Genomic DNA, 54,505 nt, shown 5'->3' with positions numbered 1-54,505 from the left:
TGCCAGCCTCATCACCCTATCGCCCGGCCCCGACAACCTGATGGTGCTCAGCCTCGGCATGTCGCGTGGCCGCAAGCAGGGCATGGCGTTTGGTTTGGGGTGTGCGTTGGGTTGTTTAAGCCACACACTGTTGGCGGTGGTGGGGGTTAGCTCTTTGCTGGTGGCATCGCCTGTGGCGTTTGCGGCTTTGCGCATGGGGGGCGGCGCATATTTGTTTTGGTTGGGTGTGCAGGCTTTGCGTAGCCGGGGTGGGGCTAACGTACCTGTCAACTCCTCCGATGCCCCTGATCAGTCGGCCCTGCAACTTCTTTGGCGCGGTGTGTTTGCCAATGCCATCAACCCCAAAGTGATGTTGTTCTTCTTGGCCTTCTTGCCGCAGTTTGTGGCATCTGATCGCGGCGAGGTGCCTTGGCAGTTGGCGCAGCTGGGTGTGGCGTTTACCGTGCAAGCGGCGTTGCTGTTTGGTTTGCTGGGCTACTTTGCGGGCACTGTGGGGCAGTGGTTTGCGCGCTGGCCGCTGGTGGCATTGTGGTTTGATCGCTTGGCTGGTGTTATTTTCTGTGGCCTTGGCGCCCGTTTGATTTTTATTTCTTAGGCCTCGTCGGTCGATGTGTCGTGCCACACCACTTGGCGGGCCAGCCTGATAAAACGCTCTTGTTCGGCTTGGTTCAGGGGTTGAAGAATGTCTGCTTGCAACTCATGCACGATGGGCTGCAGTGCCAAATAAATTTTGTTGCCCTTGGCCGTCAATGACAGCTCGCGCGATCTGCGGTCTTGCTCGCTCACCACACGGCGCACCCAGCCCTTGGTGTCTAAACGTTCAATCACACCGCCAATGGTGGCGCGGTCGTAGCCAATGATTTCTGCCACGCTGGCTTGGTCCACGCCAGGGTTGCTCGCGATGGCGTCAAGCGCTGCGTATTGAACCGAGGTCAGGTCATAACCCGCCGCTTGTGTGCGCTGCGCAAAGAGTTGGGTGGATTGCTGGTGCAGGCGACGTATCAAGTGCCCCGCCATGTCATGCATGACCATGCCTGTGTTTTCCTGAAATATTTAATTTGGTAATGATACATACCCTCTTGACGGAAATTAGTAAGTACAGTTATCATTTGTTCGGTGCCGAAATTTCGGTGTTTTTTCAATTGCTGGAGACAAGACATGCAGTTATACAAAAATGGATTTAGAGGCGGTAACCCTGACATCAAGCCAGCCGCGCCCAACCGACGTAACCGCGGTATCAACGAACCCTTGCCTGAAAAAGTGGATGTGCTGATTTCTGGCACCGGGCCAGCAGGCTTGTGCTTGGCTGCTCAGTTGTCTCAGTTCCCAGATATCGAAACGATGATTACCGAGCGCATGCCCAGCAACATCATCAAGGGCAAGGCCGACGGCATCAACACACGCACCATGGAAATGTTCCAAGCGTTTGGGTTTGCCGACAAGGTCAAGCGCGAAACCTATTGGGTCAACCAAACTGCGTTTTGGATGCCCGACCCCAAAAATCCAGAGCACATCAAACGCGTGGGCCGCGTGCAAGACGTGGCTGATGACAGCTCGGAAATGCCGCACATCTTGATCAACCAAGCGCGACTGCATGAGTTGTTTTTGGAGGTGATGAAAAATTCTCCCTCACGACTCGAGCCCGACTACAGCTGGGAAGTGGTGGGTTTAACGATCGATCCCACCACCGACGACCACCCTGTGACCGTGACCCTGCGTGACGACAGCGGCGTGAACTGGGGCGCTACACGCACTGTGCGCGCCAACTACGTGGTGGGCTGCGATGGTGCGCACTCGGCCGTTCGCAAAGCGATTGGCGGCGAGTTGCACGGCGATGCCGCGCACCAAGCGTGGGGGGTGATGGACATTTTGGCCAACACCGATTTCCCTGATGTGCGCCAGAAGTGTTTGATCTCTTCTGCCAACGAAGGCAACGTGCTCATCTTGCCGCGCGAAGGTGGCTATGTGTTCCGCATGTATGTCGAGCTTGACAAGCTCAAACCTGACGAAAAAGCCGCACATCGCAAGTTCACCCAAGACGACATGATTGCGGCGGCCAACCGCATCATCAAGCCGTACGCGATTGACGTGAAGGAAGTGGTCTGGTGGTCGATTTACGACATTGGCCACAGCATCACCGACCGATTTGACGATGTGCCCGAGGGCGTGGACCGCGACCCACGTGTGTTCACTGCAGGCGATGCGTGTCATACCCATTCACCCAAAGCGGGGCAGGGCATGAACGTGTCCATGCAAGACACCTTCAACCTTGGTTGGAAACTGGTGCATGTGTTGCAAGGGCGCGCTAAACCAAGTTTGCTGCGAAGCTATTCCAAAGAGCGTTTGACCGAAGCCAAACGGTTGGTAGAGACCGATCACAAATGGTCACGCGTGATGTCGGCACCGACCACGCAGGCGGAACGTGATGGCACGGAAGAGCCACGCATCATTCGTCAGTTCAAAGACAACTTAGAGTTCACCGGCGGCACCGCCGTGAAGTACGACACGTCTTATCTGTTCGCCGCCAGCACGCACCAGGCCTTGGCCAAAGGCGAAGAGATTGGCCGCCGTTTTCACTCAGCGCCTGTGGTGCGTGTGTCAGACGCCAAGCAAATGCAGCTGGGCCATGTGGCAGAGGCCGATGCACGCTGGCGCATCTACGCGTTTGCTGCGCAATCAGACAGCTCAAACCCAGGCTCAGCCATTCACAAACTGGCAGACTGGCTAGAAACCAATCCCAACTCGCCTATCGTCAAGCACACGCGCAAGGGTGAGGACATTGACACGGTGATTGATTTCCGTGCTGTGTTCCAACAAACCTTTGACCAGCTGGCCTACGAAAACATGCCTTCTCTGCTGAAGCCAAAAACGGGCAAGCTGGGTTTGCAAGACCACGAGAAAGTGTTTTGCGTGGACCACAAGGGTGTGGGCGACATCTTCGACATGCGTGGCATCAATCGCGACAAGGGCTGCATGGTCGTGGTTCGTCCCGATCAGTATGTGGCGCACGTTTTGCCGCTGGATGGATTTGATGAATTGGCGGCTTATTTCGCGGGTGTCTTCCGATAATCTGTGTGCTTGATCAACCTATGCCCAGCCCTGACAAAGTCAGGTCGCTGGGCATAGGTATTTCGCGCGAGATAATCAGCCCATGACCTTGATCTCAATTCTTGTTGGCACCTTAGTCGCTGGTATGGGCAGTGTGTGGCTGGCTGCCTTGTTGGCTTATGCACTGCTGTCGCGTTTTACCCAGCATTTGTTGAGTCTTGCGGCGGGTGCTTTGTTGGCAACGGCGTTCACACGCTTGTTGCCAGAGGCGTTTGAGTTATCTGTGGAGGCGGGCGTTTCGGCGCATGCTTTATTTGTGGCACTGCTGGTGGGCTTGGTGTTTTTCTTTTTGCTCGACAAAGCCGAGCTGTGGCACCACGGGCATGAGCACGGGCAAGACCATGCACACGGCCATGCGCATGAACACGACCACAGCGAACATGTACACCACACACACGACCACCATCACGGTCACAGTCATAGCCACCAAAGCGGTGGTTGGGCGGTGTTGTTGGGTGACAGCGTGCACGCGTTTGGCGATGGTATTTTGATTGCGGCTGCTTTTGTGGCTGACCCACGTTTGGGTATTGCCGCAGCTTTGGCTGTGATGGCCCATGAGGTGCCGCACCATGTGGGCGACTTGGTGGTGTTGCGCCAAACGCTCAACGACCCACGCGCTGCGTTGTTCAAACTCACGCTGGCCGGTGGCGTGACGGCAATTGGTGGTGTGATGGGCTATTTGCTCGTGGGCGCGTTGCACGAGTACTTGCCATTTTTCTTGGTGGTGGCTGCCAGCAGCTTTATTTATGTCGCGCTGGCAGATTTGATTCCACAACTGCAAAAGCGCCTCTCACCCAAAGAGACGGCGGCCCAAGTGACTTGGCTGTTTGCAGGCATTGCCCTCGTCGCCGCTTTAGGCGAGTGGGCGCAGCACTAGGTTCAAGATTTTTCGCAGGGCAGGCCGGGCGTGTTGCACCACTCGCTCCAGCTGCCCGCATACAAGGCTGTGCGCCCTAAGCCCGCTACTTCCATGGCCAGCACATTGGGCACAGCGCTCACGCCGCTGCCGCAGTGGTGCACCACTGTTTCGGGTTTAGCGCTGCCGATCAAGGCTGTGAATTCAGTACGTAATTCATCCGCACTTTTGAAAAAACCATCGGCGTTGAGGTTGGTGTTGAACGGACGGTTCAATGCGCCTGGGATGTGGCCGGCCACAGGATCGAGTGGCTCCACTTCGCCGCGGTAGCGCGGTGCACCGCGTGCATCGATGAGGGTTTGCGTGCCATCGTTCAGATGTCCAGAAACGGCAGCGGTCGTGACCAACTTCACCAAAGGTTCGCGCAATGCAAAGTTGCCTGGCGCGTGCGCCGCTTCTGCGCCAGACGCCAGCGCGCCGCTTGCGTTCATCCAGGCTTTCAAGCCGCCATCCAGCACAGCCACTGCGTCGTGGCCGCACCACTTGAGCATCCACCACAAGCGACCGCAGTAGTTCATGCCGTTGCGGTCGTACACCACCACTTGGGTGTCTTGGTTCACGCCCACGCTTTGTAACCATGCCGCGAAAACTTCGCGTTGGGGAAGTGGATGCCGTCCCCCGTTGACTCGCAGTGCAGGATCATGTGTGGCGAGGTGTTTGTCTAAATCTGCGTGTTGTGCACCCGCGATGTGTTGTTCTACATACTGGGCATAGCCCGCAGCTGGGTTCATCAAATCAAAGGTGCAGTCCAAGACCAAGAGCGGTACGCCGCTGGTTTGCATGCTTTGAAGTTGGGTGACAGAAATGAGGGTGGTGAACATGGTGATTTCCTTCAATGCTCTTCAGCAGGTGCGTTGGGTGCAGCACGCGCGCGCAACAAGGTGGCGGCCATGCCGCTGACCACGATGAGGGCCATGCCTGCCCAGCCGATGAGGGGGATATCGTCCCCAAACAGCAGCAAGCTGTAGAGCGCGGCAAATACAATGCCCGAGTACTGCAAGTTGGCCACCACCAAGGTGGCGCCCTTGCTGTAGGCACGTGTCATGCACAGTTGACCCAGCGACGCAAACACACCCACAGGCAGCAGCCAAACCGCATGCTGCCAATGCCATTCGGACACACCGGCAAAGCCCATGCCTACAAGCCCCGCGAGGGTGGTCCCGATCGCAAAGTAAAACACAGTGCGCGTTTCGGGCTCACCGATGCGGCCCAAGGCCATCACTTGCATGTAAGCAAAAGCAGCGGCAAAACCTGACATCAAACCAATGAGCCCCGCGAAGATTTGGTTTTGTTCGACGGTGGGACGCAACATCATCACCACGCCAGCGAAGCCTGCAATCACGCTCAAAGCCAACGGGCCTTGTGACCAAGGACTTTTGTCTTCTTGCGGTTTCCAATTGATCAGTGCACCGCCCACCAAGAAGGCTGCAATCCACACGCTGCTCATGTAATTGAGCGTCATGGCGGTGGCCAGTGGCAGCTTGGCAATGGCATAAAACCATGCGCTGAGCGACAACACCCCAATGGTGGAGCGCCACACGTGCATGCTGGGGTATTGCGTGCGCAGTGATACCTTTTGTTGTTTGGCGATGATGGCTAAAAACACCATGCCCACCACGCCGCGGTAGAACACCAGTTCAGCTGAATTGAAGTGCTCCGAACCCAACTTGACGCAAACGCCCATGGTGGCAAAGAAGGCTGCGCCCAGCAACATCCACAAGGCTTGCATGCGGTGGCCTTAGGGGCTTGTGAAATTGAGTTTGCCGCGGTACCACTCGTGGAAGTGCTGCATGCCGTCCTCCATGGGGCTTTGGTAGGGGCCGACCTCGTTGTCGCCGCGTTGCATCAGGGCCTTGCGGCCAGCGTCCATGCGCTCGGCAATTTCGTCGTCCTCAATGCACGTTTCCATGTAGGCAGCTTGCTGGGCTTCGACGAATTCACGCTCGAAAGCGACGATTTCTTCTGGGTAATAAAACTCCACCCTGTTCAGTGTCTTGGTTGGGCTGATGGGGTGCAGTGTGGAGACTGTCAATACATGCGGGTACCACTCCACCATGATGTGGGGGTAGTAGGTGAGCCAAATGGCACCGCGCTCGGGCAGTTCGCCGTTGCGGTACTTCAGCAGCATGTCGTGCCATGTTTGATAGGTAGGCGACCCCGGTTTGCCAAAGCCTTCCGACACGCCCACGGTTTGCACCGAGTAGTTCTCTTTGAACTCCCAGCTCAGGTCATCGCACGTGACGAACTGACCGAGGCCTGGGTGGAAGGGGCCTACGTGGTAGTCCTCAAGGTAGACCTCAATGAAGGTTTTCCAGTTGTAGTTGCATTCGTGCAGCTCCACGCGGTCAAGGGCGAAGCCTGTGAAGTCCAAGGCCGCGCGAGGGCCCATGTTGGCCAAGTCGGCTTCAATGTCTACGCCGTTGTCTTCAAACAGCAAGCCATTCCACTCGCGCAACTTGTAGTTGTTCAGGTTCAAGCACGGGTCGTGCGAAAAGTGGGGGGCGCCCAGCAATTCGCCTGAAGGGGCGTACGTCCAGCGGTGCAAGGGACATACGATGTTGCCGCCCGCCGAGCCTGGGGCTTGGGTGTTCAAAGAGCCACGACCTTTGAGCATCACTGCTTGGCGGTGGCGGCACACGTTCGATACCAGTTCTACGCCTTTGGCCGAACGCACGAGCGCACGCCCTTCGCCTTCGTGGGGCAAAGCGTAGTAGTCGCCCACATTGGGCACGGCAAGCTGATGGCCCACATAACGGGGCCCGAGCTGAAAGATGGTCTCCAGTTCGCGCTGAAAAAGCGCCTCGTCAAAGTAACTGGTAACTGGTAGTTGGCTGTGAGCCTGCTGCAGTTGAAGACTTAAATCAGACATGGGTGACCTGACCTAAAGACTCCCCACAGGGAGGTAAGTGGACAAAAATAAATCGGCCCGAAGGTCGATTGAAGGATGCCCATTGTACCCAAGGGGGCAAACTTTGCCCCGCGTGCAGCCTAAAATGGCAGGCTATTTGACCCACCTCAACACTGGATTGCGCACATATGCCCAAAGCAAAAATCACCCCAAGCAGCGCAGACACTGCGCCCGCCAGCTATGAGGCGGCTTTGAAAGAGCTAGAGGGCTTGGTGCAGCAAATGGAATCCGGCCAGTTGCCTTTGGCTGACTTGTTGTCAGGCTACCAACGCGGTGCTGAACTTTTGGGTTATTGCCGTGCTCAGTTGGACGCGGTCGAACAACAAATCAAAGTGCTTGACAACGGTGCTTTGAAAGCATGGACACCCACGTGAGCGCCTCCATGCCCCATGACATGACATCCACCGAACTCGACCAATGGAGCAACCACTGGTTAGCCGTCGTCGAAGAAGCTTTATCTGGCTGGATCAGCCCGCAAGCCCCTGCAGGCTTGGGCGATGCCATGCGTTATGCCGTGCTCGATGGCGGCAAACGCTTGCGCCCCTTGTTGGTGCTGGCGGCGCGTGAGGCAGTGGCCCACGGTTCAAAAGATGCGGCGTTAGATGAAGCGGCTTTGCGGGCCGCGTGTGCGGTGGAATTGATTCACGCCTACTCATTGGTACACGATGACATGCCTTGCATGGACAACGATGTGCTGCGTCGTGGCAAACCCACCGTGCATGTGCAGTTTGGCGAAGCCCAAGCCTTGCTCGCGGGGGATGCTCTGCAGGCTTTGGCGTTTGAATTTCTCACGCCTGAGTCTTCAGCCATTCCCGATGGCGTACAAGCGCGTTTGTGTCGCTTGCTCGCCACCTCGGCAGGGCATGCAGGCATGGCGGGTGGTCAGGCCATTGACTTAGCCAGCGTGGGCGTGGCTTTGAACGAAGATCAGTTGCGTCAGATGCACCGCCTGAAAACTGGGGCCTTGTTAGAAGGCAGTGTCATGATGGGCGCGGCCTGCGGAGAGACCACACCACAAGCATTGAGCGGCCTCAAACGCTATGGTCAAGCCTTGGGCTTGGCTTTTCAAGTGGTGGACGATATTTTGGATGTCATCGCCGATTCAGCCACGCTTGGTAAAACCGCAGGCAAAGACGCTGCGAACGACAAACCCACCTATGTGTCCTTGTTGGGTTTGGAAGAAGCAAAGTCATATGCGCAGTCGTTGCTGCGCGAGGCGTTAGACGCCTTGCGTAGCACAGGCTTGACGCACACCCACACGCTGGCCGCCTTGGCTGAGCGTGTGGTGAACCGGAACACGTGAACCACCATGCCTAATTTGTTGCAAACCATCAACTCGCCTGCTGACCTGCGGGCTGTGCCGCGCCACCAGTTGCCTGCGCTGGCCGATGAGCTGCGTTCGTACCTGATTCAAAGCGTGGCCAAAACAGGAGGCCATCTCAGCTCCAACCTCGGCACAGTCGAGTTGACCGTGGCGCTGCACTATGTGTTCAACACCCCGCACGACCGCATCGTGTGGGACGTGGGTCACCAAACTTACCCTCACAAAATTCTGACCGGCCGCCGCGACCAAATGGGTACGTTGCGCCAACGCCACGGCCTGAGCGGTTTTCCGCGCCGTGACGAAAGCGAGTACGACGCCTTTGGCACCGCCCACTCGTCCACCAGCATTTCGGCCGCCTTGGGCATGGCCATTGCTGCGCAACAAAAAGGCGAGCAGCGCCACGCCATTGCCGTCATTGGCGACGGCGCGATGACGGCGGGCATGGCCTTTGAGGCGCTGAATAACGGCGGTGTGTCTACGTCTAAGTTGCTCGTCATCTTGAACGACAACGACATGTCCATCAGCCCGCCCGTGGGCGCGCTCAACCGCTATTTGGCGCAGTTGATGAGCGGCAAGTTTTACTCGGCCGCCAAAGAGGTGGGCAAGCAAGTGCTCAAAGGCGCACCACCTTTATTTGAACTGGCCAAACGCTTTGAAGAACACGCCAAAGGCATGGTGGTGCCCGCCACTTTGTTTGAAAAATTTGGTTTCAACTACATCGGCCCGATTGATGGCCATGACCTTGAGTCGCTCATTCCCACGCTGGAAAACATCAAGCACCTAGAAGGCCCACAGTTCCTGCATGTGGTGACCAAAAAAGGCCAAGGCTACAAACTGGCCGAGGCTGATCCCGTGGCCTACCACGGGCCAGGCAAGTTTGACCCTGCGGTGGGCTTGGTGCCTAGCACGGGCGTGGCCAAAACCACCTTCACCCAAGTGTTTGGCCAGTGGCTGTGCGACATGGCCGAGCACGACCCCTTGTTGGTGGGCATCACGCCCGCCATGCGTGAAGGCTCGGGCATGGTCGAGTTTCACAAACGCTTTCCTGAGCGTTACCACGACGTGGGCATTGCCGAGCAACATGCCGTCACGTTTGCCGCTGGTTTGGCGTGCGAGGGCGTCAAGCCCGTGTTGGCGATTTACTCCACGTTTTTACAACGCGCCTACGACCAAGTGATTCACGATGTGGCGCTGCAAAAGCTGCCCATGGTGCTGGCGCTCGACCGTGCAGGTATTGTGGGTGCCGATGGCGCCACGCACGCGGGCTTGTACGACATTGCGTTCATGCGTTGCATTCCCAACGTCAGCATGGCGTGCCCTGCGGACGAAAACGAATGCCGTCAGCTCCTGACGACTGCTTACCAGCAAGACCATTGCGTGGCCGTGCGTTACCCGCGTGGTGCAGGTGCAGGCGTGCCTGTACAGCCAGGCCTCCAGGCCTTGCCGTTTGGCAAAGGCGAAGTGCGCCGCGAAGGCAAGCGCATTGCTATCCTCGCGTTTGGCACGCTGCTCTATCCCGCGTTGCAAGCGGGCGAAGCGCTCAATGCCACGGTGGTGAACATGCGTTGGGCCAAGCCACTCGATACAGAGTTGCTTGCCCAAATTGCTGCCACGCACGATGCTTTGGTGACTGTGGAAGAGGGTGCCGTCATGGGCGGCGCTGGCTCTGCGGTGCTTGAAGCTTTGCAAGAGTTGCAGCAAATTAAACCGGTGTTGGTATTAGGCATTGGTGATGTGTTCACCGAACATGGTGACCCAGTTAAGTTGTTGGCCGAGTTGGGTTTGGATGCTGCGGGCATTCAAGCGTCCATCAAAAAGCGTTTCTCAGCGCTTTTGAATTAACTTTCAATTGAAGTAATTTCAAGCCCTCTGAAGAATTTTGAAACACAAGTTCTTCGGGGGTAAACCCGCGCATGGTGGCCCTTCATCAACTGCATACAATGCCCCATCGCTGAAGCTTGGCATTTTTAAAAGTGCGGCTTAACAGGATTTGTTTTAACAACTCATGGGAGTCTTTCATGGACCGTCGTTCCGTTATTAAAAACGCTGGCATTGCAGGTATCTTGGCTGCCGGTGCAGCCCCAGCAGTGCACGCACAAGCTGCTATCCGTTGGCGCTTGGCCTCGAGCTTCCCTAAGTCGCTCGACACCATCCACGGTGCTGCTGACACATTCGCCAAGGCTGTCAAAGCCATGTCGGGTGGCAAGTTCGAAATCTCGGTGCACGCAGCTGGCGAAATCATGCCTGCGTTCGGCGTGGTGGACGGTGTGCAACAAGGCTCCGTTGAAATGGCTCACACAGCCCCTTACTACTTCTTCGGTAAGGACGAAACCTTTGCTTTGGGTTGTGCCATTCCTTTCGGTTTGAACAGCCGTCAAATGACTGCTTGGATGTACGAAGGCAACGGCTTGAAGCTGATGCGCGAGTTCTACGCCAAGTACAACATCGTGAACTTCCCAGGCGGCAACACAGGCGCTCAAATGGGTGGCTGGTTCCGTAAAGAAATCAAATCGTTGAATGATTTGAAGGGCTTGAAGTTCCGTATCGGTGGCTTCGGCGGCAAAGTGTTGGAGCGTTTGGGCGTTGTGCCACAAAACATTCCTGGTGGCGATATCTACCCCGCTTTGGAAAAAGGCACCATCGACTCAGCTGAGTGGATTGGCCCTTATGACGATTTGAAATTGGGCTTCAGCAAAGTTGCGCCCTTCTACTACTACCCAGGTTTCTGGGAGGGTGGCCCAGAATTGGACTTCTTCATCAACGACAAAGCATTCGCTGCCCTGTCGCCTGAGAACAAGGCCATCGTGGAAGCCGCTGCTGCCATGGCGCACACCGACATGCAAGCCAAGTACGACGCGCGCAACCCCGCTGCTTTGAAGCAGTTGGTGGGCTCTGGCACCAAGTTGCGCGAGTTCCCGAAAGACGTGATGGCTGCTGCCTTCAAAGAATCCATGGCTTTCTACGACGAAATCAGTGCCAAGAACCCCAACTGGAAAAAGGTCTACACCGACTACGCGAAGTTCCGTGGCGACTCCAACCTGTGGTTCCAATTCACGGAAGCCAAGTTCGACTCGTTCATGCAAAAGCAAAAGCTGTAATTCAGCCTTTGTGCAGGAACAAAAAAACCGCGCTACGGCGCGGTTTTTTTATGGGCGTTTGCTTTTAAGTCTTTTTAAAACTCGCGAAACGCCGCCAGCTCTGCGCTCAGGCGTTCGCATTCGGCTTGCACTTGCGGACTGCTGATGTAGAACACGGCAAATTTGCCCATCAAGGTGCGCACGTAAAAGCGTGGTGCCATGAACCATTCCAAGCCACGGATACGGATGAGCTTGGCATAGGCCAGCTCGTCGTAGCTCATGTGCTTGTCCCAAATCCAGGTTTGGTGAATGCCTTTGGCATCGAGTCGTGCACGGCTGTGCATGACATGCCATGTGGTCCAGGCGAGCAGGGCCCAACCCAGCACAAACCAACCCGCATTGCGCAAGCCATTGACGCTGGTGTCACCGCCAAACTTGCCTTGCTGCCACAAGGTCAGCAGCCAATAACCTGACCCGACCAAGGTGGTCCAGGTGATGGCTTGAAACCAGCGTGAAAAAGCTGGACCTTCAATGCCACCGTCGATGGAGGGGTGAAACACAAAGGGTGTTGGGCCTAATGCCGGGGTGGTGGTTTGTTCGGAGGTGGTCATGCGGATAGGTGTGATGTGACTGGCAAGAAAAAGCCCCTCAGGCGTACCGGAGGGGCTGCTCGTCGTTGGAGACTTTATTTTTTGAACAAGTCTTCCATGCGCTTTTGCTCTTCGGCAGCGCTTTCGCCTGCCGCAGGCTTGGCACCATCGAGTTTGAGTTCAGCTTCTGGCACCTCTTGCTCGGTGGGCATTTCAATGACCACTTTGTCGAGGTCGACCTTTTCTTCTTTGTCCAAGAACATGGTCACTGTCTCGGGCACGAAGATCACGATCACCACCAAGATCACTTGCATGATCACCCAAGGAATGGCGCCCATGTAAATGTCGTTGGACTTGACAGGTTTTTCGATGCGACCTTCTTTGAACAGCGTGTCAGCAATGCCACGCAGATAGAACAGCGCAAAGCCGAATGGCGGATGCATGAAGCTGGTCTGCATGTTCACGCACAGCAGCACGCCGAACCACACCATGTCGATGCCCATCTTCTCGGCAACTGGGCCGAGCATGGGCAAGATGATGAAGGCGATTTCAAAGAAGTCCAAGAAGAAGGCCAAGAAGAAGATGAAGATGTTCACCACAATCAAGAAGCCCACCACGCCGCCAGGCAAACCTGTCAGCAAGTGTTCGACCCACTTGGCGCCGTCCACACCTTGGAACACCATAGAGAACACGCGTGAACCAATCAAGATGAACACCACCATGGCGGTCAGGCGCATGGTGCTGTGCATGGCTTCCCAAATCAGGTCTTTGTCCAAACGGTTATGAATGGCCGCCAAGATCAAGGCGCCCACGCACCCCATGGCGCCGGCTTCGGTGGGGGTGGCGATGGCGGTGTTGATGCCTGGCAAACCGCCCATCGAGCCCAAGACCGCGAAGATCAAGAAGGCTGAAGGAATGATGCCGCGCAAGCACTTCATCCACAGATGGAAGCCGTCTGCTGTGCGCGCTTCTTTAGGAATGCCTGGCACGTGATCGGGCTTGATCAGACCGAGGGCAAAGGTGTAGAGCGCGAAGATGCCGACTTGCAAAATCGATGGGCCCCAAGCGCCTTTGTACATGTCGCCCACAGAACGGCCGAGCTGGTCAGCCATCACCACCAACACGAGTGAAGGTGGCACCAGCTGGGTGATGGTGCCCGAGGCCGCCAGCACGCCGGTGGCGTAGCGCATGTTGTAGCCGTAGCGAATCATCACGGGCAGTGAAATCAAGGCCATGGCAATCACCTGGCCAGCCACCGTGCCGGTGATCGCGCCCAAGATGAAGCCCACGATGATGACCGAGTAGCCCAAGCCACCGCGCACGGTGCCAAACAGCTGACCCATGGAGTCGAGCATGTCTTCGGCGAGGCCACACTTTTCAAGGATGGCACCCATGAAGGTGAAGAAGGGGATGGCCAGCAACAAGTCGTTGCTGAGAATGCCAAAAATGTTCAACGGCAAGTTGGACATGAAGCTCACAGGGAACCAGTCCATGCTGATGGCGAAGAGACCACAAGCCAAGCCTAAAAACGCCAGCGAGAACGCGACGGGGAAGCCAATCAGCATCGTCAGCACAAGGCCGGCGAACATGATGGGTGCGAAGTTTTCCATTTGCATGATCGTGAGTCCTTATTGCACTGGCTTTTCGTAGTGCGTGTCCATTTCAAACTTGCCTTGCAAGTAAGCCACGCGCTTGATGATTTCACTCAAACCTTGCAGGAACATCCAAGCAAAACCCAAGGGAAGAAGGAGCATGGCGGGCCAGCGAATCAGGCCGCCTGCGTTGCTAGACATTTCGTTGGTGACGAGCATCTTGAGAAACAAGGGAAAGCTCAACCAAGCCAACATGGCCATCACGGGCAGCAAAAACACCACCAAACCAAACAAGTCCACGTAAACGGGAGCGTTGTGTTTGAGCTTGCCGTAGAACAAGTCCACGCGCACGTGTTCGTTGAGTTTGAGCACCAAGGGCGCACCCAACATGACTGTGGCGGCGAACAAGTACCACTGAATTTCGAGCCAGCCGTTTGAGCTGATGTCAAAGCCGTAGCGGATGAATGCATTGCCTGCCGAGATGACAGCGGCTGCCAATACGCCGAATGCCGCCAAGTGACCAAACTGTTCACTGATGCGGTCAACGCCTAATGCAAATTTAAGAAGTTTTGACACTGAGTGCCTCCATTTTTTGCCAACCCGTGATGGTACCAAGACAAACGCTTGGCATGTCTTTGCTGAGTTGAAGTTTTCAGGAGACGCTTGAAATTAGTTCAGGTCAAACACAGGGTATTAACTAGTTTTCTTTGCCCGTTTAAAGGTCCACCAAGGCAGTTGTTGGCGCAGTGATTGCACTTGGCCGCTGTCTTGGGCTTGGTAGCCGGGGAGGGTGTTGAGTGCTTTGTGCCATGTTGCGTCTTGCAGCAAGTCCCGCAGGGCTTGCGTGGCGGGCGTGTCGAGGGCCGATTTGAGGCATACCAAATGAAACTGCTCCTGCACCAAAGGCACAAAACCGAGGCCGCGTGCGCGGGCCGTGCTTTCGATGCCTAGGCCTACATCGCAGCGGCCGGACGCTATGGCCTCGGCCAAGGCCGTGTGTGAGGGCTCTTCATCTGGCCAGTTGTTCAAATCGGCATTGGTGAGCTGGTCTTTGGCCAGCAAATCGTCTAACAACACGCGGGTGCCGGTGCCGGGGCTGCGCTGCACAAAAATGGCTCGGCTGCGGGCCACGTCAGTCAAATTGTGGAGCTGTTTGGGATTGCCGCTGGCGGTGATGAGACCTTGGGTGCGTGTGGCAAAGCCAATGATTTTGTGCAAACCCGGTTGCAACAAATCGCGGTAAGCCTGGGCGGTGTGTGAATCTTGGTGGGGTTGCACTTGGGTGTGAAACCCTGCCAACGTGCAGCGCCCTTCGTTCAGAGCGCGAATGGCGTCCACGCTGCCGCAAAAGCGAATGTCTAGGTGCAAGCCCGAGCTGGCAGCTTGTTCCCGCAACCGGGGCAGCGCATCGTCGTGGCTGGCATAGAGCGTGAGCACATGGGCCTCGGGGTCAAACGCCACGGCAAAGGTGCGCTCCAGGTCGGCCCGCAGCGCTGCGAGCTGCGGGGCCAAGCGGGCTTGGGTGAGGCGCTCAGCCCACATGAGCTTGTCGCCAAACTCGGTCAAGCGGGCCGATTGGCCTTTTTCCCAAATGATGAGTTCGTGGCCCAGCACTTCTTCCCAGCGTTTGAGTTCACCCCACACATGTCGGTAAGACAAATCCATTTGTCGTGCGGCTGCTAAAATAGACCCTTGCTCTGCCACGGCCTTCAACAAGGCCATGAGCGGATGGCTGAGCAATGTCGCCTCTGGACTGACATGACTTTCGGCGTCGTTGCGGTGGCTGAGGGTGTAGTGAAGGTGAACGCTATGCACAACAGGACATATTGTGGGGTTTTAGGTAGCTGACTACGATAACTGAAGTTTTTATTCTTTTATGACCACGTTCACCGATACCACCCTGACGGCGCTTCACTTACTCACCGAACTTGACCCCTTGCTCTGGTCCATCGTAGGCCGCTCCCTGTGGGTGAGCGTGCTGGCGACCGCCGTGGCGTGCAGTTTGGGCGTGGTGCTGGGCGCTTGGCTGGGCGTGGCTCGGTTTGCCGGGCGTGATGTGCTGTTGACCGTGTTGAACACCCTGCTGGCGCTGCCCTCGGTGGTGGTGGGCTTGCTGGTGTATTTGCTACTTTCGCGCACAGGTCCGTTGGGGGGCTTGGGCTGGTTGTTCAGCCTCAAGGCCATGGTGCTGGCACAAGCGGTGTTGGTGCTGCCTGTGGTGACGGCGCTGACGCGCCAATGTGTGGAAGACGCCGAGCGCAACCACGGCGAACAGCTGCAGTCTTTGGGGGCCAAGCCTTGGCTGCGCAGCGTGCTGCTGGCTTGGGACGAGCGCTACGCCTTGCTCACGGTGTTGATTGCCGCTTTTGGCCGTGCCATTTCTGAAGTGGGTGCGGTGATGGTGGTGGGCGGCAATATCGAGGGCTTCACGCGGGTGATGACCACCGCCATTGCACTGGAAACCAGCAAGGGCGATTTGCCCTTGGCCCTCGCACTAGGGCTCGTGTTGATGAGCGTGGTGCTGTTGCTGAATGTGTGTATTTCGGCCTTGCGTCGTTGGCGACAACGCATGGATGGTTCTGGCACGGACCCTGTGCAAGGGGTGTTGGTATGAGCGCGGCCTTGAGTCTTCGCGATGTGTCGGTGCAGTTCGGGGCGCATTTGGCTTTGCAGGGCGTCAACGTGTCTATGCAAGCGGGCGAACGCGTGGCTTTGGTGGGTGCGAACGGCAGCGGAAAAAGCACGCTGCTGCGTGTGGCGCATGGTTTGCTCAAGGTGTCGCAAGGACACGTGTCGGTGGCGCGTGGTGTCAACCAAGCCATGGTGTTTCAGCGCCCGCACATGTTGCGCAGTTCGGTGCTGCGCTTTGTGGTGTGGGGTTTGTGGTTGCAAGGCACGCCTTGGCGTGACGCGCATGTGCGAGCCATGCAGGCGTTAGAGCGTGTGGGCTTGCAAGACATGGCTGAGCGTTCAGCGCGCACGTTGTCCGGTGGACAACAGCAACGCTTGGCGTTGGCCCGTGCATGGGCTTTGCAGCCCAATTTTGTGTTGCTAGACGAACCTACCTCCAGCCTAGACCCCCATGCCAAACGCGAGGTCGAGCGTTTGTTGGCCGAGTGGGTGGCGACCTCCCAGGTGAGCCTGCTGTTCAGTAGCCACAACTTGGGCCAAGTCAAACGCTTGGCCACCCGCGTGATTTATTTGGAGGCGGGTCGCGTGTTGGCTGACCTGCCTGTGGATGCGTTTTTCAATCGACCTTTGGGTGACAGTCATCCCGAGGCGCATTTGTTTTTAAAAGGGGAGTTGGGATGACACGTCGCACACAGTTGTTCTCGTGGACCAGTTTGCTGGCGCTGGCTTTGACTGTGGGCAGCAACGTTGCGCAGGCGCAAGCTCCCAGCATCGTCATGGCCTCCACCACATCCACCGAGCAATCAGGTTTGTTCTCGCATGTGTTGCCAGCGTTCAAACAAGCCTCGGGCATTGACATCAAAGTGGTGGCTTTGGGCACGGGCCAAGCCTTGGATACGGGTCGTCGCGGTGATGCGGACGTGCTGTTTGTGCATGACCAAGCGGCCGAAGAAAAGTTTGTGGCTGAAGGTTTTGGCGTCAAACGTTACCCCGTGATGTACAACGACTTTGTGTTGGTGGGCCCTACCAATGACCCTGCCAAAGTGCGCGGCAAAGACATCGTCTCGGCCTTGCAAAAGGTGGCGACGACGCAAGCCGGTTTTGTGTCGCGTGGCGACAAGAGCGGCACTCATGCGGCTGAGTTGCGTTACTGGAAAGTCGCAGGCTTAGACAACAAAGGTGCTGGCTACAAAGAGTGCGGTTGCGGCATGGGCCCGGCTTTGAACATTGCCTCATCCACCGGTGCGTATGCGCTGACCGACCGCGGCACCTGGTTGAACTTCAAAAACCGCCAAGACTTGCAAGTCTTGGTAGAGGGCGACAACCGCTTGTTCAACCAATATGGTGTGATGGTGGTCAACCCCGCCAAGCACCCCCATGTCAAGGCTGACTTGGCGCAGAAGTTTGTGGACTGGGTGGTCTCGCCAGCAGGCCAAATCGCCATCAGTGCCTACAAAATCGGCGGCGAACAACTGTTCTTCCCGAACGCCAACAAATAAGCGTGTGCCATGCGGCTAGGATTCGGGCATGAGCATCGAATCTTTAGCCGACATGCCTTTGAGCGATGGCCCAAGTACGCAGGCCTTGTTCGCGAAGGCGCAAGCGCTCGCCTCGCAATGTGGTGTGAGCTTGCGCACACCACCGCCTGAGCCCACCACGTGCTGTGGACGCGGCTGCAACGGCTGTGTGTGGGAAGGGTTCTTTGCGGCGGCTACGTTCTGGCGCGAAGATGCGTTGGCCGCTTTGCATGCAGCACACGCGCCATCCGATTGACGGCGAAGCGCGTTGCTCAGGGCTTGGCTTGGAACGCCTGACCATTGACGGTCAAGCCTTGTTTTGAAAACTGCGGAGCTTTGTTTTGGCGAATGCCTGAGACACGTTGCATCAGGTCAGGCCAGTCTTTGAAAGGTCCTTGGGCGCGAGCTTTGAGCACTTTGGCACTGAGCGCGGGCCCCATGCCTTTGATGCTGTCCAGCTCAGCCTCGTTGGCTTGGTTGATGTCGAGGGCGAACGCTGAACTGCTGGCAAGCAACAAGGCCAGTAAACCTAGCCCCATGCCGTGTTGACATATTTTGAACATTGAGCCCACGCTGAAGTTGTTGGGCAAAGTGTTCATGGGGTCGTTTACTTGCTCAGTGTCGCCATGTATTGCGTGACACCGCTTTGCACATCGGCAAACTGGTGGTCGCAGCCGCTGGCACGCAGGTTGGTCAGGTCTGCCTGTGTGTAGCACTGGTATTTGCCACGCAGCGCATCGGGGAAGGGCACGTATTCAATCAAGCCCGCTTTGGCAGCACCTGCCAAATCAAGAGCGGCTTCCCCTTTTTTGGCGCGCATCGCGTTGACCACCGACAAGGCCACATCGTTGAACGGCTGTGCGCGGCCAGAGCCGAGGTTGAAGATGCCAGATTTATCTGGGTTGTCCAAGAACCACAGGTTCACGGCCACCACGTCGTCGATGAACACGAAGTCGCGCATTTGCGCACCTTGGGCGTAGCCGCCGTATTCGCCAAACAACTTCACTTTGCCTTCAGCATTGAATTGGTTGAACTGGTGAAACGCCACGCTGGCCATGCGGCCTTTGTGTTGCTCGCGCGGGCCGTACACATTGAAGTAGCGAAAGCCCACCACTTGGCGCTTGAACTTCTTGAAGTTGTTGTTGCACTCCAAGCGCATGCGTTGGTCAAACAACAACTTCGAGTAGCCGTACACATTGAGTGGCAGTTCGTACTCGGGCGACTCCACAAAGGTGTCGCTGCCGCCGTAGGTGGCAGCGGATGAGGCGTAGAGCAAACGTGTGCCGCTTTGTTGGCAGGCGTTGAACAAACCACACGACAGGGTGTAGTTGTTGTCCATCATGTACTTGCCGTCACTCTCCATGGTGTCGCTGCAAGCGCCTTCGTGGAACACGGCTTCAACTTTACCGAAGGCGTTTTCTGCAAAGAGTTCATAGAACACGTCTTTGTCGAGGTAGTCGGCAATCTTTAAGTCAGCGATGTTGCGAAACTTGTCACCTTCAGTGAGGTCGTCGACCGCAATGATGTTGTTGATGCCGCGGGCGTTCAGGCCCTTGATGATGTTGCTGCCGATAAAACCAGCGGCGCCTGTGACGACGATTTTCATAAATTCTCCTGATTCACTAGGGCTGTTTAGGCCATCAATTCTTCGTAGCTGACGGTGGCTGTACCAAACTTGCCCACCACCACGCCGCCCGCCTTGTTGGCCAACGGCATGGCATCGCGCAGGCTTAGACCCGCAGCGACCAAGGTAGCGAGCGTGGCAATCACGGTGTCGCCCGCGCCCGTCACATCAAACACTTCGCGCGCTTGGGCTGATACGCTCAACTCGCCTTGTGCGTCAAACAAAGTCATGCCTTCTTCGCTGCGGGTGAGCAGCAGGGCGTCGAGCTTGAGTTCTTGGCGCAGGGCGTGGGCTTTTTGCTTCAGCTCGGCCTCGCTGGCCCACTTACCAATGACCTGTTCCAGTTCGGCGCGGTTGGGTGTGATGCAGGTCGCGCCTGCGTAACGCGAGTAGTCGCTGCCTTTGGGGTCAATCAGCACGGCTTTGCCAGCGGCGCGGGCCGCTGCAATCATTTGCGACACATGGGCCAAGCCACCTTTGCCGTAGTCGGAGAACAGCACCACGTTGTGGGCGGGCAGCAGTTGTAGAAATTGGTCGGTCTGCGAGGCCAGCACTTCGTTTTGTGGCGTGTTCTCAAAGTCCACGCGCAGCAGTTGTTGTTGACGGCCAATCACGCGCAGCTTGACGGTGGTTTTGAGCAGGCTGTCACGGCCCAAATGCGGCGCAATGCCTGTCTTGGCGACTAAGTCTTCCAGCAAGTGGCTGGCGTCATCGTCGCCCACGACAGACAGGAGCGAGGCTTTGGCACCCACACTCACCACGTTGTAAGCCACGTTGGCGCAACCGCCCAAGCGATTTTCTTCGCGCGTGATGCGCACGACAGGCACGGGGGCTTCGGGGCTGATGCGGTCAACCGCGCCATACCAATAGCGGTCGAGCATCACATCGCCGACGACCAGGACGTGGGCTTGGCTGAGTTGTTGTTTGGTGATGGTGGTCATAGTTCCTCCACGCGTCGAGCGGGGTAGCTGTCCCAGGCTTGGCAGCCAGGACATTGCCAAAAGTGTTGGGTGGCTTCAAAACCGCAAGCCGCGCAACGGTAACGTTGCAGTGGTTTGGCTGCACGCTCCAGCGCACGTTGCACCTGCGGGTGAAATTCTTCATGTTCGAATTTTTCGTTGGCAATCCACTGCGTGGCAGCAACCAACGAAGGTTCGCGCTCCAAGTGTTTGGCAAACAGACCGCCGGTATTGGTTTCGCCTTGCGCACGGCGCAGCGTGACGATGGCGTTGAGTACATCCAGCGAGGCGGTTTTGGCGTAGCTGGTTTCCAGCAAAGCCAAGGCCTTGGGCATGCAGTTCAAGGTTTGAGCCAAGGCCGCGAGTTTGGGTGCCACCAAGGGCAAGGACGAGGGCACTTGCTCGGCCAAGCTTTCCAGCGTGGCATAGGCTTCGGATGCGCGGTCAGTTTGTTCGAACGCTTTGGCCAACGCGATGCGCGCACGTGCATTTTGTGGCGCTGCGTCAGTGGCTTGTTTCAACAAGACGATCACTTGGGCGGCGTGTTGCGTCACGTCAAGGCTTTCAGCCTCTTCGCACAGGTAATGCGCCAAGCGACCTTGAAAACTGCCTTGGCCGCTGTTGCCCAATTTCTTGGCAATTACAGAGGCTTTGGCCCAATCACGTGAGCGCTCGTAAATGCTCAGCAAGGCCAAGTGCGCTTGTGCTTGGTGGGCCGTGCCTTCGAGTTTGGTCAGGGCGTCTTCTGCGCGGTCGAGCAAACCTGCCTTGAGGTAATCCAAGGCAAGGGCGTGTTGGGCGCGGTCATGATCAGCTTGGCTTAAGTCACCTCGTGACAGCAAGTGCTGGTGCACGCGCACGGCACGCTCGTATTCGCCGCGGCGGCGAAACAGATTGCCCAATGCAAAGTGAAGTTCAGACGTGTCGGGGTCGTGTTGCACGGCCTCGATGAACGCGTCGATGGCTTGGTCTTGCTGCTCGTTGAGCAAGTGGTTCAAGCCTTTGAAATACGCTTTGGGAGTTTGACGGTTTTCAAGGCGCAGCTGGCGCAAGTCCATGCGCGAGGCCACCCAGCCCAAGATGAAGGCGAGGGGCAAGCCCAGCAAAATCCAGCTGAGGTCAAATTCCATGTGTGGGGTCCGCAGAAGAGGTGGCTGAAGGCGTGTTGTCGGGTGTCGACGGTGTGGCCAATTTGGCCAAGCGTCGGTGCTTCCACCAGCGCGGCACCATGCCAATCACGCCCACCGCCACGCCCATGACGAAGACGGTCAGCAACACCAACACCAACGGCGCGTTCCACGTGGTGCCAAAAAAGAAATGGACCACGGCATCGTGTTGGTTGTTCAGCGCAAAAGCGAACAGGGTAAAAAAAATGGCTGCTTTCAGTAACAACTGAAGCAGCCACATGAGGTTTTTCAAGTTAGCTCCTCTGTGACGAGGATCATTTTAGCCTTGCGGCTCCTTGAAATCACATCGAACTTAACCTTTGGGTGCAGACCCCGCCAACAATTCCTGGGTGCGTGTGTCCACTGCTTCGCGCAGGGCTTTGCCCGGCTTGAAATGGGGCACGCGTTTTTCAGGAATCGCCACGCTTTCGCCGGAACGCGGGTTGCGTCCCATGCGAGGCGGGCGACGGTTGATCGAAAAACTGCCAAAGCCCCGCAACTCAATGCGGTGCCCGCGCACCAGCGCGTCGCTCATCGCGTCAAGAAGCGTCTTGACAGCGAACTCGGCGTCGCGGTGCGTGAGCTGCCCAAAGCGGGCAGCCAGCTCTTCGACCAGGTCTGAACGGGTCATCAGTTGTTGTCGAGCTTAGCGCGCAACAAAGCGCCCAGGCTGGTGGTGCCAGCGTTTTCGCTCTTCGACTGTTGTGACAAGGAAGCCATGGCTTCTTGTTGGTCCACAGCGTCTTTGGCTTTGATAGACAACTGGATGTTGCGGGTCTTGCGATCCACGTTCACCACCACAGCGGTCACTTCGTCACCGACTTTCAACACGTGGCTCGCATCTTCCACGCGGTCGCGTGAAATTTCGCTGACGCGCAAGTAGCCGACGATGTCTTCGCCGAGGTCGATTTCAGCGCCCTTGGCATCCACAGTCTTGACCTTGCCGGTAACGGTTTGGCCTTTGTCGTTGATCGACACGAAAGTGGTGAATGGGTCTGAGTCGAGTTGTTTGATACCCAAGCTGATGCGCTCGCGGTCCACGTCCACAGCCAAGACCAAAGCCTCAACTTCTTGACCCTTCTTGTATTCGCGCACGGCGTTTTCGCCGGTCTCGTTCCAAGACAAGTCAGACAAGTGCACCAAACCGTCGATGCCGGCAGCCAAGCCCACGAACACGCCGAAGTCGGTGATCGACTTGATCGGGCCCTTCACGCGGTCGCCGCGCTTGGTGTTTTGAGCGAAATCTTGCCATGGGTTGGCTTTGCATTGCTTCATGCCCAAGCTGATGCGGCGCTTGTCTTCGTCGATCTCGAGGACCATGACTTCGACTTCGTCACCCAAAGACACGATCTTGGAAGGAGCGACGTTCTTGTTGGTCCAGTCCATTTCAGACACGTGCACCAAACCTTCGATGCCGGGTTCGAGTTCCACAAACGCACCGTAGTCGGCGATGTTGGTGATCTTGCCGAACAAGCGAGTGCTTTGTGGGTAGCGGCGGTTGACGCCCATCCAAGGATCGTCGCCCATTTGCTTGAGGCCCAAAGACACGCGGTTTTTCTCGGTGTCGAACTTGAGGATCTTGGCCGTGATTTCTTGACCCGCAGTGACCACCTCAGATGGGTGACGGACGCGGCGCCATGCCATGTCGGTGATGTGCAACAGGCCGTCGATGCCGCCCAAGTCCACGAATGCACCGTATTCGGTGATGTTCTTGACCACGCCGTTGACGATAGAGCCTTCTTTCAAAGTCTCCATCAACTTGGCGCGCTCTTCGCCCATCGAAGCTTCCACCACAGCGCGGCGTGACAACACGACGTTGTTGCGCTTGCGGTCGAGCTTGATGACCTTGAATTCCATGGTCTTGTTCTCGTAAGGAGACAAGTCTTTGATCGGACGTGTGTCGATCAATGAACCAGGCAAGAAGGCGCGGATGCCGTTGACCAACACGGTCAAGCCACCCTTGACTTTGCCGCTGGTCGTGCCAGTGACAAATTCGCCAGATTCCAGAGCTTTTTCCAAGCTCATCCACGATGCCAAACGCTTGGCAGTGTCGCGGCTCAAAATGGTGTCGCCGTAGCCGTTTTCAACGCTACCGATCGCAACTGACACGAAGTCACCCGCTTGGACTTCGAGCTCGCCCTTGTCGTTTTTGAATTCTTCGATTGGCACATAAGCTTCGGACTTGAGGCCAGCGTTCACGACGACGTGGTTGTGTTCGATACGAACCACTTCAGCGGTGATCACTTCACCTGTGCGCATTTCGGAGCGCTTCAGGGATTCTTCAAATAGGGCGGCAAAAGATTCAGACATTTATTTCCTTTGTCTTATCACGGGAAAGAGGGCAGCACGATTGCTGCGCCACATGAGGCCTGCGATAAGCGGTGGTGTGTGGCGTGAGCCACGGGTTAAGTTTTAGATCCGTTGGGCCAGTGCGCCAATGCAGCGCGAGAGGAGCCAAACGGGCCAAGGGCGCAGCCCTTTCAAAGAACTTTGCAGCTCTATCAAAAGGGTTGCTTTGCTTGCCACCACGTCAACACTTGGTCTACCGAAGCTTCGATAGAGAGCGAAGAGTTGTCGAGTTGGAAAGCATCTTGTGCCGCTTTCAAGGGTGCCACGCTGCGCGATGAATCGCGTGCGTCGCGTGCCTCTAAATCGGCGCGAAGACTGTCGAGTGTAGTCGAAATACCCTTTGAAATCAATTGCTTATGACGACGCTCCGCGCGCTGCGCGGCGCTGGCGGTCAAAAACACCTTCAAAGGCGCATCAGGGAAGATGACGGTGCCCATGTCACGCCCATCGGCCAAGAGGCCGGGCAGGCGCTGAAAGCTGTGCTGCAAAGCCACCAAAGCAGTACGCACAGCAGATAAAACAGACACTTTAGAAGCATTCATGCCCGCTTGCTCGGTACGGATGGCGTCGCTCACGTCTTCTGACCCTAACCACACGGTGTCGCCTTCAAAGCGCACGGGCAGGGTGCGGGCGAGGTCGGCAATGCGGACTTCGTCGGCGGCTTCAAGCGTGAGGCCTGCTTTCAGGGCGGCATAGGCGGTGACGCGGTAGAGCGCACCTGAATCGAGGTAGTGGTAGCCCAAGGCCTGTGCCACACGGCTGGCCAAGGTGCCCTTGCCCGAGGCGGTGGGGCCATCGATGCAAATGACCGGGATGTCTTGGGGTTTGGCATGTGCCACCGAAAACAAAGCCTCAAAGTAATCGGGGAATGTTTTAGCCACGCACTTGGGGTCTTCGATGCGAACCGGCACTTGGTCGGCATTGAACGCGGCGAGCGAGAAACACATGGCGACGCGGTGGTCGTCATAGGTGTGGATGCTGGCGGCTTTCCATTCTTTGGATGGGAGCGGGTAAACCGTGATCCAGTCCGGGCCTTCTTCCACAGTCGCCCCGAGCTTGCGGCATTCGGTGGCTATGGCGACGATGCGGTCGGTTTCTTTCACACGCCAGCTGGCGATGTTGCGCAGCGTGGTGGGGCCGTCGGCATACAGCGCCATGACGGCCAAGGTCATGGCCGCATCGGGGATGTGGTTGCAGTCAAGGGTGATGCCTTTGAGCGGCCAAGCGCCACGCTTGATTTCGAGCCAATTGGGGCCGCTGGTGATCTTTGCGCCCATTTGCGCGGCGGCGTCCATGAAGCGGATGTCACCTTGAATGGAGTCTGCGCCCACGCCTTGAATGCGGATGCCGTCACCCTCAGCGATGGCACCCAACGCGATGAAGTAGCTGGCTGAAGAAGCATCCGCTTCGACGTGAATCGTGCCCGGCGACTGGTAGCGACTGCCTGCCGGAATGACAAAACGCTCCCAGCCCTGGCGCTCGACGGCGATGCCGTAGCGTGCCAGCAGGTTCAAGGTGATCTCGATGTAGGGCTTGCTGATGAGTTCGCCCACCACCTCGATGGTGATGGCGCGGTTCTGCGCTGCCAGCGGCAGTGCCATCAGCAAGGCGGTCAGAAATTGGCTCGACACATCGCCACGCACGGGGATGGGCTTGTCCAGTTGCAGTGCTGGGTTGCCGATGTGCAGGGGCGGGTAGCCCTCGTTGCCAAGGTAATCGATGGCGCAGCCCAGTTCGCGCAGGGCGTCCACCAAATCGCCGATGGGGCGCTCGTGCATGCGGGGCACGCCCTTGAGCGTGAAGTCGCCCCCTTGAACTGCCAGCGCTGCCGTGAGTGGGCGCATGGCCGTGCCAGCGTTGCCCATGAAAAATTCGATGGCCTCGGTGGGCCATGTGCGTCCGCCCAGACCGGTGATGGTCACGGTGGTGCCTTGCACGTCGACGCCGCAGCCGAGTTGGCGAAGCGCAGCCAGCATCACGCGGGTGTCGTCGGAGTCGAGCAGGTCGTGGACCACGGTGGTGCCTTGGCACAACGCCGAGAGCAACAACACGCGGTTCGAAATGCTTTTAGAGCCGGGCAGGGTGACGGTGCCAGAGGCGCCTTGCAGCGCGGGGAGGTCGAGGAAGGCGGTGGAGAACATCTATTTGTCTTCAGAAGCTGTGTTGCAAGCGTTGCCCGCTTGCAGCGTCCAAGCCGAGCGCACATCGCTGGCTTGTTGAATCAGGTGTTGCAAGGCTGCGGTGTCGCCTTGCTTCAAGGCGGTTTCAAAGTGGTCAAGTGCCGTGCGAAAGTGCGCCACTTGGGTGAGCACCTCTGCATGGTTGGCACTCAAAATGTCGCGCCACACCGATGCGTCGCTGGCGGCGATGCGTGAGAAGTCTCTGAACCCTGGCCCAGCCATGTCCAAGAAGGCCGCACCCTGCGGCTGCGCCATGAGCGCATTGACGGCGGCAAAAGCCAGCATGTGTGGCAAGTGGCTGACGGCTGCAAACGTGGCGTCATGCGCCTCGGGCGTCATGGTGCTCACGTGGCTGCCTACCGCTGTCCACACGTCGTGCGCGGCTTGCAAACGATGGATGCCAGTTTTGGGGAGTGGCGTGAGGATGGTGCGGCGCTCTTGGTACAGCGTGCGTTCAGCGTGTTCGATGCCAGCCACTTCTTTGCCCGCAATCGGGTGGGCGGGCACAAAGCAACTCAGGCGTTCGCCCAAGGTGGCTTGTGCGGCAGCAATCACATCGCATTTGGTGGAGCCCACGTCCATCAGCAAGGTGTTGGGTTGCAACACATCGTGCATGGCAGCAAAGCTGCTGTGCATCGCGCCCACGGGGACGGCTAGCAGCACAAGGTCTGCGCCTTGCACGGCTTCGGCCACACTGGCGCAGGCTTGGTCGATGACTTTGAGTTCAACCGCGCGTTGGCGGGTTTTGTCGGAAGCGCTGAAGCCGACGATGGTTTGCACCAAGCCAGCCTCGCGCAAGGCGAGCGCGAACGAACCGCCCATCAGGCCACAGCCGATGAGGGCAAGCCGCTGAAACTTCATTCTGAGACGGGGTAAGAACCCAAGACTTTGTAAAACGCGCACAAGCCTTGCAGCTCTTGCAACGCCGCCGCCACATGGGGCTGACTGATGTGGCCTTGGATGTCGATGTAGAAGTAGTACTCCCACTGACCTGATTTGGCGGGACGCGACTCAAAGCGCGTCATGGACACACCGTTGTTTTTGAGTGGCACTAATAAGTCGTGCACGGCACCTGGGCGGTTAGGCACCGACACCACCAAGCTGGTGCAGTCGTTGCCCGACGCAGGGGGCGTGGCCAAAGTTTGCGGCAGCGCGATCACGGCAAAACGCGTGCGGTTGTAGGCCTCGTCTTGGATGGCGTGATGCACGATGTGCAGGCCAAACTGGCTGGCCGCACGCTCGCTGGCCAACGCAGCCCACGCGGGGTTGATTGCGGCCAAGCGCGCGCCTTCGGCGTTGCTGGCCACGGCACGGCGTTCGACGTGCGGCAAGTGTTGACTCAGCCAGCCTTGGCACTGAGCCAACGCTTGAGGGTGCCCCATCACCACTTCGATGCCCGCATCTGAATTACTTTGGCGCATCAGGTTGTGACGCACCAAGAGGCTGACTTCACCCACGACATGCACGGGTGAGCGCAAGAACAAATCGAGCGAGCGGGCCACCACGCCTTCGGTGGAGTTTTCCATGCCGACCACGCCGTATTGGGCGGTGCCCGCAGCGGTGGCGTGGAAGACTTCGTCGAAGTTGGCGCAGTAAATCAGGTTGGCCGCGCTGCCGAAAAACTCAATCGCAGCTTGCTCGCAAAACGTGCCTTGGGGGCCGAGCACGGCCACGCGCTGTGGCGCTTCGAGGGCCAAACAAGCCGACATGATTTCGCGCCAGATGGACGCAATGTGCTCGTTCTTCAACGGGCCGGGGTTGGCTTGGGTGATCTTGTCGATCACTTGTGCCACGCGGTCAGGACGGAAGAAGGGCGAGCCTTCGGCGCGTTTGATTTCACCGACTTGTTCGGCCACTTTGGCGCGGTCGTTGACCAATTGCAGCAGCTGTTGGTCGAGTGCATCGATTTGCACGCGCAAAGCGCCAAGGGCGTCAGACTGGATGGGTTGTTGGCTCATGTATTTCGTCTTGTGCGTGGTTTACGCGTGTGTTTTTTCAAACGCTTGCATGTAGCTCACCAACGCTTGCACGCCTTCGAGGGGCATGGCGTTGTAAATGCTGGCACGCATGCCGCCGACCGACTTGTGGCCTTTGAGCTGCAACAAACCTGCAGCTTTGGCGCCGGCCAAGAACGCGTCGTTGCGCGACTCGTCGGCCAAGAAGAAGGGCACGTTCATGCGCGAGCGGCAGTCGTGCGCGACCTTGTTGCTGTAGAAGCTGGAGCTGTCCAAGAAGTCATACAACAGCTTGGCTTTGGCGATGTTGCGTTGCTCCATCGCGGCCACACCACCTTGGCGTTTGAGCCACTGGAAGGTCAGGCCCGCCATGTAAATGCTGTACGTGGGCGGTGTGTTGTACATCGAGCCGTTGTCGGCCACGGTTTTGTAGTTGAAGGCGCTGGGGCAGACTTTGAGCGCGTGGCCCAACAAGTCTTCGCGTACCACCACCAGCGTGACGCCAGCGGGGCCAATGTTCTTTTGTGCGCCACCGAATGCCACGCCCACTCGTGCCCAATCGACGCTGCGCGAGAGCACATGCGATGAAAAGTCGATCACCAGCGGTGCGTCAGAGCCCAAGGCTTTGAGATCGGGCAAGGTGTGAAACTCCACGCCGTGGATGGTTTCATTCGTGCAGATATGCACGTATTGCGCACCTGAAGTCAGTTGCCATTGCGCGGCGGCAGGGATGGACGTGAAGTGGCTTTCAGCACCCGTGGCTGCCAAATGCGGTGTGCAGTATTTGGCAGCTTCTTTGTACGACTTCTCGCTCCAGCTGCCAGTGACCACCACATCGACGGTTTCGCCGCGTGAGAGGTTCAAGGGCACGATGGCGTTTTCTGCCAAACCACCACCTTGCATGAACAAGATTTTGAAGTTGGCAGGCACCGCCAACAGCTCGCGCACGTCAGCCTCGGCCTGTTCGTAAATGCTGATGAACTCTTTGCCGCGATGGCTCATTTCCATCACGCCCATGCCGCTGCCGTTCCAATCTGTCATCTCGGCGGCGGCTTGCTGCAACACCTCCAGCGGCATCGCCGCTGGACCTGCAGAGAAGTTAAAGGGGCGGTTCATGCCTGAATCAACCTTCGTTGGGTGCGTCTGTGCCGCCTTCAGCGCTGCCGTCTTCTGCGCCTTCGCTGAAGTGCGCGTTGGCATCGTTTTCGACAATGCGTTGCAAACCACTGAGCTTGGCACCTTCGTCCAAACCAATCAAGGTCACGCCTTGTGTGGCGCGGCCCATTTCGCGAATTTCAGCCACTCGGGTACGCACCAGCACGCCGGTGTCGGTGATGAGCATGATTTCGTCGTCCGCTTGGACCAAGGTGGCTGCCACGACTTTGCCGTTGCGCTCAGATTGCTGGATGGCAATCATGCCTTTGGTGCCACGGCCGTGGCGGGTGTATTCGCTGATGTTGGTGCGCTTGCCGTAGCCGTTTTCGGTGGCGGTCAACACGCTGGCGCGTGCAACACCATCGTCAATCACGGTGTTGGGGTCTTCTTGCTCAGACACCAACATGGCAATGACGCTTTGTGATTCTTCAATCATCATGCCGCGCACACCGCGGGCGCTGCGACCCAAGGGACGCACGTCGTTCTCGTCAAAACGCACAGCTTTGCCACCGTCACTGAACAACATCACATCGTGTTTGCCATCGGTCAGGGCTGCGCCAATCAAGAAATCACCTTCGTCCAAGTTGACGGCGATGATGCCGCCCTTGCGTGGGTTGTTGAATTCGTCCAGCGAGGTCTTCTTGACCGTGCCCATGGAGGTGGCCATGAACACAAATTGGTCTTCAGGGAAGGTGCGTGCTGCGCCGGTGAGGGCCAAGACCACGTTGATTTTTTCGCCCTCTTGCAAGGGGAACATGTTGACGATGGGGCGACCGCGTGAACCGCGTGAGCCCGCAGGCACTTCCCACACCTTGAGCCAGTACAAACGGCCGCGGTTGGAGAAGCACAGCAAATAGTCGTGCGTGTTGGCAATAAAGAGCTGGTCCACCCAATCGTCTTCTTTGGTCGCTGTGGCTTGCTTGCCGCGACCGCCGCGTTTTTGTGCGCGGTATTCAGACAGGGGTTGGCTCTTGATGTAGCCGCTGTGGCTGAGCGTGACCACCATGTCGGTGGGCGTGATCAGGTCTTCGGTACCCAAGTCTTGGGCGTTGTGCTCAATCACGCTGCGGCGTGCGCCAAGCTTGCTTTGGCCGAATTCGTTTTTCACCACTGTTAGCTCGTCACCAATGATGGTGGACACGCGCTCTGGCTTGGCCAAGATGTCGAGCAAGTCGTCGATCTCGGCCATCACGTCTTTGTATTCGTTGACGATCTTGTCTTGCTCAAGACCCGTCAAGCGTTGCAGACGCATCTGCAAAATTTCTTGGGCTTGGGTGTCGCTCAAACGGTACAGACCATCGCTGCCCATGCCGAATTCTTTTTCCAAGCCATCGGGACGGTAGTCGTCGGCGTTGATCACGCCGCCATCTGCACGGCTACGGGTGAGCATTTCGCGCACCAGTTGGCTGTCCCACGACTTGGTCATCAACTCGGCCTTGGCCACAGGGGGCGTAGGCGCGTTGCGGATGATGCGGATGAACTCGTCAATGTTGGCCAAAGCCACCGCCAAACCTTCCAGCACATGGCCGCGTTCGCGGGCTTTGCGCAGGGTGAAGATGGTGCGGCGTGTGACCACTTCGCGGCGGTGACCCAAGAACACAGCGATCAAATCGCGCAAATTGCACAGTTTGGGCTGGCCATCAATCAAGGCCACCATGTTGATACCGAAGGTATCTTGCAGCTGGGTTTGTTTGTACAGGTTGTTCAACACCACCTCAGGCACGGCGCCGCGCTTGAGTTCAATCACCAAACGCATGCCCGATTTATCGGACTCGTCTTGGATGTGGCTGATGTCTTCAATCTTCTTCTCGTGAACCAACTCGGCCATGCGCTCTTGCAAGGTCTTTTTGTTCACTTGGTAGGGCAGTTCGTCCACGATGATGGACTGGCGCTGGCCTTTGTCGATGTCTTCAAAGTGGCACTTGGCGCGCATGACCACGCGGCCACGGCCCGTGCGGTAGCCGTCTTTGACGCCGCTGATGCCATAAATAATGCCGGCAGTTGGGAAGTCGGGCGCGGGGATGATTTCCATCAACTCGTCGATGGTGGCCTCGGGGTGACGCAGCATGTGCAAGCAGGCGTCCACCACTTCGTTCAAGTTGTGAGGCGGGATGTTGGTGGCCATACCCACGGCAATGCCGGAGGATCCGTTGACCAACAAGTTCGGAATGCGACTGGGCAAGACCAGCGGTTCTTTTTCGGAGCCGTCGTAGTTGGGGCCGAAATCGACGGTTTCTTTGTCGATGTCGCTGAGCATTTCATGCGCGATTTTCGACAAGCGGATTTCCGTGTAACGCATGGCCGCCGCGTTGTCGCCGTCGACCGAGCCGAAGTTACCTTGGCCGTCCACCAACATGTGGCGCAACGAGAAGTCTTGCGCCATACGAACGATGGTGTCGTACACCGCGCTGTCGCCGTGCGGGTGGTATTTACCGATCACGTCACCCACGATACGGGCAGACTTCTTATAAGGACGGTTCCAGTCGTTGTTGAGCTCATGCATCGCGAACAAGACGCGGCGGTGCACTGGCTTTAAGCCGTCACGCGCATCGGGGAGGGCGCGGCCCACAATCACGCTCATGGCGTAATCTAGGTAGCTGCGACGCATCTCCTCTTCTAGGCTGATGGGCAAGGTTTCTTTGGCGAACTGGGTCATGAAAGAGGCCGTAAAGCAGGAAACCGAACATTTTAGGCTGATAAGTCGACCACCCACTTGTGGCAGCCATGCAACAGCTTTCTGTTTACCTTGTTATGAGTAGAAGTAGTGTGTTTGGGTTATGGCACAATATTTCTAAGCGTCATAGGTAAAAGTATCTAGACTGCCTGAATTCGCAGAGTGGTCTGCGGCTTATAAATCCCTCAGAGGTGAATCATGAAAAACTTGAAGAACTTGGCAGCTTTTGTTGCTACCGCTGCTTTGGCAACTGCTGCTATGGCTCAAAACGTTGACAACTGGCGCAATGCTTCTGGCGACGTGTGGAAAAACTCCACAGGTTTGTGCTGGCGCGATGCCAACTGGACACCCGCCACTGCCGCTCCTGGCTGTGATGGCGCTGTTGCTGCTGCTCCAAAAGCTGCACCTGCTGCACCTGTGGCTGCTGCTTCTAAAGTGACGTACGCTGCTGACGCATTCTTTGACTTTGACAAGTCTGTGTTGAAACCAGCTGGCAAAGCCAAGTTGGACGACTTGGTTGCCAAAGTCAAAGGCATCAACTTGGAAGTCATCATCGCTGTGGGTCACACTGACTCTATCGGTACAGACGCTTACAACCAAAAATTGTCAGTGCGTCGCGCTGAGTCTGTGAAGGCTTACTTGATCTCTAAAGGCATCGAGAAGAACCGCATTTACACCGAAGGTAAAGGCGAGAAGCAACCTGTTGCTAGCAACAAGACCAAAGAAGGTCGCGCTAAGAACCGTCGCGTTGAGATCGAAGTTGTGGGCACCCGCAAAAACTGATCCAACCTGATCTAAAAAGAAACCCCGCTTCGGCGGGGTTTCTTTTTGCTTGAACGACAATACATGCCATGCAAACCTCTGCCACTCATACCAACGTTGATCAGGCCGAATTGGCCAAATTTTCAGACCTCGCCCACCGTTGGTGGGACCCTGAAAGCGAATTTCGTCCATTGCACCAAATCAATCCCCTCCGTCTAGAGTGGATCAACAGCATTGCTCCGTTACAAGGCAAAAAAGTGCTGGATGTGGGGTGTGGGGGCGGCATTTTGACCGACGCCATGGCGCGTTCGGGTGCTCAAGCTTTGGGCATTGACTTGGCAACCAAATCGCTCAAGGTGGCGCAGTTACACGCTTTGGAGGCGCAAACGCCCAACGTGCAATACCGTGAAGTGGCTGTGGAGGTTTTGGCTGCCGAGCAGCCCGCCAGTTTTGATGTGGTCACCTGCATGGAAATGTTGGAGCACGTGCCAGACCCTTCGTCCATCGTGCGTGCATGCGCGCAGTTGGTCAAACCCGGTGGTTATGTATTTTTCTCCACCCTCAACCGCAATGCCAAGTCATTCTTGTTTGCCATCGTAGGTGCGGAGTACGTGTTGAACATGCTGCCCCGTGGTACGCACGAATACGCCAAATTCATCCGGCCCAGCGAGCTGGCGCGTGATTGCCGCGAAGCTGGCTTGGATTGGCAAAACACCCGTGGTATGGAATACAACCCGATTACCCGCCGCTATTGGATGAGTAACGACACCAGTGTGAACTATTTGGTCGCGACACAAAGGCCTCTTTGATGCTGAAAAATATCCGTGCAGTGCTGTTCGATTTGGATGGCACTTTGATTGACAGTGCCCCAGACCTGGGCGCTGCCGCCGACAAAATGCGCACTGACCGTGGCATGCCGTCACTGCCCTACGCGTTGTACCGCCCATTGGCAGGCGCTGGCGCGCGCGGCATGCTCAAAGTGGCGTTTGACATGACGCCTGAGCATCAAGACTTCATGGCTATGCGCGAAGAGTTCTTTGCCAACTACGAAGCCGCCATGACCGTGCGCACCTATGTGTTTGACGGCGTGGAAGACTTGATTGAGCACATTCAGTTGCGGCAAATGTCTTGGGGCGTGGTGACCAACAAAATGGCCCGCTTCACTGATCCGCTCACACAGGCCATGCCTTTGTTTGCTAGTGCACAAGCCATCGTGAGTGGGGACACCACACCGCATCCCAAACCGCATCCTGAACCTCTTTTCGAAGCTGCTCGCCGCTTGGCGCTGCCGCCAGAGGTGTGCCTGTATGTGGGCGACGATGAGCGCGATATTGCTGCAGGCCGTGCCGCGGGCATGCCCACGGTTGCCGCGACGTACGGTTATTTGGGCGAAAAGACCGATATCAGCACATGGGGTGCAGATTTATCCATTGATTCTCCAAATAAGCTCTTGCAATTGCTGGCACAGGCCTAAAATAGGAGACTTGGGGCTGCACTGGTTTCGACATGGGTTCGGACGCGTGGCAGGGCATGTCGAGGTTCTGATCCTCGTAAAACAGCAGAAAAAAAACTAACTGCAAACGACGAACGTTTCGCACTCGCCGCTTAATCCGGTGAGCCTTGCAACAGTTGGCCGATAGGCTGGGTTAGGGGGTCGCAAGACTTCCTAGCTGCAAGGGAAAACATATGGGCTGGCATCACCTCGGGTACCTTGAGGTGGTGTGAGAAAAAAGGGTACTGGCTGGGTGTGTAGCGTGTCGCTGCGCGACGCACACGGCGAGACTCAAATCAGACGACTACACATGTAGAACTGTACGAAAAAGGCTTGTGGACGCGGGTTCAAATCCCGCCAGCTCCACCATCTGCAACGACAAAGGCCGCTAGATAGCAATATCTGGCGGCCTTTTCTTTTATCAATCAATAGTTCGATTCGCAACTGAGGGGCTCTAGCCTCGCAAGCGGCACTGGTCTGCCGAGCGCCTTGGTAGCCATCGCTTAATTCGCCACATTGGCGCGCGCCTGATGTAATTTCTTGTAGCTGTGGATCAAGCGGTGGTGTCTATCAAGGCCTTCTAGTTTCATGCTGGTAGGCGTCAAGCCAAAGAATCGCACTGTGCCATCCACTGAGCCAATGGCCGCGTCTATTCGAGCGTTGCCAAACATGCGACGGAAATTGACTTCATAGTCTTTCAGTTCTAAGTCTGGATCGAGCAACACCTCCAGCACCACGTTCAAGGCTTGGTAAAACAATTTGCGTTCCACCGTGTTGTCGTTGTATTGCAGGAAGGCGCCCACAAGATCTTGCGCTTCTTCAAATTGCTTCAAAGCCAGATGAATCAAGAGCTTCAATTCAAGCACGGTCAGTTGGCCCCATTCCGTGTTTTCATCAAATTCAATGCCGATCAAGGTAGCGATGTCTGAGTAATCATCGAGTTCGTTGTTGTCCAAGCGTTCCAGCAGGGAAGACAAGCTGGCATCGTCCAAGCGGTGTAAGTTCAAAATATCAGCGCGGAACAACAAGGCTTTGTTGGTGTTGTCCCAGATCAAATCTTCAACGGGGTAAACCTCTGAATAACCCGGCACCAAAATTCTGCAGGCGATGGCGCCCAGCTGGTCATGGACCGCGGTGTAGGTCTCTTTGCCCATGTCTTCGAGAATGCCAAACAGGGTCGAGGCTTCTTGTGCATTTGAATTCTCACCTTGGCCAGAAAAATCCCATTCCACAAATTCGTAATCTGCTTTGGCACTGAAGAAGCGCCATGACACGATGCCGCTGGAATCGATGAAATGCTCCACAAAGTTATTGGGCTCGGTGACCGCATTGCTCTCAAATGTGGGCGGTGGCAAATCGTTCAGACCTTCGAAGCTGCGCCCTTGCAGCAGTTCGGTGAGGCTGCGCTCCAGTGCCACCTCAAAGCTGGGGTGCGCACCGAATGAGGCAAAGACACCGCCTGTGCGTGGGTTCATCAAGGTGACGCACATCACGGGGTAGGTGCCGCCCAATGACGCGTCTTTCACCAGCACCGGAAAGCCTTGTTCTTCCAAACCTTGGATGCCCGCCAAGATACTGGGGTACTTGGCCAACACGTCCTGCGGCACGTCGGGCAAACAGATTTCACCTTCCAAGATTTCGCGCTTCACGGCGCGTTCGAAAATTTCGGACAAGCATTGCACCTGCGCTTCGGCCAGCGTGTTGCCCGCGCTCATGCCGTTGCTGACGAACAAGTTTTCGATCAGGTTGGAGGGGAAGTACACCACCTCGCCATCTGACTGACGCACGTAGGGCAGGGCGCAGATGCCGCGTTGCGTGTTGCCAGAGTTGGTGTCGATCAGGTGCGAGCCACGCAGCTCGCCATCGGGGTTGTAGATGTTGAGGCAGTACGTATCCAGAATTTCTTTGGGCAGCGCATCCTTCTTGTTTGGCTTGAACCAACGCTCATTCGGGTAATGCACAAATTCTGAATTGGCAATGTCCTCGCCCCAAAAGGCACCCGCATAGAAATGGTTGTTGTTGAGCCGCTCGATGTATTCGCCCAGTGCGGACGCCAATGCGCTTTCTTTGGTTGAGCCCTTGCCGTTGGTAAAGCACATCGGCGAGTGCGCATCACGGATATGGAGTGACCACACATTTGGAATGATGTTGCGCCATGACGCAATTTCAATCTTGATGCCTAAGTCTGCCAAGAGGCCTGACATGTTGGCGATGGTTTGCTCAAGAGGCAGGTCTTTCCCTGCGATGTAGGTGCTGGTGTCAGACGTGTGTTTCAGCGTCAGCAACGACTGTGCATCTGCATCCAAGTTCTCGACTTCTTCAATGACAAATTCAGGCCCTGCTTGCACTACTTTTTTGACCGTGCAGCGCTCGATCGAATTCAAAATACCGCGGCGGTCCACCTCTTGAATGTCTGGCGGTAGCTCAACTTGAATTTTGAAAATCTGCTGGTAGCGGTTCTCTGGGTCGACGATGTTGTTTTGCGAGAGACGAATGTTTTCGGTCGGGATATTGCGCGTGACGCAATACAGCTTCACAAAATAGGCCGCACACAAAGCCGATGAGGCCAAAAAATAATCGAAGGGGCCAGGTGCCGACCCATCGCCTTTGTAGCGAATGGGCTGGTCGGCGACCACTGTGAAGTCATCGAACTTGGCTTCCAGGCGAAGCTTGTCGAGAAAGTTGACCTTGATTTCCATGGGGGGGTATTTGAAAAATAGTACTCAAAATGATGTGGCAGTCATCATTCGCCACCACGCAGGTACCCAGTATATAAAGCCGGACCCAAACAGTGAGGGGTTCAGCAAGAACTGCATGCAACCCAATCACGCCACTGGAGGTTCAGATAAGCGCTGCCTATGCTCAGGCTTTTTCGCCCAAACGCCCATCGCGGAAGTCGCTCAAGGCTTGGTAAATCTCATCTTTTGAATTCATCACAAACGGACCGTATTGAACGATGGGCTCTTTGAGGGGGTTGCCGGAGATCAGAATCAGCTTGGCATCGGCACTGGCTTCGATGACCACGCCATCGGCCTGTGCTGTGTTCGCCAAAATGGCCATGCGTTGCACGGGCACGGTTTGGCCGCCAATCGTGACTTCGCCACGGTACACATACAAAAATGCGTTGTGATCGGCGCGCAGCGTTTGTTCAAAGCGTGTGCCTTGGGGCATGTGCACATCGAGGTACAACGGCTGGGTGATTTCGCGGGTCACCGCACCCTGCACACCGTGGCTGGCACCGGCAATGACAGTCACCGTCACGCCTGCTGGCGTGTGCAACTTGGGCAACTGGTCGTTTTGAAAATCGCGGTACCAAGGCGCGTTCATCTTTTCGCTGCTGTGCAGGTTCAACCAGAGCTGAAAGCCCTCCATCACACCTTCTTCTTGCTGAGGAATTTCAGAGTGAATCACGCCATTGCCAGCGGTCATCCATTGCACGCCGCCGTTTTGTAGCAAGCCTTCGTGGCCTGCGCTGTCGCGGTGCAGCATGCGTCCGGCAATCATATAGGTGACGGTTTCAAAGCCGCGGTGTGGGTGGTCAGGAAAGCCAGCAATGTAGTCATCGGGCTTGTCGCTGCCAAATGCATCGAGCATCAGAAAAGGGTCAAGTCGGTGTTGCAAGTCTTGCGTGAGCACACGGTTGAGCTTGACGCCTGCGCCGTCTGAGGTGGCCTGGCCTGTGACCAAACGTTCGACCGTACGAGAGACAGTCACTGCGTGTGCGTGGGTGTTGTTAGACATGTTGAAAGATCTTTCAAAATTTAGTTGTGCTGCTGTCAGTCGGTCTTGGGATGAGCTTATAAGAAACCATCTTTCCGCTCGCTTTGACCTTGGCCAACACCAAATCGCCAGAGGCGATGTTCTCACCCATGAACTCATAAATATTCACATGGTGAGTCACCAATATGAGTGCCTTGGTCCCTTTTGTTTTGACTTTTTCAGAGATGAAGCTCTCAAGCGCTTGCGTTGTCTCCTTGGCTTTGCGCATGTCATCAAAGAACGAGGCCAATGACGCTTCCACTTTGAAGCTGTCAAATTTCAAAAGTTCAGCGGTGTCTTTGCAGCGGCACCAAGCACTTGAATGCACCTCAGCCGCTTTGATGCCTTGTTTTCTTAACCAGTCGCCAATGGCTGCGGCATGTTGGCGGCCTTCGGCACTGAGATTGCGCTGAGTTTTGCAGTCGTCTAGTTTGTAGTTGCTAGGGTCTCCAACACCAGGGGCTCTGGTGTGTCGTATCAACAGAACGTAATCAGATGATTGCAGTTTTTCTGACAAGTCGCTGGCATGCGAGCACAGAGATGCCAGTAAACACATGCCACTGACGATGATTTTTTTCCAGCGCATACCGTTTCCTATGAGGGTGTTATTCATGACCTGTACGTCAACGACCGTGTGACATCTCTAAATGGAAACCTCATTTGGTGTTGGCTATTTTTTGGGCCATCAGGACCATCGCAGGCAAGGCGAGCATCCATGTGAATGCCAGCACAGATACATGGATGACCGAAATTTCGAAGGACGCAGCGCCCAACTTTGTGCCTGCGTAATAAGAGAGTGGACCAAAAATCAATCCAACGAGCGCAGAAACGAGCAATGGCCTTACTTTCAAGAAGGCCAGGGAGACGTTCAAGGTCATGGCAAACATCACCCAAAGTGCCCACAGCCAAAAAGGGCTGAGGGCCCCGAGTGACCAGCCGTAAAAATGGATCACTGAAAAATATTGCAACAGTGTGTCTATTGCGATGCCCATCACAAGCACGCCACTGGCGAGCTTCACTTCTTGCCAAGGGTGTTCAACGTAGAAGAGATGGACGCAGGCGAGCGCGGTACAAAAAATAAGAGCGGCTATTTCCAACCCTTGCCCAACGCTCGCGACACACGCCCACCAAGCGGCTTGAAAACCGAGGGCGTTTATTAGATATAGACCATGCATGCTAGATTTTAGAAAGACTTCGTAAACGATTGTCGTTGTGGGTTGCGTGCGCTAACCCTTGGCAGTGAAGCCTAAGTTGCAGTACAAAGGAGATCTTCATTCCTTACACAACAAGGTGACTTTATGGACAACGCCATTCACCGCTTCAGTGAACTCTTTGCGCAACTGGGTTTGGCCAATGATGCGAAAAGCATTGCCAGTTTTTTGGCAGAAAAAACACCGCTGCCAGGTCACATCAGTTTGCCGGATGCGCCTTTTTGGTCTCCTGCGCAGGCCTCTTTCCTGCGGGAAGCCTTGGCTGACAACGCCGATTGGGCCGAGCTGGTGGATCAGCTGAATGAGGCCCTGCGCTTGCCCTGAACAGGCAAGTTCAAATCAAAGGCCTGAGCGCTTGCGCTGTTTGTTGCAGCAAGGGCAGCCAGCGCGTGACCAAATTGGGCGCATGTGAGGCCGTGTGGGTGCGCACCAAGTTCAAGGCGGCGATGGTGTCGCCGCGTTCGTTGCGCAGAGGTACAGCCAAGGCCTCGACGCCCAGTTCATGTTCTTGGTCCGCGGCGCAGTAGTCTTGCTTGGCAATTTGTTTGAGTTTCTTCACCAAGTCTTTGGGCTGGGTGGCCGTGTTGGCCGTCAATCGGCTCAATGGGTTGGCTTTCATCCACGTTTGCAGCTGTGACGGTGCCAGGTTTGCCAGCAGCACCTGCCCAGTGGACGTGGCGTGTGCGGGCAGACGTGTGCCAACGTGCAGGCCGTAGGCCAACACGTTGTGGCTGGCTTTGGTGGGTACGTCTGGGCCTTGCCAGATGCCGCGCGCCACGATGATCACCGCATCGTTTTGCAGCACTGCGACCGAGCAAGAGAGCTGCGTGGCCAAGCTCAACTGATGTAGTGTGGGTTGCACCGTCCGAGGCAATCGTGCGCCCGACAAATAGCTGCCCGCAAAACCCAGGACTTTGGCTGATAGCCAGTAATACTGACCATCGGTTTCTAAGTACCCGAGGTGCGTCAGCGTGAGCAAATGCCGGCGTGCAGCGGCACGTGTGAGGCCCGTGCGCTGCGCGGTCAAGGTGGCATTGAGGCGTTGGCGCTCTGTGTCGAAGCTTTCCAACACAGCCATGCCTCGGGCCATGCCTTCAATCCAGTCGGCTTTGTTCATGGTGTTTGGATGGGATGTAGGTTGCGCGATCATCGTGCATCTATTCTATTCACCGCGCAGCATTCGTTTTTCGGGTTTGCGTTAGATCAAACGGGCCTTTAATCTCGCTGCACTTTTCATAGAAGGATTTGAGACATGCGTACACAAGTGGTGATTGTTGGTGCAGGCCCCTCGGGCTTGTTGTTGGGCCAGCTCCTGCACAAGGCGGGCGTGGATGCCGTGATTCTGGAGCGCCAAAGCCCAGACTATGTGTTGGGCCGTATCCGTGCCGGTGTGCTGGAGCAAGTGACCTTGGACGTGTTGGCCCAAGCCGGCGTGGACCAACGCATGAACAAAGAAGGCTTGGTGCATACCGGCTTTGATTTGTTGTTCAAAGGCGAGCGCCACCGCATTGACTTGTCGGGCCTCACGGGCGGACAAAAAGTGATGGTCTACGGCCAAACCGAAGTGACCCGCGATTTGATGGATGCGCGCCAAGCGGCAGGCTTGACCACCATCTACGAAGCGAACGATGTGCAGATTCACGACTTCGACAGCGATCACCCCAGCGTCAGCTTCAGCAAGGACGGCAAAACCCAGACCATCAGCTGCGACTTCATTGCCGGCTGCGATGGCTTCCATGGCGTGTGCCGTGCCAGCGTGCCGCGCAAATCCATTCAAGAGTTTGAGAAGGTCTATCCCTTTGGCTGGTTGGGCGTGTTGTCAGACACACCGCCTGTGCACGAAGAGCTGATTTATGCCAACAGCCCCCGTGGCTTTGCCTTGTGTTCTCAGCGCAGCCTCACACGCAGCCGCTATTACTTGCAAGTGCCACTGACCGACAAGGTAGAGCAGTGGAGCGACGACGCGTTTTGGGGTGAGTTGCGCAACCGCTTAGACCCAGAAGCGCGTGAGAATTTGGTGACAGGCCCGAGCATCGAAAAAAGCATTGCGCCGCTGCGCAGCTTTGTGACTGAACCTATGCGCTTTGGCACTTTGTTCTTGGCTGGTGATGCTGCTCACATCGTGCCACCCACAGGCGCCAAGGGTTTGAACTTGGCCGCGACCGATGTGAAGTATTTGTCAGATGCGCTCATTGAGGCGTGTGTCGAAAAATCACACGCAGGCATCGACCACTACTCCACGCGCTGTCTGGCGCGCATCTGGCGTGCTGAGCGTTTTTCATGGTGGTTCACCAGCTTGATGCACCGTTTCCCTGATCAAGGTGAGATTGGTCAGAAGTTCCAAGAAGCTGAGTTGGACTATCTGATCCACAGTGAGGCAGGTTCGCGCACAGTGGCTGAAAACTATGTGGGTTTGCCGCTGAACTTTGGCGAATAAAACCCCTTGAGCGAGGCGATGACAACTTTTGTTGTCGTCGCCTTTTTCTATTTGCAGTTATTTCTCGTCGTAAGTCATAACAGAATTGCATATCTGCTAGATTCTGTTCGTGATGCTGGAAGTGTGAATCCGTCGAGAAAATTAGCAGGCTAAATAACAAGATCCAACAGAGGAGCATTTATGAGTCAAAACAAGACGCCAACCCATGGCGTCGATCGTGTCTTGCAGCGCTTGTGCGATGCCAGCGCCACCATTGGTGGGGTTGTGCTGGTCGCTATTGCGTGTGTGACGGTCGTCAGCGTGATTGGTCGCGCCTTCTTCTCTCATCCCATTTTGGGTGACGTGGAGTTGGTTCAGTTGGGTTGTGCGGTGGTGGTGGCGTCGTTCTTGCCCTACACACAATTTCGCAACGCCAACATCATTGTGGATTTTTTCACCTCCAACGTGTCTGAGAGCACCCAAACCAAACTCGATGCGTTTGGCACCTTGCTTTACACCTTGGTCATGGCCTTGGTTGCTTGGCGTGTGGCCGTGGGTGGTGTGGATATCCGCGCCTCGCAAGAAACGTCCATGCTGATGGCGTTGCCACTGTGGATTCCCTATATGTTGATGGTGCCAGGCTTGGTGCTGTGCTCGGTGATTGGGTTTGTTCAAACTATGCAACACCTGGGTCTGATTGCGAAGGAAGAAGTATGAGCACGATGAGTATTGGTTTAGCCATGTTTGGCGCCATGTTGGTGCTGATGGCCGTTCGCGTGCCCATCGCGATTTCTATGTTTGTCCCAGGTGCTTTGGGCTATATGGCCTTGTCTGGGTGGTTGCCTTTGATGTCGCACCTCAAGGGTGCGGTCTACAGCCGCGTGTCGATTTACGACTTGTCGGTCATTCCTTTGTTCATGCTGATGGGGGCGTTTGCCGTGCACGGCGGCCTGTCCAAAGCCTTGTTTGACTTTGCCAACGCTTTGCTGGGCCGTTTCAAAGGCGGCATGGCCATGGCCGGTGTTTTGGCATGTGCCGCGTTTGGTTCGATCTCGGGTTCGACTGTGGCCACCACCGCCACGATTGCGCAAGTGGCTTACCCTGAGATGCGCCGCATCAACTACTCGGGCCGACTCGCGACTGCCGCGTTGGCCACGGGCGGCACGATGGGTGTGTTGTTGCCACCGTCTGTCACGTTGATGGTCTATGCCATCTTGACTGAACAGAACATCACCAAGATGTTCTTGGCTGCTTACATCCCAGCATTGCTGGCTGCTGTGGGTTACCTGATCGCCATTGCGGTGATCGTTCGCATTCACCCTGACCAAGCGCCTCAAGCCAAAGCAGCCACAGCCAGTGAGCTGATGATGACGGCCCTCAACGTGTGGCCCATTGCTGCCATCTTCTTGGTGGTGTTCGGCGGCATCTACGGCGGTGTGTTCACGGCGACCGAGGGTGCGGCCATTGGTAACGTGCTGACATTTGCCATCACCTTGCTGCGCCGTGAGATGACGTTTGACAAGCTGGTGGCTTCCATTCGCACCACGGCACAAACCAGCGGCATGATCTTTTTGATCTTCATCGGTGCTGACATGATCAATGCCTCGTTGGCTTTGTCGCAACTGCCCGCGCAGTTGGCTGACATGGTGGGCCATTTGCAGATTTCACCGTTGGTGGTGATGGGCGGCATCATGATTTTCTACATCATCCTCGGCTGTGTGATGGACGAAATGTCCATGATCTTGCTGACCGTGCCCACCTTGTTCCCTGTGATTTTGGGCATGGACTTCTTTGGTTTGAATCCTTCTGACAAGGCCTTGTGGTTTGGTATCCTGATCCTCACCGTGTGTGAGATCGGCATGATCTTCCCGCCTGTGGGTTTGAACGTGTACATCATGAATGGCTTGGCCAAAGATGTGCCCATGGTCGAGACCTACAAAGGTGTTGTACCGTTCCTCATCACAGACGGCATTCGTTTGGCGTTACTGATTGCGTTCCCTGCCATCTCGTTGTGGCTGGTGCATGCATTGACTTGATTTTTTAACTGGAGACAAAAATGAAAACTCGTTTTCTTAAAGTAGCCGCTGCTGCCGCTTTCACCGCCGCAGCCCTAGGCCAAGCAGCATCGGCCCAAGAAGTGACACTGAAGGTGCACCACTTCTTGCCCGCATCGTCATTTGCACAAACCTTGTTCATTCAACCTTGGTGTGACCGCATCGCCAAAGAGTCGAACAACAAGATGAAGTGCCAAATTTATCCATCCATGCAACTCGGTGGTTCGCCCCCTCAGTTGTTTGAACAAGCACGTGATGGCGTGGCCGACGTGATTTGGACATTGCCTGGCTACACCGCTGGTCGCTTCCCATCCATCGAAGTGTTTGAATTGCCCTTCATGATGCAAAGCCCAGAAGCCACCAGTAAAGCTCTCTGGGACTATGTGGACCAATACGCCAAACCTGAGTTCAAAGACGTCAAGCCTCTGGCTTTCCACGTCCACGCGGATGGCGTGTTTCACATGACCAACAAGCCCATCCGCACAGCGGCTGATTTGAAAGGGATGAAACTGCGCGCCCCCACACGCATGACGACCAAGTTCCTTGGCTTGTTGGGTGCCACTCCAGTGCCTATGCCAGTTCCTCAAGTGGGTGACGCACTCTCCAAAGGCGTCATTGATGGTGCAGCGCTGCCTTACGAAGTGATGCCCGCCATGAAGATTCAAGAGCTGGTGAAATTCCACTCTGAAACTGACCCTGCTGAGCCTGCTTTCTACACGTCAACGTTCATCTTTGCGATGAACCAAGCCAAGTACGACTCTTTGTCGCCTGAGCTGAAAAAAGTGATTGACCGCAACAGCGGCCAATCGTTGTCTGGCATTGCTGGCAAAGCGTTCTTGCAAGCCGACATCGAAGGCAAGAAGCTCACCACCAAGAACACCACCAACGTGATTCCAAAAGCTGAATTGGAAAATTGGAAAAAGATTGGTCAACCCCTCGCCGATGCTTGGGTGGCTGACATGAACGCCAAAGGCCAAAACGGCAAACAAATGCTCGAAGGTGCGAAGGCATTGATTGCCAAGCACGCTGCAGGCAAGTAAAGCGTTTCTCGCATGAAAAGAGGGCCGCAATCGCGGCCCTTTTTTTCGTCTGTTCGGTTTGTGTTCAGTGACGGCTGTAGACCAAACCCGAAGCCACACCGCCAAACAAATCGCCTTCTACCAATGGCACGCCCGCAAACTCAGTTTGCAGTGCTTGCTGAAATGTGCGCAGTGCCGATGAGCCACCGGTGAGGTAAATGGCATCGGGCTTGCCGTGCGTCAGCCCTGCGCGTTGCACACACTCGCGTGCGCACGCCACGGTGCTGGCCAGCAGTTGTGCCAAGTGGGCGTGCAAGTCGGTGGGGCTGAGTGAGGCAGCCAAACCTGTTTCGACATACGACAAGTCAATGCGTGTGTCGTGGTCGGTTTGTGAGCAACGAATTTTGGCTTGCTCCACATCGTGGGCCATGTGGTGACCGTAGCGCTCGGTCAGCACGCGCATCAATCGGTCATGCAAGCGCACATCGCTGTAATTGACTTGCAAGGCTTTGGCTTGCGCCATGGCCTTGGGTTGGTATTGCCAGTTGATCAAGTGCCAGGTGGACAAATCAAAAAACACGCGGTTGGGCACTTCTCGGTGTTGCGGGCCCATGTGGCCGTAGCCCAGCAAGGGCATCAGTTGGCCCAAGCTCAGCCTTTGGTCAAAGTCGGTGCCGCCAATGTGTACGCCGGTGGTGGCTAGCACATCATCCGCACGGTTGAGTTTGTGCATGCGCTCAGGCCCTAAACGCACCACGGTGAAGTCAGACGTGCCACCACCAATGTCGGCCACCAGCACGGTGGTTTCACGTGTCAGGCGTTGTTCGTAGTCCAGCGCGGCGGCGATGGGCTCGAGTTGAAATGCGATGTCTTTGAAGCCCACGGCTTCAGCCGCATGGCGCAACGAGGCTTCGGCTTGTGCATCACGCGCCGCATCGTCATCCACAAAATGCACGGGGCGGCCCATCACCACGCGTGTGGGGTCCACGCCTAAGTGACGGGTGGCACGTTCACGCAAAGTGGCCAGATACGTGGTGATGATGTCTTGGAAGCTCACCAACTGGTTGTTGATGAGCGTGGTCTCCATCAGCAGCGGGCTGCCCAGCAGGCTTTTGAGCGAGCGCATCAAGCGTCCCTCGGTGCCTTCTAGGTAATGCGTGATGGCTTCGCGGCCAAAGTGGGTGCTGTTCTCTTCGGCGTTGTAAAACACAGCCGTCGGCATGGCCAGCGCATCTCCCTCCAAGGGGATGGGTTGGGCTTTTCCTTGTGGCTCAGCCCAAGCGATGGCCGAGTTGGAGGTGCCGAAGTCAATGCCTAAAGTGCCGGGCTTGCCTTGTTGCGCTTGCGTGATCGCTGTCATGTATGAAGTTAACCCAGCAGCCCCACGTAGACGTTTTGGACATCGTCGTTGTCGTCAATGGCAGAGAGGAAGGCTTCGACTTCTTCTAGAGCTGCGGCGCTCAGGTTCGCTGGGTCAACGGGGTTTTTGGGCTTGTAGCCCAGCTTGGCTGACAACACATTGAAGCCGTGTGCGGGCAGGGCGCGGCTCACGAGGTCGAGGTCAGCGGGGTCGGTGATGAACACCGAGGTGCCTTCGTCGCCCGCTTCAAAGTCTTGCGCACCTGCTTCGATGGCGGCCATTTCGGCATCGGCATCGGGGGCGGTGGGTTCGGCTTCAATCAGACCAATGTGGTCAAAGTCCCATGACACGGAACCTGATGTGCCGAGCTGGCCTTTGCGAAACAACACACGCATTTCGGGCGCGGTGCGGTTGACGTTGTCGGTCAAACACTCAACCATCACCGCCACTTGGTGGGGTGCGTAGCCTTCGTAAATCACGCGTTCAAACTGAACGGACTCGCCTGTCAAGCCAGCGCCTTTTTTGATGGCGCGGTCCAACGTGTCTTTGGGCATAGACACTTTGCGGGCCTGCTCCATCACCATGCGCAGGCGCGCGTTGGCTGCGGGGTCTGCACCGTTGCGTGCCGCCACCATGATGTCTTTGGCCAATTTGCTAAAAACGCGGCCCTTGGCATTGGCGGCTAAGTCTTTGCCTTTGGCTTTCCATTGAGCTCCCATGTGTGTGTTCCTTTATGTTGTGTATTGATGTGTTTAGGTGTCGGTACTCGCGCTCCAGCGCTCGTTCCATGCGTGTTCAATTTGGCGACGGTCACGCTTGGTGGGGCGGCCGTGCTCGATGCTGTGTGCAGGCTCTGACGCCATGCGGTTTTGTTCAGCAAGCTTTGCGCGCAAAGCCATGCTCTCAGCTGTTTCTTCGTACAACAGTTGCGCCACGGGCGCTGGGCCACGCGCGGCGCTGATGCCTTTGACTTGAACTGTCTTGGTGATGTTGCCTTGGCGCACGGTGAGGGTGTCGCCCACCTTCACTTCACGCGCAGGCTTGACGTCTTGGCCATTGATTTGCACGCGGTGTTTGGTCACTTCATCACACGCGAGGCTGCGTGTTTTGTAGAAGCGTGCGGCCCACAGCCACTTGTCGATGCGCAGGCTGTCCATCAGTGGTTGAACACGTCCAGCACGCGTGTCAGGTCGTGGCCGGTGTAGCTGGGGTGGGGGGCGATGGCTTCAAAGGGCAACTGTTGGCGATTCACCCACAGCGTGGTGAAACCAAACCAAGTGGCACCCAAGGCGTCCCAGCCGTTGCTGGACACAAACAAAATATCTTGCTTCTCAGCGGGAATGGTTTGTTGCACCAAGCCGTAGGCTTCGGGCGAAGTTTTGAACAGGCGAATGGGGTCCACCGAGATGACGTGGTCAATCAAGTCAGCCATGCCTGCGCTGGAGACGGCGGTGTTGAGCATCTCAGGACTGCCGTTGGAGAGGATGGCCGTGGTGATGCCACGTTCTTTCAAACTTTGCAGCACGCCCAAGTTCTCCGCAAAAGGCGTGAGCTTGGCGTATTGGCCCATCAGGGCGTCCACATGTTCCGGCTTGGCATCGAGCTTGAAGCGTTCGAGTGTGTAGAGCAAGGCGCTGCGCGTGATGTCCCAAAACGATTGGTAGTAGCGGCTGCCTTCTGCGCGATGTGGGTCAGACATCGTGATGAGTCGCGTGTAGTCAATCTGCTTGTCGCGCCACAGCACCGAGATGGCCGCACCTTGGCCGGGGTACAACTGCTCGGCCAACGCGCCAATCGAATACACATCAAACAAAGTGCCATAGGCATCGAACACCACCGCTTGGATAGCCATGCTCAGTCCTCGTTGGGCAGCAAGCAGCAGGTGTCGCCACTGGCGGGGCGCTCAATCTTGATGCGGTGGATGTTGGGCAACGTCTCTTTGAGGTCGTTGTAGATGAAGGCGCACAGGTTCTCGAGCGTGGCGGGGCCGAGACCTGGCACTTCGTCGAGGAAATGGTGGTCAAGCTTGTCGCGCACTTTCTCGACTTCTTGGCGCAGAAATGCGAGGTCCATCATCATGCCGGACTCGGGGTCAGGCTTGCCTGCAATGGTCACTTCGGCGTGATACGTGTGGCCGTGGATGCGCAGGCTACCCTCTGCATCAATTTTGCGGCGCAGGGTGTGGGCGGCTTCAAAGTAGAAGCGCTGGCTGAGTTCGTATGTCATCGGATGCCAATCAACTTATGGGTTTGCACGCTCAAACGCCAGCGCGGGTGCGATTGGCAATAGGCCACGGCCGCTGCGGTGTTGGCCGCAGCATGGGGCCCATCCATGGGCTGCAAATAAAAATGTTCAAAATTCAAAGATTCATACAGCGCGGGCTCTGCGCCCACTTGCGGAAACACCAGCTTGAGCTCTTGGCCCGCTGCCACCACACGCTGGCTACCCGCCTTGGGGCTCATGCACAGCCAGTCAATGCCTTTGGGTGGAAGCACGGTGCCATTGGTTTCCACCGCAATGGTGAAGCCATGCGCATGCAGGGCTTCGACCAAAGCCTCGTCCACTTGCAGCAAGGGCTCGCCACCCGTCAGCACCACAAAGCGGTGCTCGGTGTCATTGACTGGCCAAAAGCTGGCAATGGCGGCGGCCAAGGCTTGGGCGCTGTCAAACTTGCCGCCGTGTGTGCCATCGGTGCCCACAAAGTCGGTGTCGCAGAACTGGCAAATGGCCGAGCTGCGGTCAACTTCCCTGCCGCTCCACAGGTTGCAGCCGGCAAAACGGCAAAACACGGCGGGTTGCCCGGCATTGGCGCCTTCACCTTGCAAGGTGTAGAACATTTCTTTCACGCTGTACGTCATGCCGCTATTTTCGCAGCAAGTTACGTGTCACCTTTTTGTGGGCCAATTGGGGCATGACCAACCTTTCTCAAACCTTCGCACCCACCGGTGAACTTCGCGTCGCCATCAACGTGGGCAACCCCATCTTGGCCCGCCGCCACCCTGAGACGGGTGAGCCCGAAGGCGTGTCGATTGACCTTGCCACCCAACTGGCTCAGCGCTTGGGCGTGCCCTTGAAGTTGGTGGTGTTTGAAGCCGCCAGCAAATCGGTGGAAGCCGTGTCGGGCGAAGAGGCCGATGTGGGCTTTTTTGCCATCGACCCGCTGCGCGGTGCCGCCATTGCATTTACAGCGCCCTATGTGTTGATTGAAGGCGCGTACATGGTCAAGCAAGAGTCGCCTTTGCACAGCAATGATGAGGTGGACCAAGCCCAACACACCGTGGTGGTGGGCAAGGGTAGTGCTTACGACCTGTACCTGAGTCGCGAAATCAAACACGCACAACTGGTGCGCAGCCCTACCTCGCCCGAAGTGGTGAGCTACTTTTTAGAACATGGCCACGATGTGGCGGCTGGCGTGAAGCCCCAGCTCGAGGCGGAGCTGCCTCGCATCCCCGGCCTGCGCATGCTGCCCGGCCACTTCATGGTCATTTCTCAAGCCATGGGCCTGCCCAAGAGCCGTGGTGAAGCCGCTGCCGCCTATTTGCATCAATTCGTGGAAGACATGAAAGCCACAGGTGTGGTGGCCCAAGCCATGGCGCGTCACCGCATTGAAGGTGCGACACTTGCACCTTTGGCTAACTAACAAAAGGTTTGGGCGATGGACGTCTTGACGACGCAAACCCTCTCAGGGGTGCAAACAAGCATTGAGATTGCAGGCACGGTGGCTTTTGCCTTGTCTGGCGTGATGGAAGCTGCCCGCAAAAAGCTTGATGCCGTGGGCGTGTGCGCTGTGGCCAGTGTGGCGGCCTTTGGTGGCGGCACCTTGCGCGATGTGTTGCTGGACCGCCGCCCCTTGTTTTGGATTGAGCAGTCTTGGTATTTGTGGACGGTGTTGGCGTTGTGTTTAGCCGCGATGTTTTTGATGCGCGCCAAACATTTCAAGCCCACCGAAAAATCCATTCAGTGGCCCGATGCTTTGGGCTTGGGGCTGTTTGCTGCCAGTGGCACGCAAATCGCGCTCGGCATGCAAATGCCGGCGCTCATTGCTGTGTTGATGGGCGTCATCACCGCCACCTTTGGCGGCGTGTTGCGTGACATCGTGTGCAACGAAATTCCCACGGCGTTTCATGACCACCATCCTTATGCCGTGTGTGCGTTTGCCGGTGGTTGGGTGGTGGTGCTCTTGCACTACTTGGGCTTTGACCCGAATGCGGTGGTGGCGATTGGTGCCGCGACCGTGACGCTGTTGCGCTTGGCCGCGTTGCAGTTGGAGTGGCGCTTGCCCACGTGGAAAATTGAAGACTGAACACCTGCCACCTGAAACAAACAAACCCGCCTAGGCGGGTTTGTTTTTGTGTGCGGTTGCTGTTTACTTGGCGGTTACTTCGTGAGCCGCCATCAACTCCAGCGACTTCACCAAGGCTGAATGGTCAAGCTGCCCCCAACCGTTGGATGCACAAGCTTGCATGAGCTGTGCCGCCGATGCGGTTTGTGGCAATGACACGCCAATGGCTTTGGCGCCGTTGAGGGCCAAGGCCAAATCTTTTTGGTGCAAGGCAATGCGAAAGCCGGGGTCAAACGTGCGTTTGATCATGCGCTCGCCATGCACCTCCAAAATGCGGCTGGATGCAAAGCCACCCATCAGCGCGGCACGCACTTTGGCAGGGTCGGCGCCTGCTTTGCTGGCAAACAGTAAAGCTTCGCCCACGGCCGCAATGTTCAAGGCCACGATGATTTGGTTGGCCACTTTGGTGGTTTGACCGTCGCCATTGCCACCTACGAGGGTGATGTTTTTTCCCATCAATTCAAACAAAGGCTTGACGGTGTTGAACGTGGCTTCTGCACCGCCCACCATGATGGTGAGGCTGGCGGCCTTCGCGCCCACTTCGCCGCCTGACACGGGCGCATCCAGGTATTCGCAGCCGAGGGCATTGATTTTTTGCGCAAAGGTTTTGGTGTCCATGGGCGAGATGGAGCTCATGTCCACCACGATCTTGCCTTGACTCAAACCTTCGGCCACGCCGTCTTTGCCAAACAACACAGCGTCCACATCGGGTGTGTCGGGCAGCATCAAAAAGATGATGTCTGCATGGCGTGCCACGTCGGCGTTGGTGGCGCACACTTGTGCTGCACTGAGTGCCTCGGGCACTTTGCTGCGGGTGCGTACAAACATTTCGTGCCCAGCGGTGAGCAGGTGCTGCGCCATCGGTGTGCCCATGATGCCTAGGCCAATAAATCCAATTTTCATTTTTCTCTTTCTGTGAGTTGTTTTAGGCTGCAGAAATTAAGCAACCGGCTTTGAAGAAACTGGTCAAATTGTCAAACACGCGATCGGCCATGGCGTGTCGTGTTTGTTGCGTTGCGCTGGCGATGTGAGGGAGCATCACAATGTTTTCAAGATGCATCAATCTTTCCGGCACATGGGGTTCATTGGCAAAAACGTCGAGGCCGGCGCCCGCAATTGTTTTTTTCTCAAGTGCCTCGATCAGCGCGAGTTCATCGACCACCGAGCCACGTGCAACGTTGATGAGAAATCCTTGTGGGCCCAGTGCCGACAGTACATCGGCGTTGATCAAGTGTTTTGTTTCTGAACCGCCTGCGGTGATGACGATCAAAAAGTCGGACCACTTGGCCAATTCGAGGAGTGACGGTGCATGTGCCCATGTGACATCGGCCACAGGATTGCGGGCGTGGTAACGAATCTCCATGTCAAAGCCGATGGCACGTTTGGCAATGGTTCTGCCAATGCGACCCATGCCCACAATGCCCAGCTTGGCACCGCTGACTTTGAAGCCTAAGGGGAATGTGGTGGTGCTCCATTTTTTGTCACGAACAAAACGGTCTGCCGCACTCAGGCCTCTGCCGATATCCAGCATCAACCCAAATGCGGTGTCGGCCACGCAATCGTTGAGCACATCGGGGGTGTATCCCACCGCAATGCCACGCGTCTTGGCATGTGCCACATCAATTTTGTCTAAACCGACACCAAAATTAGAAATCACACGCAAGCTGGGGAGGCGATCCACCAAGTCGTTGGACACGCCAATGGCCGCTGAGCTGACGAGGCCTGTGATGCTGGCCGCGTGCTCTGCCAAGAATGCGTGTGCTGCCTCTGGGTTGGCAGGCAAGGTCAAAAGTTCGTAGGACTGCGCCAGCCTGGATTCAAGGGGGCCAGGGAGTCGACCGACGTTGAGAAGTTTTGTTTTCATGTGTCGTGCCTGAAGATCAGTCGGCGGTGATGCCGCGTTCTTTGATCACGGCGGTGTAGCGCTTGCGATCGTTGTCGATGAGTTTGCTGAAGTCAGCAGGTGTTGTGGCTTTGGGAATGCCGCCTAGATCAATCAAACGATTTTTCACTTCGGGCGTCTCAATGATTTCTCGAACATCTGCTGAAATTTTTTCCAGAATGGCTACGGGGGTTCCCGCAGGTGCAACCAAGCCAATCCAGCTGATCGAGTTGAAACCCGGAATGCTGCTTTCGGCCAAGCTCGGCACATCTGGTAAGGCGCTCACACGCTGCTCGCTGGTGACGGCTAGGGCGCGCAGTTTGCCCGCTTTGATGTGGCCACTGGCTTCTAAAACGGTCATGAACGACAGTTGAACGTTGCCGGCCAACAAATCGGTGATCGCTGGCCCGCCACCTCGGTAGGGCACGTGAACAATGAAGGTGCCAGTGGCATCTTTGAACATTTCTGCGGCCAAGTGCGGGCCGCCACCTGCGCCAGAACTGCTGTAGTTCAATTTGCCGGGTTGATTTTTTGCGAGTGCAATAAATTCTTTGGCTGATTTCGCCGGGACCGATGGGTTGACCATCATCGCCAACGGCAATTCAGCCACCAATGAAATCGGTGCAAATGCTTTGTCTGGGTCGTAGGGCAGTTTTTTGTACAGCGCCGGGTTAATGGCTTGTGTGCCCAAGTTACCCATGAGAAGGGTGTAGCCATCCGGTTTTGCTTTGGCAACAAAATCTGCGCCCACTTGTCCTGCCGCGCCACCTTTGTTGTCGATGACGACAGACTGGCCCCATTTCAAGCTTAACTTTTGTCCCACGATGCGGGCACCTGTGTCGGTGCCACCGCCAGGTGGGAAGGGAACCACGATGGTGACGGGTTTGTCGGGCCAAGCAAAAGCTGGCGCTGCACACAACACCGTCAAAGCCAGCGCAACCAAGGAACGTGAATAGGTCATCATGATTTGATCTTTCTGATGTGGCCCAAGCCTCAGTAGCCGCCGCTTGCTTGTGGTTGTGTGGCACGCATTTTTGAAATGACTTGTTGCGCACCTGCGGCCATCAAACGTGCATCCGAGCTGATGGTGACGAATTGAAAACCTTTGGCAATGCGTTTTTGTGCAGATTCAGGCGTGCCGTTGTGAATGCCAGCCACCACGCCGTGCGCTTTGGCGCGCGCCAAGATGTGGTCCACCGCCTCGGCTGCTTTGGGGTCGAGGTCGTCGAAGGTGGGGTTGCAGCCCAAGGCCAAAGACAGGTCGGAGGGGCCGATGTAAATCGCATCCAAACCTTCCACCGACAAGATGTCGTCCAAGTTGTCGAGCGCAGCAGCGGTTTCAATCATGGCGAAGGTGACGATGGTGTCGTTGGCGTGCTTGGGGTAGTCAGCACCACCGTAGAGTAAGGCGCGCACGGGGCCAAAGCTGCGTGTGCCTTTGGGCGCGTAGTGGGTGTAGGCCACCAATTTTTGCGCGTCTTCTTTGGTGTTGACCATGGGGCAAATCACGCCGTAAGCGCCTGCGTCCAAAGTCTTCATCAAGATGCCGGGCTCCAACCAAGGCACGCGCACCACGGGCACGGTGGCGGTGGTGGAGATGGCTTGCAGCATGGTGACCATGGCTTGGTAGTCGACCACACCGTGTTGCAAATCGATGGTGAGGGAATCCCAGCCTTGGTGGGCCATGGTTTCAGCAGAAAAGCTGTTGGGGATGGCGAGCCAGCCATTGACGACGGCTCCGCCTGCTTGCCAAATTTCTCTGATTTTGTTGGGGCGCATAAATGTCAGGGGTGAAGTTTTTATCGAACCATGCAAGGACGTTTGTGGTCAAACGTCCAGCCGGGAATGAGGTATTGCATGGCCATGGCATCGTCGCGCGCGCCCAAGCCGTGTTGCAGATACAGCTGGTGGGCTTTTTCAACTTCCACCATGTCCAGCTCAACACCTAAGCCAGGCTTTTTGGGCACTTCCACATGGCCGTTGACGATTTGCAAAGGCTCTTTGGTCAGACCTTGGCCATCTTGCCAAATCCAATGGGTGTCGATGGCGGTGACTTTGCCGGGCGCTGCTGCTGCCACGTGGGTGAACATGGCCAGCGACACATCGAAATGGTTGTTGGAATGCGAGCCCCAGGTCAGCCCCCAATCGCGGCAGGTTTGCGCCACGCGTACCGAGCCGGCCATGGTCCAAAAGTGCGGGTCTGCCAAGGGAATGTCCACGCTTTGCAGCGAGAGCGAATGCACCATTTGTCGCCAGTCGGTGGCCACCATGTTGGTGGCGGTGGGCAAGCCGGTTTCGCGGCGGAACTCGGCCATCACTTCGCGGCCGCTGAAGCCTTCTTCTGCACCGCAGGGGTCTTCGGCATAAGCCACCACGCCGCGCATGTCGCGCATCAAACGCACGGCGTCTTTCAGCAGCCAGCCGCCGTTGGGGTCTAGGGTGACGCGTGCTTGTGGGAAGCGTTGGTGCAAGGCGGTGACGGC

At 56.5% G+C, this 54,505-nt stretch carries 57 protein-coding genes and 1 other RNA gene (2 of these 58 cut by a window edge); 22 read left to right on the top strand and 36 right to left on the bottom strand.

The genetic code is table 11. The annotated features are described in order from the left end of the window. Positions 1-595, top strand: partial view of a LysE family translocator gene (locus QMG15_RS08995; RefSeq protein WP_108357881.1) — the 3' portion only. It extends 38 nt beyond the left edge of the window; the window shows 595 of its 633 coding nt (coding positions 39-633); the start codon falls outside the window, past its left edge; it ends in the stop codon at positions 593-595. On the opposite strand, the gene QMG15_RS08990 is transcribed toward QMG15_RS08995, so the two are convergent. After that, entirely contained in the window at positions 592-1,032 is a 441-nt protein-coding gene (locus QMG15_RS08990) for a MarR family transcriptional regulator (protein ID WP_281788324.1), read from the bottom strand. The two genes, QMG15_RS08995 and QMG15_RS08990, sit on opposite strands and share 4 nt — an antisense overlap. 126 nt (positions 1,033-1,158) lie before the next feature. Here QMG15_RS08990 and QMG15_RS08985 point away from each other — a divergent pair, with 126 nt between their 5' ends. Further along, positions 1,159-3,069, top strand: coding sequence for an FAD-dependent monooxygenase (locus QMG15_RS08985; RefSeq protein ID WP_281788323.1), 1,911 nt, complete (start codon positions 1,159-1,161; stop codon positions 3,067-3,069). Positions 3,070-3,151: 82 nt separating this feature from the next. Then, the gene (locus QMG15_RS08980) at positions 3,152-3,985 is read left to right on the top strand and encodes a ZIP family metal transporter (protein ID WP_281788322.1); all 834 of its coding nucleotides are present in this window, start codon (positions 3,152-3,154) and stop codon (positions 3,983-3,985) included. Positions 3,986-3,987: 2 nt separating this feature from the next. Here the strand turns inward: QMG15_RS08980 and QMG15_RS08975 are convergent, their stop codons facing one another. The 3 genes from QMG15_RS08975 to QMG15_RS08965 are packed head-to-tail and all read right to left on the bottom strand — an operon-like array spanning position 3,988 to position 6,893. Further along, positions 3,988-4,845 (bottom strand): sulfurtransferase, encoded by an 858-nt coding sequence (locus QMG15_RS08975; protein ID WP_281788321.1) that lies wholly within the window; start codon positions 4,843-4,845, stop codon positions 3,988-3,990. A gap of 11 nt (positions 4,846-4,856) precedes the next feature. Beyond that, positions 4,857-5,753, bottom strand: a complete 897-nt coding sequence (locus QMG15_RS08970) for a DMT family transporter (protein ID WP_281788320.1) — start codon at positions 5,751-5,753, stop codon at positions 4,857-4,859. A 9-nt stretch (positions 5,754-5,762) separates the two neighbouring features. Beyond that, entirely contained in the window at positions 5,763-6,893 is a 1,131-nt protein-coding gene (locus QMG15_RS08965; RefSeq protein ID WP_108401674.1) for an aromatic ring-hydroxylating dioxygenase subunit alpha, read from the bottom strand. Positions 6,894-7,060: 167 nt separating this feature from the next. Between QMG15_RS08965 and QMG15_RS08960 the strand changes: the two genes are divergently transcribed. The 4 genes from QMG15_RS08960 to QMG15_RS08945 all read left to right on the top strand — a co-directional run bounded on the left by QMG15_RS08960 (position 7,061) and on the right by QMG15_RS08945 (position 11,354). Further along, the gene (locus QMG15_RS08960; RefSeq protein WP_108357874.1) at positions 7,061-7,306 is read left to right on the top strand and encodes an exodeoxyribonuclease VII small subunit; all 246 of its coding nucleotides are present in this window, start codon (positions 7,061-7,063) and stop codon (positions 7,304-7,306) included. A gap of 8 nt (positions 7,307-7,314) precedes the next feature. Next, the gene (locus QMG15_RS08955; RefSeq protein ID WP_108402784.1) at positions 7,315-8,235 is read left to right on the top strand and encodes a polyprenyl synthetase family protein; all 921 of its coding nucleotides are present in this window, start codon (positions 7,315-7,317) and stop codon (positions 8,233-8,235) included. A 6-nt stretch (positions 8,236-8,241) separates the two neighbouring features. Continuing rightward, positions 8,242-10,098 carry a 1-deoxy-D-xylulose-5-phosphate synthase gene (dxs, locus tag QMG15_RS08950; RefSeq protein ID WP_281788319.1) on the top strand — a complete coding sequence of 619 codons (1,857 nt, stop codon included), beginning with the start codon at positions 8,242-8,244 and terminating at the stop codon, positions 10,096-10,098. Between the two features lie 176 nt (positions 10,099-10,274). After that, complete coding sequence (locus tag QMG15_RS08945; protein WP_108401673.1) at positions 10,275-11,354, top strand: TRAP transporter substrate-binding protein; 1,080 nt, start codon at positions 10,275-10,277, stop codon at positions 11,352-11,354. Between the two features lie 74 nt (positions 11,355-11,428). On the opposite strand, the gene QMG15_RS08940 is transcribed toward QMG15_RS08945, so the two are convergent. The 4 genes from QMG15_RS08940 to QMG15_RS08925 form a co-directional block, all read right to left on the bottom strand. Then, entirely contained in the window at positions 11,429-11,944 is a 516-nt protein-coding gene (locus QMG15_RS08940) for a hypothetical protein (protein ID WP_281788318.1), read from the bottom strand. A gap of 74 nt (positions 11,945-12,018) precedes the next feature. Then, positions 12,019-13,539 (bottom strand): TRAP transporter large permease subunit, encoded by a 1,521-nt coding sequence (locus QMG15_RS08935; protein WP_281788317.1) that lies wholly within the window; start codon positions 13,537-13,539, stop codon positions 12,019-12,021. Between the two features lie 12 nt (positions 13,540-13,551). Next, the gene (locus tag QMG15_RS08930) at positions 13,552-14,091 is read right to left on the bottom strand and encodes a TRAP transporter small permease subunit (RefSeq protein ID WP_281788316.1); all 540 of its coding nucleotides are present in this window, start codon (positions 14,089-14,091) and stop codon (positions 13,552-13,554) included. A gap of 117 nt (positions 14,092-14,208) precedes the next feature. Continuing rightward, complete coding sequence (locus QMG15_RS08925; protein WP_281790109.1) at positions 14,209-15,255, bottom strand: substrate-binding domain-containing protein; 1,047 nt, start codon at positions 15,253-15,255, stop codon at positions 14,209-14,211. A 136-nt stretch (positions 15,256-15,391) separates the two neighbouring features. Here QMG15_RS08925 and QMG15_RS08920 point away from each other — a divergent pair, with 136 nt between their 5' ends. The 4 genes from QMG15_RS08920 to QMG15_RS08905 are packed head-to-tail and all read left to right on the top strand — an operon-like array spanning position 15,392 to position 17,919. After that, positions 15,392-16,129 (top strand): ABC transporter permease, encoded by a 738-nt coding sequence (locus QMG15_RS08920; protein ID WP_281788315.1) that lies wholly within the window; start codon positions 15,392-15,394, stop codon positions 16,127-16,129. After that, on the top strand, positions 16,126-16,827 hold the full coding sequence (locus QMG15_RS08915) for an ATP-binding cassette domain-containing protein (RefSeq protein WP_281788314.1): 702 nt from the start codon (positions 16,126-16,128) through the stop codon (positions 16,825-16,827). The genes QMG15_RS08920 and QMG15_RS08915 overlap by 4 nt, the downstream gene beginning before the upstream one ends. Next, entirely contained in the window at positions 16,824-17,645 is an 822-nt protein-coding gene (locus tag QMG15_RS08910) for a substrate-binding domain-containing protein (RefSeq protein WP_281788313.1), read from the top strand. The genes QMG15_RS08915 and QMG15_RS08910 overlap by 4 nt, the downstream gene beginning before the upstream one ends. A gap of 28 nt (positions 17,646-17,673) precedes the next feature. Then, on the top strand, positions 17,674-17,919 hold the full coding sequence (locus QMG15_RS08905; protein WP_281788312.1) for an oxidoreductase-like domain-containing protein: 246 nt from the start codon (positions 17,674-17,676) through the stop codon (positions 17,917-17,919). Positions 17,920-17,935: 16 nt separating this feature from the next. Here QMG15_RS08905 and QMG15_RS08900 read toward each other — a convergent pair whose 3' ends face one another. From QMG15_RS08900 to gyrA, 12 genes are all read right to left on the bottom strand, one after another. Continuing rightward, complete coding sequence (locus QMG15_RS08900; protein ID WP_281788311.1) at positions 17,936-18,262, bottom strand: helix-hairpin-helix domain-containing protein; 327 nt, start codon at positions 18,260-18,262, stop codon at positions 17,936-17,938. 8 nt (positions 18,263-18,270) lie between these two features. Further along, positions 18,271-19,269: an ADP-glyceromanno-heptose 6-epimerase gene (rfaD, locus tag QMG15_RS08895; RefSeq protein WP_281788310.1), complete on the bottom strand. Its 999-nt coding sequence runs from the start codon at positions 19,267-19,269 to the stop codon at positions 18,271-18,273. A 26-nt stretch (positions 19,270-19,295) separates the two neighbouring features. Next, complete coding sequence (gene rfaE1, locus QMG15_RS08890; protein WP_108401666.1) at positions 19,296-20,228, bottom strand: D-glycero-beta-D-manno-heptose-7-phosphate kinase; 933 nt, start codon at positions 20,226-20,228, stop codon at positions 19,296-19,298. Continuing rightward, positions 20,225-21,376: a lipopolysaccharide assembly protein LapB gene (gene lapB / locus QMG15_RS08885; protein WP_281788309.1), complete on the bottom strand. Its 1,152-nt coding sequence runs from the start codon at positions 21,374-21,376 to the stop codon at positions 20,225-20,227. The genes rfaE1 and lapB overlap by 4 nt, the downstream gene beginning before the upstream one ends. Then, positions 21,366-21,665, bottom strand: coding sequence for a lipopolysaccharide assembly protein LapA domain-containing protein (locus QMG15_RS08880; RefSeq protein ID WP_211308678.1), 300 nt, complete (start codon positions 21,663-21,665; stop codon positions 21,366-21,368). Before QMG15_RS08880 ends, lapB begins: the two co-directional genes overlap by 11 nt. A 60-nt stretch (positions 21,666-21,725) precedes the next feature. Beyond that, complete coding sequence (locus tag QMG15_RS08875) at positions 21,726-22,043, bottom strand: integration host factor subunit beta (protein WP_108357859.1); 318 nt, start codon at positions 22,041-22,043, stop codon at positions 21,726-21,728. Then, entirely contained in the window at positions 22,043-23,722 is a 1,680-nt protein-coding gene (gene rpsA / locus QMG15_RS08870) for a 30S ribosomal protein S1 (RefSeq protein WP_108357858.1), read from the bottom strand. Before rpsA ends, QMG15_RS08875 begins: the two co-directional genes overlap by 1 nt. Positions 23,723-23,913: 191 nt before the next feature. After that, the gene (locus tag QMG15_RS08865; protein WP_281788308.1) at positions 23,914-25,902 is read right to left on the bottom strand and encodes a bifunctional 3-phosphoshikimate 1-carboxyvinyltransferase/cytidylate kinase; all 1,989 of its coding nucleotides are present in this window, start codon (positions 25,900-25,902) and stop codon (positions 23,914-23,916) included. Then, positions 25,903-26,802 carry a prephenate dehydrogenase/arogenate dehydrogenase family protein gene (locus QMG15_RS08860; protein WP_281788307.1) on the bottom strand — a complete coding sequence of 300 codons (900 nt, stop codon included), beginning with the start codon at positions 26,800-26,802 and terminating at the stop codon, positions 25,903-25,905. It abuts the gene before it with no gap. Next, entirely contained in the window at positions 26,799-27,899 is a 1,101-nt protein-coding gene (pheA, locus tag QMG15_RS08855) for a prephenate dehydratase (RefSeq protein WP_281788306.1), read from the bottom strand. Before pheA ends, QMG15_RS08860 begins: the two co-directional genes overlap by 4 nt. 21 nt (positions 27,900-27,920) lie before the next feature. After that, entirely contained in the window at positions 27,921-29,012 is a 1,092-nt protein-coding gene (gene serC, locus QMG15_RS08850) for a 3-phosphoserine/phosphohydroxythreonine transaminase (protein WP_281788305.1), read from the bottom strand. A gap of 7 nt (positions 29,013-29,019) precedes the next feature. Beyond that, positions 29,020-31,707, bottom strand: a complete 2,688-nt coding sequence (gene gyrA / locus QMG15_RS08845) for a DNA gyrase subunit A (RefSeq protein WP_281788304.1) — start codon at positions 31,705-31,707, stop codon at positions 29,020-29,022. A gap of 216 nt (positions 31,708-31,923) precedes the next feature. On the opposite strand from gyrA, the gene ompA reads away from it, so the two are divergent. From ompA to ssrA, 4 genes are all read left to right on the top strand, one after another. Next, positions 31,924-32,508, top strand: a complete 585-nt coding sequence (gene ompA, locus QMG15_RS08840; protein ID WP_281788303.1) for an outer membrane protein OmpA — start codon at positions 31,924-31,926, stop codon at positions 32,506-32,508. 68 nt (positions 32,509-32,576) lie between these two features. Then, positions 32,577-33,296 carry a bifunctional 2-polyprenyl-6-hydroxyphenol methylase/3-demethylubiquinol 3-O-methyltransferase UbiG gene (ubiG, locus tag QMG15_RS08835; RefSeq protein WP_281788302.1) on the top strand — a complete coding sequence of 240 codons (720 nt, stop codon included), beginning with the start codon at positions 32,577-32,579 and terminating at the stop codon, positions 33,294-33,296. Then, positions 33,296-33,961 (top strand): HAD-IA family hydrolase, encoded by a 666-nt coding sequence (locus QMG15_RS08830; RefSeq protein WP_281788301.1) that lies wholly within the window; start codon positions 33,296-33,298, stop codon positions 33,959-33,961. The genes ubiG and QMG15_RS08830 overlap by 1 nt, the downstream gene beginning before the upstream one ends. A gap of 12 nt (positions 33,962-33,973) precedes the next feature. After that, positions 33,974-34,348, top strand: a transfer-messenger RNA (tmRNA) gene (ssrA, locus tag QMG15_RS08825). Between the two features lie 134 nt (positions 34,349-34,482). On the opposite strand, the gene QMG15_RS08820 is transcribed toward ssrA, so the two are convergent. The 4 genes from QMG15_RS08820 to QMG15_RS08805 form a co-directional block, all read right to left on the bottom strand. After that, positions 34,483-36,678: an OsmC domain/YcaO domain-containing protein gene (locus tag QMG15_RS08820; protein WP_281788300.1), complete on the bottom strand. Its 2,196-nt coding sequence runs from the start codon at positions 36,676-36,678 to the stop codon at positions 34,483-34,485. A 163-nt stretch (positions 36,679-36,841) separates the two neighbouring features. Next, entirely contained in the window at positions 36,842-37,720 is an 879-nt protein-coding gene (locus tag QMG15_RS08815; protein ID WP_281788299.1) for a pirin family protein, read from the bottom strand. A gap of 13 nt (positions 37,721-37,733) precedes the next feature. Further along, positions 37,734-38,351 carry a histidine phosphatase family protein gene (locus QMG15_RS08810; protein WP_281788298.1) on the bottom strand — a complete coding sequence of 206 codons (618 nt, stop codon included), beginning with the start codon at positions 38,349-38,351 and terminating at the stop codon, positions 37,734-37,736. Positions 38,352-38,394: 43 nt separating this feature from the next. Further along, positions 38,395-38,913 (bottom strand): DUF2878 domain-containing protein, encoded by a 519-nt coding sequence (locus tag QMG15_RS08805; RefSeq protein ID WP_281788297.1) that lies wholly within the window; start codon positions 38,911-38,913, stop codon positions 38,395-38,397. Between the two features lie 123 nt (positions 38,914-39,036). On the opposite strand from QMG15_RS08805, the gene QMG15_RS08800 reads away from it, so the two are divergent. Further along, on the top strand, positions 39,037-39,273 hold the full coding sequence (locus tag QMG15_RS08800; RefSeq protein WP_281788296.1) for a DUF2789 domain-containing protein: 237 nt from the start codon (positions 39,037-39,039) through the stop codon (positions 39,271-39,273). A 10-nt stretch (positions 39,274-39,283) separates the two neighbouring features. Here QMG15_RS08800 and QMG15_RS08795 read toward each other — a convergent pair whose 3' ends face one another. Next, positions 39,284-40,066, bottom strand: coding sequence for an IclR family transcriptional regulator C-terminal domain-containing protein (locus QMG15_RS08795; protein ID WP_281788295.1), 783 nt, complete (start codon positions 40,064-40,066; stop codon positions 39,284-39,286). 135 nt (positions 40,067-40,201) lie between these two features. Between QMG15_RS08795 and pobA the strand changes: the two genes are divergently transcribed. The 4 genes from pobA (at position 40,202) to QMG15_RS08775 (ending at position 44,459) form a co-directional block, all read left to right on the top strand. Further along, entirely contained in the window at positions 40,202-41,386 is a 1,185-nt protein-coding gene (gene pobA / locus QMG15_RS08790; protein WP_281788294.1) for a 4-hydroxybenzoate 3-monooxygenase, read from the top strand. Between the two features lie 180 nt (positions 41,387-41,566). Beyond that, entirely contained in the window at positions 41,567-42,082 is a 516-nt protein-coding gene (locus QMG15_RS08785) for a TRAP transporter small permease (RefSeq protein WP_281788293.1), read from the top strand. Further along, positions 42,079-43,401, top strand: coding sequence for a TRAP transporter large permease (locus tag QMG15_RS08780; RefSeq protein ID WP_281788292.1), 1,323 nt, complete (start codon positions 42,079-42,081; stop codon positions 43,399-43,401). The genes QMG15_RS08785 and QMG15_RS08780 overlap by 4 nt, the downstream gene beginning before the upstream one ends. 20 nt (positions 43,402-43,421) lie before the next feature. Next, positions 43,422-44,459 (top strand): TRAP transporter substrate-binding protein, encoded by a 1,038-nt coding sequence (locus QMG15_RS08775; protein WP_281788291.1) that lies wholly within the window; start codon positions 43,422-43,424, stop codon positions 44,457-44,459. A 64-nt stretch (positions 44,460-44,523) separates the two neighbouring features. On the opposite strand, the gene QMG15_RS08770 is transcribed toward QMG15_RS08775, so the two are convergent. From QMG15_RS08770 to queE, 6 genes are read right to left on the bottom strand one after another with little or no spacing between them, the layout of a single operon-like run. Next, the gene (locus QMG15_RS08770; RefSeq protein ID WP_281788290.1) at positions 44,524-45,798 is read right to left on the bottom strand and encodes an Hsp70 family protein; all 1,275 of its coding nucleotides are present in this window, start codon (positions 45,796-45,798) and stop codon (positions 44,524-44,526) included. 8 nt (positions 45,799-45,806) lie between these two features. After that, the gene (locus tag QMG15_RS08765) at positions 45,807-46,517 is read right to left on the bottom strand and encodes a YebC/PmpR family DNA-binding transcriptional regulator (RefSeq protein WP_108360023.1); all 711 of its coding nucleotides are present in this window, start codon (positions 46,515-46,517) and stop codon (positions 45,807-45,809) included. 33 nt (positions 46,518-46,550) lie between these two features. Further along, entirely contained in the window at positions 46,551-46,955 is a 405-nt protein-coding gene (locus QMG15_RS08760; protein WP_281788289.1) for an RNA-binding S4 domain-containing protein, read from the bottom strand. After that, a complete protein-coding gene (locus QMG15_RS08755) occupies positions 46,955-47,650 on the bottom strand; it encodes a haloacid dehalogenase type II (protein WP_281788288.1) in 696 nt (231 codons plus the stop codon). The genes QMG15_RS08760 and QMG15_RS08755 overlap by 1 nt, the downstream gene beginning before the upstream one ends. A 2-nt stretch (positions 47,651-47,652) precedes the next feature. Continuing rightward, positions 47,653-48,024, bottom strand: a complete 372-nt coding sequence (locus QMG15_RS08750) for a 6-carboxytetrahydropterin synthase (RefSeq protein WP_281788287.1) — start codon at positions 48,022-48,024, stop codon at positions 47,653-47,655. Continuing rightward, a complete protein-coding gene (queE, locus tag QMG15_RS08745; RefSeq protein WP_281788286.1) occupies positions 48,021-48,656 on the bottom strand; it encodes a 7-carboxy-7-deazaguanine synthase in 636 nt (211 codons plus the stop codon). The genes QMG15_RS08750 and queE overlap by 4 nt, the downstream gene beginning before the upstream one ends. 53 nt (positions 48,657-48,709) lie before the next feature. On the opposite strand from queE, the gene QMG15_RS08740 reads away from it, so the two are divergent. Continuing rightward, a complete protein-coding gene (locus QMG15_RS08740) occupies positions 48,710-49,438 on the top strand; it encodes an ABC transporter substrate-binding protein (RefSeq protein ID WP_281788285.1) in 729 nt (242 codons plus the stop codon). Between the two features lie 15 nt (positions 49,439-49,453). Beyond that, a complete protein-coding gene (locus QMG15_RS08735; RefSeq protein ID WP_281788284.1) occupies positions 49,454-50,101 on the top strand; it encodes a trimeric intracellular cation channel family protein in 648 nt (215 codons plus the stop codon). 63 nt (positions 50,102-50,164) lie between these two features. Here the strand turns inward: QMG15_RS08735 and QMG15_RS08730 are convergent, their stop codons facing one another. The 5 genes in view from QMG15_RS08730 to gudD are tightly spaced (at most 29 nt apart) and all read right to left on the bottom strand, a layout consistent with a single transcriptional unit that may run on beyond the window. Further along, entirely contained in the window at positions 50,165-51,043 is an 879-nt protein-coding gene (locus tag QMG15_RS08730) for a 2-hydroxy-3-oxopropionate reductase (RefSeq protein ID WP_281788283.1), read from the bottom strand. A 22-nt stretch (positions 51,044-51,065) separates the two neighbouring features. Further along, a complete protein-coding gene (locus tag QMG15_RS08725; protein ID WP_281788282.1) occupies positions 51,066-52,004 on the bottom strand; it encodes a 2-hydroxyacid dehydrogenase in 939 nt (312 codons plus the stop codon). A gap of 16 nt (positions 52,005-52,020) precedes the next feature. After that, positions 52,021-52,986 carry a tripartite tricarboxylate transporter substrate binding protein gene (locus QMG15_RS08720; protein WP_281788281.1) on the bottom strand — a complete coding sequence of 322 codons (966 nt, stop codon included), beginning with the start codon at positions 52,984-52,986 and terminating at the stop codon, positions 52,021-52,023. 29 nt (positions 52,987-53,015) lie between these two features. Then, complete coding sequence (locus QMG15_RS08715) at positions 53,016-53,801, bottom strand: aldolase/citrate lyase family protein (RefSeq protein ID WP_281788280.1); 786 nt, start codon at positions 53,799-53,801, stop codon at positions 53,016-53,018. 20 nt (positions 53,802-53,821) lie between these two features. Continuing rightward, positions 53,822-54,505, bottom strand: partial view of a glucarate dehydratase gene (gudD, locus tag QMG15_RS08710; RefSeq protein ID WP_281788279.1) — the 3' portion only. The gene runs 648 nt beyond the window's last position; 684 of the gene's 1,332 nt are visible here — the last part of the coding sequence; its start codon lies beyond the right edge, outside the window; it ends in the stop codon at positions 53,822-53,824.

The sequence above is a fragment of the Limnohabitans sp. INBF002 genome (genome assembly GCF_027924905.1).
Taxonomy (GTDB): domain Bacteria; phylum Pseudomonadota; class Gammaproteobacteria; order Burkholderiales; family Burkholderiaceae_C; genus Limnohabitans.
This window is presented reverse-complemented; position numbering and strand designations above follow the sequence as displayed.

What these genes read in the sequence shown, in the direction of transcription:
- gyrA (WP_281788304.1), bottom strand. Translation starts at nt 31,707, where the DNA reads ATGACCCAGTTCGCCAAAGAAACCTTGCCCATCAGCCTAGAAGAGGAG.
- QMG15_RS08945 (WP_108401673.1), top strand. Translation starts at nt 10,275, where the DNA reads ATGGACCGTCGTTCCGTTATTAAAAACGCTGGCATTGCAGGTATCTTG.
- QMG15_RS08900 (WP_281788311.1), bottom strand. Translation starts at nt 18,262, where the DNA reads ATGAACACTTTGCCCAACAACTTCAGCGTGGGCTCAATGTTCAAAATA.
- QMG15_RS08915 (WP_281788314.1), top strand. Translation starts at nt 16,126, where the DNA reads ATGAGCGCGGCCTTGAGTCTTCGCGATGTGTCGGTGCAGTTCGGGGCG.
- ompA (WP_281788303.1), top strand. Translation starts at nt 31,924, where the DNA reads ATGAAAAACTTGAAGAACTTGGCAGCTTTTGTTGCTACCGCTGCTTTG.
- QMG15_RS08860 (WP_281788307.1), bottom strand. Translation starts at nt 26,802, where the DNA reads ATGAAGTTTCAGCGGCTTGCCCTCATCGGCTGTGGCCTGATGGGCGGT.
- QMG15_RS08760 (WP_281788289.1), bottom strand. Translation starts at nt 46,955, where the DNA reads ATGGACAGCCTGCGCATCGACAAGTGGCTGTGGGCCGCACGCTTCTAC.
- QMG15_RS08780 (WP_281788292.1), top strand. Translation starts at nt 42,079, where the DNA reads ATGAGCACGATGAGTATTGGTTTAGCCATGTTTGGCGCCATGTTGGTG.
- QMG15_RS08960 (WP_108357874.1), top strand. Translation starts at nt 7,061, where the DNA reads ATGCCCAAAGCAAAAATCACCCCAAGCAGCGCAGACACTGCGCCCGCC.
- QMG15_RS08765 (WP_108360023.1), bottom strand. Translation starts at nt 46,517, where the DNA reads ATGGGAGCTCAATGGAAAGCCAAAGGCAAAGACTTAGCCGCCAATGCC.
- QMG15_RS08830 (WP_281788301.1), top strand. Translation starts at nt 33,296, where the DNA reads ATGCTGAAAAATATCCGTGCAGTGCTGTTCGATTTGGATGGCACTTTG.
- QMG15_RS08905 (WP_281788312.1), top strand. Translation starts at nt 17,674, where the DNA reads ATGAGCATCGAATCTTTAGCCGACATGCCTTTGAGCGATGGCCCAAGT.
- QMG15_RS08730 (WP_281788283.1), bottom strand. Translation starts at nt 51,043, where the DNA reads ATGAAAATTGGATTTATTGGCCTAGGCATCATGGGCACACCGATGGCG.
- QMG15_RS08715 (WP_281788280.1), bottom strand. Translation starts at nt 53,801, where the DNA reads ATGCGCCCCAACAAAATCAGAGAAATTTGGCAAGCAGGCGGAGCCGTC.
- QMG15_RS08980 (WP_281788322.1), top strand. Translation starts at nt 3,152, where the DNA reads ATGACCTTGATCTCAATTCTTGTTGGCACCTTAGTCGCTGGTATGGGC.
- pobA (WP_281788294.1), top strand. Translation starts at nt 40,202, where the DNA reads ATGCGTACACAAGTGGTGATTGTTGGTGCAGGCCCCTCGGGCTTGTTG.
- QMG15_RS08775 (WP_281788291.1), top strand. Translation starts at nt 43,422, where the DNA reads ATGAAAACTCGTTTTCTTAAAGTAGCCGCTGCTGCCGCTTTCACCGCC.
- QMG15_RS08990 (WP_281788324.1), bottom strand. Translation starts at nt 1,032, where the DNA reads ATGGTCATGCATGACATGGCGGGGCACTTGATACGTCGCCTGCACCAG.
- lapB (WP_281788309.1), bottom strand. Translation starts at nt 21,376, where the DNA reads ATGGAATTTGACCTCAGCTGGATTTTGCTGGGCTTGCCCCTCGCCTTC.
- QMG15_RS08940 (WP_281788318.1), bottom strand. Translation starts at nt 11,944, where the DNA reads ATGACCACCTCCGAACAAACCACCACCCCGGCATTAGGCCCAACACCC.
- QMG15_RS08965 (WP_108401674.1), bottom strand. Translation starts at nt 6,893, where the DNA reads ATGTCTGATTTAAGTCTTCAACTGCAGCAGGCTCACAGCCAACTACCA.
- QMG15_RS08920 (WP_281788315.1), top strand. Translation starts at nt 15,392, where the DNA reads ATGACCACGTTCACCGATACCACCCTGACGGCGCTTCACTTACTCACC.
- QMG15_RS08785 (WP_281788293.1), top strand. Translation starts at nt 41,567, where the DNA reads ATGAGTCAAAACAAGACGCCAACCCATGGCGTCGATCGTGTCTTGCAG.
- QMG15_RS08955 (WP_108402784.1), top strand. Translation starts at nt 7,315, where the DNA reads ATGCCCCATGACATGACATCCACCGAACTCGACCAATGGAGCAACCAC.
- QMG15_RS08865 (WP_281788308.1), bottom strand. Translation starts at nt 25,902, where the DNA reads ATGTTCTCCACCGCCTTCCTCGACCTCCCCGCGCTGCAAGGCGCCTCT.
- QMG15_RS08800 (WP_281788296.1), top strand. Translation starts at nt 39,037, where the DNA reads ATGGACAACGCCATTCACCGCTTCAGTGAACTCTTTGCGCAACTGGGT.
- pheA (WP_281788306.1), bottom strand. Translation starts at nt 27,899, where the DNA reads ATGAGCCAACAACCCATCCAGTCTGACGCCCTTGGCGCTTTGCGCGTG.
- ubiG (WP_281788302.1), top strand. Translation starts at nt 32,577, where the DNA reads ATGCAAACCTCTGCCACTCATACCAACGTTGATCAGGCCGAATTGGCC.
- QMG15_RS08770 (WP_281788290.1), bottom strand. Translation starts at nt 45,798, where the DNA reads ATGACAGCGATCACGCAAGCGCAACAAGGCAAGCCCGGCACTTTAGGC.
- QMG15_RS08985 (WP_281788323.1), top strand. Translation starts at nt 1,159, where the DNA reads ATGCAGTTATACAAAAATGGATTTAGAGGCGGTAACCCTGACATCAAG.
- QMG15_RS08935 (WP_281788317.1), bottom strand. Translation starts at nt 13,539, where the DNA reads ATGCAAATGGAAAACTTCGCACCCATCATGTTCGCCGGCCTTGTGCTG.
- QMG15_RS08820 (WP_281788300.1), bottom strand. Translation starts at nt 36,678, where the DNA reads ATGGAAATCAAGGTCAACTTTCTCGACAAGCTTCGCCTGGAAGCCAAG.
- QMG15_RS08720 (WP_281788281.1), bottom strand. Translation starts at nt 52,986, where the DNA reads ATGATGACCTATTCACGTTCCTTGGTTGCGCTGGCTTTGACGGTGTTG.
- QMG15_RS08970 (WP_281788320.1), bottom strand. Translation starts at nt 5,753, where the DNA reads ATGCAAGCCTTGTGGATGTTGCTGGGCGCAGCCTTCTTTGCCACCATG.
- QMG15_RS08750 (WP_281788287.1), bottom strand. Translation starts at nt 48,024, where the DNA reads ATGACATACGAACTCAGCCAGCGCTTCTACTTTGAAGCCGCCCACACC.
- rpsA (WP_108357858.1), bottom strand. Translation starts at nt 23,722, where the DNA reads ATGTCTGAATCTTTTGCCGCCCTATTTGAAGAATCCCTGAAGCGCTCC.
- QMG15_RS08740 (WP_281788285.1), top strand. Translation starts at nt 48,710, where the DNA reads ATGACCAACCTTTCTCAAACCTTCGCACCCACCGGTGAACTTCGCGTC.
- dxs (WP_281788319.1), top strand. Translation starts at nt 8,242, where the DNA reads ATGCCTAATTTGTTGCAAACCATCAACTCGCCTGCTGACCTGCGGGCT.
- QMG15_RS08735 (WP_281788284.1), top strand. Translation starts at nt 49,454, where the DNA reads ATGGACGTCTTGACGACGCAAACCCTCTCAGGGGTGCAAACAAGCATT.
- QMG15_RS08975 (WP_281788321.1), bottom strand. Translation starts at nt 4,845, where the DNA reads ATGTTCACCACCCTCATTTCTGTCACCCAACTTCAAAGCATGCAAACC.
- QMG15_RS08805 (WP_281788297.1), bottom strand. Translation starts at nt 38,913, where the DNA reads ATGCATGGTCTATATCTAATAAACGCCCTCGGTTTTCAAGCCGCTTGG.
- QMG15_RS08755 (WP_281788288.1), bottom strand. Translation starts at nt 47,650, where the DNA reads ATGGCTATCCAAGCGGTGGTGTTCGATGCCTATGGCACTTTGTTTGAT.
- rfaE1 (WP_108401666.1), bottom strand. Translation starts at nt 20,228, where the DNA reads ATGACCACCATCACCAAACAACAACTCAGCCAAGCCCACGTCCTGGTC.
- queE (WP_281788286.1), bottom strand. Translation starts at nt 48,656, where the DNA reads ATGACGTACAGCGTGAAAGAAATGTTCTACACCTTGCAAGGTGAAGGC.
- QMG15_RS08725 (WP_281788282.1), bottom strand. Translation starts at nt 52,004, where the DNA reads ATGAAAACAAAACTTCTCAACGTCGGTCGACTCCCTGGCCCCCTTGAA.
- serC (WP_281788305.1), bottom strand. Translation starts at nt 29,012, where the DNA reads ATGAACCGCCCCTTTAACTTCTCTGCAGGTCCAGCGGCGATGCCGCTG.
- QMG15_RS08875 (WP_108357859.1), bottom strand. Translation starts at nt 22,043, where the DNA reads ATGACCCGTTCAGACCTGGTCGAAGAGCTGGCTGCCCGCTTTGGGCAG.
- rfaD (WP_281788310.1), bottom strand. Translation starts at nt 19,269, where the DNA reads ATGAAAATCGTCGTCACAGGCGCCGCTGGTTTTATCGGCAGCAACATC.
- QMG15_RS08910 (WP_281788313.1), top strand. Translation starts at nt 16,824, where the DNA reads ATGACACGTCGCACACAGTTGTTCTCGTGGACCAGTTTGCTGGCGCTG.
- QMG15_RS08810 (WP_281788298.1), bottom strand. Translation starts at nt 38,351, where the DNA reads ATGAATAACACCCTCATAGGAAACGGTATGCGCTGGAAAAAAATCATC.
- QMG15_RS08795 (WP_281788295.1), bottom strand. Translation starts at nt 40,066, where the DNA reads ATGAACAAAGCCGACTGGATTGAAGGCATGGCCCGAGGCATGGCTGTG.
- QMG15_RS08815 (WP_281788299.1), bottom strand. Translation starts at nt 37,720, where the DNA reads ATGTCTAACAACACCCACGCACACGCAGTGACTGTCTCTCGTACGGTC.